Below are 54,327 nucleotides of genomic sequence, written 5' to 3'. Positions count from 1 at the left end.
ACATTCCGAACCCGGAAGCTAAGCCTCACAGCGCCGATGGTACTGCAGGGGGGACCCTGTGGGAGAGTAGGACGCCGCCGAACAATTCTTCTGAATAACCCCCATCCGGATTCCGGATGGGGGTTATTCGCGTTTCCGGGCTTGCCGCGGAACGATGCCCGCCGGCAGTCAGCCGCCCCGGCGGGACAGCCAGCTCCGCCGGCGCGGTGCGGCCACCGTGCCGACGGGCGGCGGGTGGAGGGTGGCCACGGCGCTGCGGATCAGGATGCGCACCCCCTCGGCCGCCGTCTCCGCCGACATCGAGGCGCTCTTCTCCTGGCCGGACGCCTGGCTCGGCAGGTAGGGCAGGCGCGCGAACCCGCCACGCAGCGTTGGGCGTTCGGTGGCGATCAGGTGCGCCAGCCCGTAGAAGACGTGGTTGCAGAGGAGGGTGCCGGCGGTGTGCGAGAGGGTGGCCGGGATCCCGGCCTGCTGGACCGCCTCCACGCAGGCCTTCACGGGCAGGGTGGAGAAGTACGCGGCCGGGCCGTCCGGGACGACCGGCTGGTCGACCGGCTGGTTGCCCTTCCGGTCCGGTCCCCGGACGGCGTCGTCGAGGTTGACCGCCACCCGCTCGACCGTGAGGTCCGGGCGGTTGCCGCCCTGGCCCGTGGCGATGACCAGGTCGGGTTCGAAGCGGGCCACCGCCCGGTGCAGTGCGGTGATCGAGTCGCCGAACACCCAGGGGAGTTCGGCGAACTCCAGGGCCACTCCGGCCGGCGGAGCGGCGGCGACCAGCCGGCCCGCCTCCAGGGACGAGTTCAGGGGATCGCGGCCGAACGGTTCGAAGGCGGTCAGCAGGACTCGGATGATGGCGGACCTCCCGGCCGATGGGAACGTACGGACCCGATTTGTGCCGTTCGAGCGTAGGGCCGTCCCGAATATCCCGGCAAGCCCCGCCGGGCTCCGGTGGGCACCGAGACCCGATGTCGCGTCAGGTCCGGCGCAGCGCACCGTCCGCGCGCAGGGAGGCCAGGGTGGGGTAGCCGTCGACGGCCATCAGCAGATCGGCCTCGGCGAGCAGGGAACGCAGCACGTGGACGATGCCGTCGGTGCCCTCCAGCGCCAGGCCGTAGGCGTACGGGCGGCCCACGCCGACGGCGGTGGCGCCGAGGGCGAGCGCCTTGACGACGTCGGTGCCCGAGCGGACGCCGGAGTCGAAGAGGACGGGCAGCCCGTCGGCGGCGGCGACCACGTCGGGGAGCAGGTCGAGGGCGGCCAGGCCGCCGTTGGCCTGGCGGCCGCCGTGGTTGGAGCAGTAGATGCCGTCGACGCCGCCGTCCCTGGCGCGGCGGACGTCCTCGGGGTGGCAGATGCCCTTGAGGAGGATCGGCAGGTTGGTGAGCGAGCGCAGCCAGGGCAGGTCGTCCCAGGTCAGCGGGTTGCCGAAGATGCCGGCCCACTCCAGGACGGCGGCCTGCGGGTCCTCCTCCGGCGCCTTGGCGAGGCGGGCGCGGAACACCGGGTCGGAGGTGTAGTTGGCGAGGCAGTGGCCGCGCAGCTGGGGGAAGTTGGCGGTGGCCAGGTCGCGCGGGCGCCAGCCGGTGACCCAGGTGTCCAGGGTGACGACGATGCCCCGGTAGCCCGCGGCCTCCGCGCGGTGCACCAGGCTCTCGGCCAGCGCCCGGTCGGTGGGGGTGTAGAGCTGGAAGAAGCCGGGGGTGTCGCCGAACTCGGCGGCCACCTGCTCCAGCGGATCGACCGTCAGGGTGGAGGCGACCATGGGCACGCCGGTCCTGGCGGCGGCCCGGGCGGTGGCGAGGTCCCCGTGGCCGTCCTGCGCGCACAGGCCGATCACCCCGATCGGCGCCATGAACAGCGGGGTCGGCAGCCGCAGGCCGAACAGTTCCACCGAGAGGTCCCGGGTGCTCGCGCCGACCATCATCCGCGGCACCAGGCCCCACCGGTCGAAGGCGGCGACGTTCGCGCGCTGGGTGGACTCGTCCCCGGCCCCGCCCGCGACGTAGGAGAGCACCGAGGGTGCCAGGGCCGCGCTCGCCCGCGCCTCCAACTCGGTGAAGGCCATCGGCATCGTCGGCAGCACACCGCCGAGCCCGCGCAGGTAGATCTCGTGCTGGTAGTCGCCGAACCGCCCTTGGAACGCCGGGGCCGTCTGCCCACCGCTGCCCACCTGCTCGCTGCCCATCCGCCGGCCGTCCTTCCGTCCGCACCCGCCCGGGACCGTCCCGGCGGGGTGCCGTCAGCCCACCTGCCCACCCCGCAGGACGTGCGGGTGGGCTGACGGCACCCCGGCATTCTCACCACGAACCGCGCCGACGACCAGGGTCGGGGCACGGGCGCGTCACGGCGTCGGCGCGGGACGGACCCGGTGGCCGTACCGCCACACCGCGGCCGAGGCGAGCAGCGCGACCGTCCCGCCGAGGAGCATGACCGTGGTCGGGGAGGAGCGGTCCACCACCACGCCGCCGGTCAGCGCGCCGACCGAGAAGCCGGCCTGGAACACCGAGGTGAACACCACGCCGGCGCCCTCCGGGGCGTGCGGGGCCGCGGCGAGGAACCAGGTGAGCGAGCAGACCGGGACGGCGCCGTACGCCACGCCCCAGAGCGTCAGCAGGACGGCGGCGCCCGGACCGCCGGTGCCGAGCAGCGGCAGCAGCAGGGCCGCGGCGGCGAGCAGGACGGTCGCCGCGCCGAACACCGGCCGCAGTGCCCGGGCCGCGCGGCCGCCGGCCAGGACGTTGCCGAGCAGTCCGGCGGCGCCGTAGACGAGCAGCAGGGCGGTGATCAGTCCGGTGCCGGCGTGGGTGGTGCCGGTGAGGAAGGGGGTGACGTACGTGTAGCTGCCGAAGTGGGCCGGCACGATCAGCAGAGTCACCGCGATGCCGGTACGGGTGCCCCGACCGGCCAGCAGTCCGCGCAGCACGCCCAGCCCGGTGACGGTCAGCGGGGGCAGCGGCGGCAGCGACCGCAGGAGGGCGGCCAGGGCGACCAGGGTCAGCGCGGCCATCGCGAGGAAGGCCGCCCGCCAGCCGGCCAGCGACCCGAGGAACACCCCCGCCGGCACGCCGAGCACCGAGCCGAGTGGCACGGCGGAGAAGATCAGCGTGTTCGCCCGGGCCCGCCGGTGCTCGGGGACGAGGCGCGGCGCGAGCCCGGAGCCGATCGACCAGAACGCCCCGATGACCAGGCCGAGGGCGATCCGGGCGGTCAGCAGCGCCCAGTACGCCGGGGCGAGCGCGCTGAGCAGGTCCGCCAGGGTCAGTACCAGCAGCAGTGCGCAGAGCATGGTCCGCCGGTCCGCGCGCCTGGTCGCGACGGTCACCACGGGTGCGGCCACCGCGGCGACGATGCCGGGCAGGGTCATCATCAGCCCGGTCGTGCCGTCGGAGATCCGGAACGTGGCGCCGATCGGGGTCAGCAGGCCGATCGGGAGGATCTCGGTGGTGACGATGGAGAAGACCCCGGTGGTCACGGCGAGGACGGCGAGGGTGCCGCCGTCCCGGGTGTGGGGCTTCGGGGCGGGCGGAGCGGAGCGGGGGGTGGTGCCGGTCGGCATGCCGGAGGTCCTGTCGACGGGTGGTGGGTCTGTGACCCGAAGTCCACCAGTGCGACCGGGGGTTGGGCTGGCGTGAATCCGACGTCAACGCTTCCGCGGCGGTGCCGCGGCCCGGCTCTCGCCGGCGAGGCGGCGCTCCTTGGCGCGGTGGGCGAGCACGCCGAGGATGCGCTGCCAGGTCGGCGAGGCCTCGGCGATCCGGGCGAAGATCACCGCCTGGTTGCCAGGTCGGCTGCTGTCCCGGCCGTGGGCGAGCTCCCAGGCGTCCAGGTCGTCGATCAGCCGGTCCACCCGCGGATCGTCGGGCTCCCAGTCCAGCGACCGGTCGCAGAGCAGGAACAGCCGCGTCGTCTCGGGGTCGTCGAAGCTGGCGTTCTTCTCCCGGATGCCCCGGCGCATGGCCTCCGGGTCCAGGACCTGGAGCAGGATCCAGGTGTCGCGTTCGAGCAGCACCGACCGTTCACTGACCCCGAGCGCGCGCATCCGGTCCAGGATGGCGACCACCTCGGGCGGCAGTGCGAGCCGCTCGCCGCTCGCCAGGTCGGCGATCCGGCGGCGGTGCTCGGTGAGTTGCCCGATCCGGCGCTCCAGTTCGGCGTCGAGGTCGGTGAGGGCGGCGGCGAACTCCTCCGGCCGCGCGTGCAGCAGCGCCTGGATCCGGGCCAGCGGCACCCCGGCGTCGGCGAGCGTCCTGATCCGGATGAGGTCCACCGCGGCCTGCGCGCTGTACCGGCGGTAGCCGGAGCCGTCACGTTCGGGCTCGGGCAGCAGTCCGACCTGGTGGTAGTGGCGGACGGTGCGCACGGTCACGCCGGCGGTCGACGCGAGTTGACTGATCGTGAGCACCGTCCGGCTCCGCTTCTGTCGAGGTCGGGGGGTGAGGTCGAGGTCGCGGTGGACGTCGAGGGGGATCGCGGGACGAAGTCTAGGCGCGGCCCGCCCGGTCCACGACGTCGCGGATCGCCTGGACCACGGCATCGGCCCGCTCGAAGACCAGCTGGCTGTGGCCGGTGTCGGAGAGGACGCGCTGCTCGCCGTCGGTGACCGCGCCGACCATGGCCGCGTCCAGCCGGGTCTTGCCGTCGTGCATCGCCCGCAGGGTCTCCTCGGACATCAGCGCCTGCTGGCCGGGGTCGATGCCCAGCGGGGTGAGCGCGATCACCGGGACGTCGGGGAGGCCGGGGCCGGCCCGCAGCTCGTCGGCCAGGTCGGCCATCGAGGCGCGCTCGGCGATGCCGGCGTGGATCCAGCGCTCGCTCACGTGGTACGCGACCACCGCGTCCCGGACGTCCGCCGGGTAGTCCACCAGCAGTTCCTCGCACATCCGCCGGATGGCCGGGAGCGCCTGCCGCAGCTGCTCCTCGGTGGGCGACATCCGGACGCTGGCGGCCAGGCTCGCCTCGGCGGGCACGAAGTCGTCCCAGTCCCGGTGGAAGGCGTCCAGCCAGACCAGCCCGGCGACGTCGTGCGGGTACAGCTGGGCGAACCCGTGGGCGTAGGCGCCGCCGAGCGAGTGCGCGACCAGCACGTATGGGCCGGGGACGCCCTCGGCGCGCAGCAGTCCCCGCAGTTCGGCGGCGACCTCGGCGGCGGTGCGGGGCAGCGGGGCCTCGTCGCTGTAGCCGGTTCCGCCGCGGTCGTACACCACGGCGGTGGTGAACCGCGAGACGCCTTGCTGGAGCCCGAAGTAGTCCAGGCCGATCGCGCTCGCGCCGGGCAGGAAGACGACGGCGGGCCCGCCGTCGCCCTGGCGGTGCACGTGGAGGCGGCGTCCGTCGATCTCCCGGAAGCCGCCGACCGGGGGGTGGAGCGGGGCGGTGGAAGTGCTCTCGTTCTTCATGCGGCAAGCCTCCAACCCTGACGTAGCGTCAAGGTCAAGCCGTTTCTGGCGGCACCCGGCGGTGGCGGTTCCCGCCGGGCGTCAGCCGGTGCCGTCGTGGGTGCTGGCGAAGCGGTTGCGGTACTCCGTCGGCGTGGTGCCCAGGTGGCGGGCGAAGACACGGCGCAGGGTCTCGTCGCTGCCCAGGCCGCTGTACCGGGCGGCGGCGGTGACGCTGTGGCCGTCGAGGAGCAGTTGCCGGGCGCGGTCGAGGCGGACGCGTTCCACCCAGCGGGCCGGGGTGGTGTGCAACTCGGCCTGGAAGAGCCGGGTGAGGTGCCGGGTGCTGACGGCGGCGCCGGCGGCCATCGCGGGCAGGCCGTGGTCGGCGGCGGGGTCGGCGAGGACGGCGTTGGTGAGGGCGCGCAGCACGTCGCTGCGGGCGGGTGGAGTGGCCAGGGCCGTGGAGAACTGCGACTGGCCGCCCGGGCGCTGCATGAAGACGACCAGTTCGCGGGCGACGGCGCGGGCGGCCTCGGCCCCGTGGTCGTGCTCGACCAGGGCGAGGGCGAGGTCGATGCCCGCGCTGATGCCGGCGCTGGTGTGGTAGCGGCCGTCCTGGATGTGCAGGGCGTCGGGTTCGACCCGTACCCGGGGGTGGCGCTGCGCGAGGGCGGGGGCGTGACGCCAGTGGGTGGTGGCCCGGCGGCCGTCGAGCAGCCCGAGCGCGGCGAGCACGAAGGCGCCGCTGCACACCGAGGCGACCCGCCGCGCCCGCCGGGCGAGGCTGCCCGCGGCGGCGAGCAGCGGCTCGGCGGGGCCTTCGGTGACCAGGTGGTCGGCCCCGGCGACCACCAGCGTGTCGAGGGGCGCCTCGGTGTCCTGCGGTGTGGTGGTGCCCGCCAGGCAGACGCCGTTGGAGGCGGTGACGGTGCCGCCCGCGGGCGACACCAGGACGGTCTCGTACGGGTGGCCGCGCCGGCCGGCCTGGTGGAAGACCTCCAGCGGACCGCTGGCGTCGAGCAGCGTCACCCCGTCGAACACGAGGAAGGCGACCCGGCGCCTCATGTCTGAATCCGAGGGGCATGCGTCTGTACGGACATGGTGACAGCCTACGCCGGTGGGCGAAGGTGGAGAAGTCAGCCGAACGGCGGCGAAAACGGAGGAAATCATGACGAACAAGAGCGTGGAGACGATCGCGGGCGTGCGCATCCCGGACAGCGCCCTGGCCCGGGAGGCGACGGAACTGGTGCGGGAGACGGCCTCGCCGCTGCTGTTCGACCACTCGCGCCGGGTGTTCCTGTTCGGAGCGCTGCGCGGCGCCGAGCAGGGGCTGGACTTCGATCCGGAGCTGCTGTACGTCGGCGCGATGTTCCACGACCTCGGCCTCACCGACCGCTTCGGCCGGACCGACCAGCGGTTCGAGATCGACGGCGCCGACGAGGCCCGCCGCTTCCTGGAGTCCCACGGCATCGCCGGCGAGCCGGCGCAGCGGGTCTGGACGGCGATCGCCCTGCACACCACCCCGGAGATCCCGCTGCACATGGCGCCCGAGATCGCCCTGGTCACCCGGGGTGTGGAGCTGGACGTGCTGGGCATCGGCTACCACGCCGTCACCGACGAGGAGCGCGCCGCCGTGGTCGCCGCCCACCCGCGGCCCGACTTCAAGAACCGCATCCTGGCCGCGTTCACCGACGGGATCAGGAACCGCCCGGACACCACCTTCGGCAACGTCAAGGCGGACGTGCTCGCCCACTTCGTGCCGGGGTTCGAGCGCGGCGACTTCGTGGAGGTGATCCTGGGGTCCGACTGGGCCGAGTGAGCCGAGTGAGCCGAGTGGGCCGAGCGAGCCGGACCGAGGCCTTTGGAGGGCAGCCCGAAGGCCCGGCCGGCCGGCGTCGCCCGGCCGGGTTTGACGGGTTCTCGCGGTTTCCACCACCCTTCCACTAATCGAATAGTGAAAGGGTACTTTGCCGATGCCCGCTCCCGTCTCCCCGGCCGCCCAGCCCTCCCCGCTGTCCCTGGCCTCTCCGCCCGCGCAACCCGCCGTGCTCGCACTGGCCGTCCGGCGCGCGACACCCCTCGCCCGCCTCCCCGCCGTCCTCGCCTGGGCACTGGCGGCCGGGTTCGCCGCGCTGTACGCCTGCGTCGGCGTCAACCGGCACCGGCGCGGCCTCAGCAAGGCCTACGACCTGGGCATCTTCGAGCAGGCCATCCGGGCGTACGCCCACGGCCAGGCGCCGATCGTGCCGCTCAAGGGGCCCGGCTACCACCTGCTCGGGGACCACTTCCACCCGCTGATCGCCGTCCTCGCCCCCGCCTACCGGGCCTTCCCGAGCCCGCTCACCCTCGTCGTCGCCCAGGCGCTGCTGATGGCGCTCGCCGTCGTCCCGCTGACCCGCTGGGCCCACGAGGTGGCCGGGCCGCGGGTGGCGCTGCTCGTCGGCTGCGCCACCGGGGCCTCCTGGGGGATCGTCCGGGCGGCGGCCGACGACTTCCACGAGATCGCCTTCGCCGTCCCGCTGCTCGCCTTCGCCGTCACCGCGCTCGGCCGGCGCCGACCGCTCGCCGCCGCGCTCTGGTCGCTGCCGCTGCTGCTGGTCAAGGAGGATCTGGGGCTGACGGTGGCCGCCGTCGGCGCGCTGATCGCCTGGCAGGCCCGGCGGGAGCGGCACCGCAGTCCGCTGCCCGGGCTCGCCCTCGCCGTCCTCGGCCTCGCCGCGACCGCGCTCACCGTGCTCGTCGTGCTGCCGGCCTTCAACCCGGAGGGCGGCTTCGACTACTGGCGGCAGCTGGACGGCGGCGGGCAGCCCTCGCTCTGGGCGCTGCCGCTGCGGCTCGGTTGGCCGCCGGTCAAGTGGCTGCTGCTGTTCCTGCTCGCCGCCACGGCCGGCTTCGCCGGCCTCCGATCGCCGCTCCTGCTGCTCTGCGTGCCCACCCTCGCCTGGCGGCTGCTCTCGGACAACTCGCACTACTGGGGCGTCAGTTACCACTACAGCGCGGTGCTGATGCCGATCGCGCTCGCCGCCCTGGTCGACGTCCTGCGACGCGTCGACGTACGCCGAGCCAGGCGTGCGCTCGCCGTCAGCGCCCTGGTGACCGCCGTGACGCTGCCGCTCTACCCGCTGCACGAGGTGGTGATGCCCGAGGCGTGGCGCACCTCGCCCCGGCTCACCGAGACCCGGGCGCTGCTCGGTCGGATACCCGACGACGCCACCGTGGCCGCCTCCAACCGGCTGGCGACCCAGCTCACCGCCAGGGCGGAGGTCACCCTGGCGTGCCGGGCGCCGGTGGGCCCCGGGCCGCAGTGGGTGGCCGTCGACCTGCGCGACCCGAGCGTGCGGTCCCCGTGCGCCACCGCCGACACCGCCCGGATGCTGGGCGTCTACCGGGAGCGGGGCTACCGGCCGCTGATCGAGCAGGACGGCCTGCTCCTGCTGCAACGCCCCTGAAGCGCCACGTACGGGGCGTCCCGGCGGCACCCCGCATCCCGGCGGCACCCCCCGGGTCCGGCTTGACCCGTGCGCCGCAGTGGGCCACTATTCCACTATTGAACTAGTGAAAGGCCGAAAAGCCGGTGATCGAGTACCGCATCGAGCGGCGCAGCGGCGTCTCCACCTACCAGCAGATCGTGCAGCAGACCAAGCAGGCCCTGCGGCTCGGACTGCTCCAGTCCGGAGACAAGCTGCCGACCGCCCGCGAGGTGGTCGAGTTGACCGCGATCAACCCCAACACCGTGCTGAAGGCCTACCGCGAACTCGAACGCGAAGGGCTGGTCGAACCCCGCCCGGGGCTCGGCACCTTCGTCCGGCGCTCGCTCGCCCGGCCGGAGGCCGCGGCCGACGGGCCGCTGCGCGCGGACCTGGTCGGATGGGTGGACCAGGCCCGCGCGGCCGGGCTGGAGCGTGAGGACATCGCCGCGCTGATGGCCTCCGTCCTGGAGCAGCGCTTCGACGCCGGGGTCACCGGCCCCGACAGCGGGGCCTGAGGCTCCGACACCGGGGCCGCGCGCCTCGACACCGGGGCCCGAGACGCCCCGGCAACACCGAACGAGAACAGTGGGGGGACCGGGTGGACGACCCGACGACCACGGCGCCGGAGCCGCAGGCCCCGGTGTCGGAGACTGCGCAGAGGGTGGCGCAGGAGGTGGCCCTGGAAGCCACCGGCCTCGGCAGGAAGTACCGGGGCGGCTGGGCGCTACGCGACTGCGACGTCACCGTCCCGGCCGGGCGGATCTGCGGCGTGGTGGGCCCCAATGGTGCGGGCAAGAGCACCCTGCTCTCCCTCGCCGCCGGCCAACTCAAGCCCACCGAGGGCCAGTTGACGGTGCTCGATGCTCCGGCCGGCGCGCCCGAGCTGCGCGCCAGGGTCGCCTACGTGCCGCAGGACAAGCCGCTCTACCCGGGCCTCACCGTCGCCGAGACCATCCGGATGGGCCGCGAGCTCAACCCGGTGTGGGACGAGACGCTGGCCCAACAGATCATCGACCAGGGCGAGTTGAACCCCAAAGTGCGGATCGGTTCGCTCTCCGGCGGCCAGCGCACCCGGGTCTGCCTCGCCCTCGCCCTCGGCAAGCTCCCCGACCTGCTGCTGCTCGACGAGCCGATGGCCGACCTCGACCCGCTCGCCCGGCACCAGCTGATGGGCACCCTGATGTCGGCCGCCGCCCAACGCGGCACCAGCATCGTGCTGTCCTCGCACATCCTCCCCGAACTGGACGGCGTCATCGACCACCTGCTCCTCGTCCAGCGCGGACGCATCCGGCTGGCCGGCGACCTCGAGGAGATCCTCGACGGGCACCGGCTGCTCACCGGGCCGGCCACCCAGGGCGCCTCCCTGGCCGCGGAGTCGGTGGTCGAGCAGCGCGTCAGCGGCCGCCGGGCCATCGCCCTGGTCCGCACCGGCGACCCGCTGGACGGCGAATGGGAGAGCGAGCAGCCGAGCCTGGAGGACCTGCTGCTCGGCTACCTCCGCGGCCCCGCCGACGCAGCCGGCCCGGCCGACGGCCTGGCCGACCGGAAGAACCCGAACGAGGTGGCCGCATGAGCACGACCGTCCTGCCCGACCGCGCCACCGCCCGGCCCGCCCCCGCCACCCCCGGCCTGCGCGGACTCCTCTGGCTGGTTCTCCGGCAGAACCGCTTCCTCCTCTGGGGCTTGGGCGTACTGCTCGTCCTGGCGGTGGCGGACCTCCTCTGGATCCACATCGCCTGCGCCCGCATCGTGGACACCCTGCGCCGGACCGACTGCTACTACCCCGAGTCCTGGAGCGACGCCCACTGCTGGGAGCTCGTCCAGCCGCTCGACCGGCCGAACTTCTGGTACCTCCAGGTCCTCCAACCCGCCGTCGCCGCACTCCCGCTGCTGCTCGGCATGTTCGTCGGCGCCCCGCTGCTGGCCCAGGAGTACGAACGCGGCACCATCCGCCTGATCCGCGCACAGTCCGTCGGCCCGATCCGCTGGTTGGCCGTCCGCCTCGCCGTCCCCGGCCTCGCCGTCCTGGCCCTCAGCGGCGTGATCGCCGTGCTGATGACCTGGGTGTGGTGGACGGACATCGTGCACGGCCCGGTCGCCTTCGACCCGCCGTTCCAGTTCTTCACCTACCCGGCGCTCGGCCTCGCCCCGATCGCCTGGTCCCTGTTCGCGCTGGCTCTCGGCGTCCTCGTCGGCCAACTCGTCCGCCGCACCGTGCCGGCGATGCTCCTCACCGGCGCCTTCGTCGCCGCCACCCACGGCCTCGTCGCCTGGGCCCGCGCCTCCTTCTACCCGGCCGTGGACCAGGTGGCCGCCGTCGGCACCGCCCACCCCACCAACGCCTGGCTCCTCGAACGCGGCGTCATCCTCTCCGACGGCTCCCGCATCAGCACCAGCGTCTGCAGCTTCACCTTCTCCGACCGCAAGGACTGCCGCGGCGCCACCGCCTCCTGGCTCCGCTACCACCCGGCCGACCACCTCGTCCCCATCCAACTCGTCGAAGCCGGCATCCTCCTGGCGCTGACCGCACTCCTCCTCACCGCCGTCTTCCGCCGCATTCGCACGTAGGGCCTGTCTCTTGGATCCTTGCCGGGTGCGCGACGCTCCCCCAGCCTTCGGCCGGGAGGTACCCCCACCTCCGCCTTGCGATGTACGCACCCCAGCGCCGCGCCCTGATCCGACAAAATCCAAGAGACAGGCCCTGAGCCCCCACCGCCGGCCCGGCCGAGCGGAGCGACACCAACCGCGGCCAGGGCCCGATTCACCGAATCGGGCCCTGGCCGCGGCGCGTTCGGAGTGCAAGAGGACTCCCGCAGCGCCGTATGCGGTCGGAAGATCTCACATTTGGCTTCTTGCCCCCCTGGCGGATCAGGGGGATTTTTTCATGCCCCACCTCGTCCGATCGGGAATCAATTACATGTTCGATAGAGGGAATAGAGTTCTATTCAATGAGCTATTTGAGGTGATGGTCTGAATGGCTGCTGAGTAAATGTCGGCCATCACTCAGCAGTTAATCGGCCACTCTTCGCCGAATGGTTTCCGGCGGCGCCGCCTGCCCCCATTCTGGAGCGTTCGTCACCGATCGAAGGGAGAATGGTGAGCGTTCCACGGCGACATGCGGGGGATCCCGATGTCATCGGTCAGACTGCTGCGCTGGTCGGCTTCCTGCGCGAGGTCGTGCAGAACAGCCATCAGCGGCTCCGGGACACGCGTTCCTGGGGTCCGCTCTGGTTGGCCGACCTTCCCGCGAAGGTGCCCCGGCCATCCGGCGACGACGGCCGTCCGTTGCTGATCCTGGACCACGTTCCGCAGGCTGCGGCGCCGGAGCTTCCGCCGGTGCTGGAGGGATGGGTCGACGAGCGGCTCTGTCAGGACGCCGACGCCGAGGACCCGCCGCTCGCGGAGGAAGGCCCGTACCGGACCGGGGAGTCGGAAACGGGTGGTGAAGGCTGGCAGAGCGAGGCGACCGTCGTTCGGGATGAGGCTGCGGACGTCCTGCGGGCGTACGGACCGTGGCTCACGCGGTGGCGGCTCTGGGCCGAGCGGGAGCGGTCCGAGCGGTCGCAGCGCGAGCTCTACGAGAAGGTCTACCACTGGCACCAGCAGTTGGTGCAGCAGGATGACCAGTACGAACTGGTGCTCACGGTGGGCCTGTTGACCTGGAGGGAGCCGAGCGGCGGTGTGATCCACCGGCACGTGCTGTCCCGGCGGGTGGAGACCCGCGTGGACCGGCGGACTGCGCGGATCACCGTACGGCTCACGGACAACGGAGCGGTCCGCCTCGAGGACCGGGACTTCCTGGACACGGACGACGGCTGGGTGCCGGAGCGCGCGGCGGCGTACGACGAGGAGCTCTCCGCTCGGCCCCTCCATCTGTTGAGCGAGGAGGCGCTGGATTGTCTCTCGCAGTGGCTGGACCTGGTGCTGCCGCGGCCGGTGGCGTTCAGCACCAACTGGCGTCCTCCGGCGGGGCCGGAGTCGAGTGCCCGGCTCACCTTCGCCCCCGCTCTCCTGATGCGACCCAGGGACCGCAACGCGGTGCTGAACTTCTACGACCGCATCGCCGAGAGCGTGGTGTCCGAGCGCCGGGCTCCGCTCGGGCTCGCGCAGTTGGTGATGTCGCTGAACCCCGAGGACCGGGCGAACTGGGGTGGTCGGCAGGCGCCCGCGCTCTTCGGCGACGAGCCCCTGTTCCCGGGCAAGACCAACGCCCAGCAGCGCTCGGTGCTGCAGCGGTTGCAGCGCGACACCGGTGTTGTGGTGCAGGGACCACCCGGAACCGGGAAGACCCACACCATTGCCAACCTGGTCTCCGCGCTCCTGGCCCAGGGGCAGCGGGTGCTCGTCACCAGCGCCAAGGACCAGCCGCTGACCGTGCTCCGGGACAAACTTCCGCCAGCCGTGCGGGACTTGTGCGTGCTCCTGCTCAGCACGACGAGCCAGGACGGTGCGAATGAACTCGAACGCACCATCAACGCGTTGAGCGACCAGGTGGCGGTCGGTGACACCGACCAGCTCCGGGACGAGATCCGCCGGCTGACCCAGCGCCGCTACGAGGTGCGCAGCAGGATCAAGCTGCTGACCGAGCAGGTGATCTCCTTGCGCGAGGCGGAGGTCTACCAGCATCCGGAGGTCGCACCGGGCTACTCGGGGACGCTCGCCGCGATCGTACGGAAGGTGCAGGACGAGGCGGTACGGCTGAGCTGGATCGGGAGGCTGCCGGACCGGGCGTCTGTGACACCGCCGTTGTCCCCGGTGCAGGCGGAGGAGCTGCTCGCCTTGCTACGGGAGGGGGCCGGGCAGTGGGCGGAGTCCGGGGTCTTCCCGTCCGCGGACACTCTGCCGACCTCCGGCCAGGTCGCAACGGCCCTCGCGGCGAGCCGGCTGAGCGTCAACGGGCTCTCCCCGGCGGCGATCGAGGTGCGGAACGTCCTGGCCTCGCTGGATACCACCGTCACGGACAGGTTGACCGAGCTCCTGGGGCACGGCCGAAACCGACTGCACCGCCTGGGCGCTCACCGGGAGGCCACACGCTGGGGAAACGAGAGCTGGGTGGACCGCGCGCTGACGGACCGGCTGGCCCGGCGCCACCCCGACCTCTGGCAGCGTGTCACCGATGTCGCGGGCGTGCTGCCCGAGGTGACCGAAGGCCTCGACCGCGCCGGTCTGCGGACGGTCGTCATTCCGGACGGCCTGACTCCCGAGCGTGCGCGCCGCATGGCGGCCACGATCCCGGCCTTGCGGGAGTACCTGTCCGGCGGCCGCCGGCTGCGGAACCGGTTCGCGTCCAGGGTGCAGCGGGAAGCAGAGGAACTCCTCGGCAGTTGCACGGTGGACGGAAAGGTACCGGCCGCTGACGGCGACCTGGGCGCTGTGTTGGCGCACCTTCATGCGCATGCTGCTCTCGCCGCTGTGGCGGCGCGTTGGGAACAGGTGGGTGCGGCGCTTCCGGACGCGCCGCTGGAGGTACGGCTGGCGGCGTTGTCCGAACGGTACCGGCACCTCGCCGAGGTCGACGGATTCGGCCGGATCCGCGAGCAGGTCGACGAACACCTGGTCCGTCACGGGGTCTACCTCGACCTGACCCGACCCCAGGCGTGGCAGGACTTCGCCGAGGCCGTCGCTGCCCTGGCAGGCAGGCAGCGGGCCGAGGAGGCGTCGGCGCGGCTCGACCGGTGGGACCGGCTCCTGCACGGTACGGAGGACGGCGTGGCCCCGCCGATCGAGGCGCTCGCCATGGCACAGGCTCTTCGCGACCGCGATGTGGACCGGTACTCGAAGGAGCTCGAAGCGCTTGCGGCGGCGCAGCAGCGGGACCAACGGCGGCGTCGCTGCATGGAGTTGCTCGAAGGCTTGCGAGGCGCGTCGCCGGCGCTCGCGAACAGGATCGAAGCGGAGGCCGAGGACCCGGCCTGGGACGAACGGCTCGCCCGGCTCCGGGAGGCCTGGGCCTGGGCGAAGGCGTCCGAGTTCATCGACGATGAACGCGCACCCGGCCGGGAGCAGCGCCTCGACGGTGAGCTCACCGAGCACGAGGCGAAGCTGGAGGAGCTCACGGGCGACCTGGCCGCCGCACAGGGGCGGCTGCACTGCCTGGTACGGATGACCCAGGAACAGCGCTCGGCGCTCCAGGCCTACCGCACGCACATGGCTTCGTACGGCAAGGGGAAGGGCAAGAGCTCCTCCCACTTCAAGGCAGCCGCCCACAGCGCGATGCACGTCGCCCAGGGAGCGGTGCCGGCGTGGGTGATGCCCATCGCGCGGGTGGCTGAGATGATCAAGCCCCGGCAGGACGCCTTCGACGTGGTCATCGTCGACGAGGCCAGCCAGGCCGGCATGGACGCGCTGTTCCTGCTGTGGCTCGCACCGAGGATCATCGTGGTCGGCGACGACAAGCAGTGCACGCCCTCGGTCTCCGCGCTCGGACGCACCCAGCAGATCCAGGACCGGCTCACCGCACACCTGCCGGAAGTCCCGGCCCACCTGCGCCAGTTGTACATGCCGCATTCCAACCTGTACCAGCTGCTGTCGGCGCTCTTCCCATCCACCATCCGCTTGCAGGAGCACTTCCGCTGCATGCCCGAGATCATCGGGTGGTCCTCGGCCACGTTCTACACCCCGCCGGGCCTCATCCCACTGCGGCAGTACGGCGGTGAACGGCTGGACCCGCTGCTGACGCGCTACGTCGAGGGTGGGGTCGCGGAGGGACGCGACGGGCGGATCCGCAACCCCAAGGAGGCCGAGGCGATCGTGGACTGTCTCGCCGAGCTGGCCGCGGACCCGGCGTACGAGCACAAGACGATGGGAGTCATCGTGCTCCAGGGCTTCGGGCAGGTCAAACTGCTTGAGCAACTGATCGAACAGCGTCTGTCGGTCCCGGTCCGGGAACGCCACCGCATCCGGGTGGGAACCCCGGCCCAGTTCCAGGGTGACGAGCGGCACGTGATCCTGCTCTCGATGGTGGTCGACCGAGTGCGGAAGATCGCCGGTGGCATGCGCAGCGAGCAGCAGGCCTACAACGTGGCGGCCAGTCGCGCCCAGGATCAGATGCGGCTCTTCTACTCGGTGCCGCCGGACCAGCTCAAGACCGGGGACCTGCGGCTCAACCTGCTCGGCTACATGCAGAACCCGCCGGCGGCGCTGGCGGAGGCGGCGGACCTCGGCGCCGTGCTGCCCGACGTCCGACGCCCACCCTTCGACTCTCTGTTCGAGCAGCAGGTCTACCTGCGGCTGAAGGAGCGCGGCTACCACGTGGTGCCCCAGTACCCGGCGGGCAGCAAACGCATCGACCTCGTGGTGGTCGGCGCGCGGGGCCGCCTTGGCGTGGAGTGCGACGGCGACTACTACCACTCGACGCTCGACCAGATCCGGCACGACCACCAGCGAGACCGTGAACTCCAGCGGGTCGGCTGGCAGTTCTGGCGTGTCCGGGAGAGCGAGTTCCGGTTCGATCCGAACGAGGCCCTGGCAGGGCTGTGGCAGGAACTCGACCGGCAGGGCATCCGTCCGGCGAACTACTCCCGGCCTTCCGCGCCGCCGGGGGAGGCGCAGCCGTGGACACGGCTGGAACTGCCGGAGGGCGACGAGCTGCCCGACGAAGGTGCCGAGGGCCACGAGCCGGAGGAGCCGCACGGCTCCCACGACGGGGCCGGCGCAGGACCCGTCCCCCACCAGGAATCCGACACCACCGAAGGAACGGCATGACCCAGACGCAGAGCCGGCAGGACGACCGCATGCTGGACGAGAACACCCTGGAGGAGCTCGCCCGCGTCGTCGCGGGCGACGACGACCTCCTCTACCGTCGCGGCTTCGAGATCGCGGCCTTCCTCAAGCGGGCCGGCTGGCAGGAGGTGCCCGAGTACGACGGCCAGTACCGCAGGGAATGGGCCACCGAACTGCTGATGTCCCGGCGAGACCAGCCCGGGGAGATCGAGAAGGTGCTGCTCAGGCTGGCCGACCCCCGGGAGTACTTCGAGGAGCCCGGCCTGCTCACCGAGGTCGTGGCAGCCGTCAACACCTTCCTCATCCACGAGGGGTTCCGGCTGGAGAACCCCGGCGGCAGCCCCCGGTTGGTGCCGTGCGACCCGGCGCTGGTCCACCCGACGCACTACGGCTCCACCGAACTGAAGGTCGTCATGACGGACCTCATCGCCGATGAAGCCATGGCGGAACTGCTCCAGTGGCGTCTGGACGAGGCCCGCACGTGCTACGCCAACGGTGCCCACGTCGCGGCGATCATCATGCTCGGGTCGCTGATGGAGGGGGTGCTCCTCCAGACCGTCGTGGAACGGGATCCGTCTCTCCTGGGCCGGGACTCCGAGGACAACATCAGTCTGGACAAGTTGATCAAGGCTTGTCACCGAGTCGGATGGATCGGTCCGGACGCCGAGAAGTTCAGCCACGAGCTGCGCAGGTACCGGAACTTCGTCCACCCCAAGGCCGAGTCCCGGCAGAGCCACCGGCCCGACCGCGACACCTTGAGCATTTGCTGGCAGGTGGTCAACGCGGCCCTGAACGATCTCGCCGACACCCACCCCGACCGTGCCCGGTAGCCGCACCGGGCACGAACCGTCAGCGCACCGCATGATCCGCAACCACTTCGAAGGAGAGACGATGGGGAAGAAGGCGGCAGCCGTACTCAAGGACCTCGTCCGGCCGTGGAACGTGGCGATCCATTCGACCACTGGTCTGGCCGGGAGCGTCGCGGAGGTCTCGGATACGGACGACAAGGACCGGCGGGAGAAGAACCAGGAGCCGCTGCGACGCAAGCCGGGGCTGCGGGAGGTGCCGGCGAGCGACCGCGGGTACTCGATCGAGCTCACGCCGTGGAAGCTGTTGCACACTCTCGGCCGGGCCAACGTTCTGGCACGGCAAGGAGCAGGCCGGGGGTTGGCCGAGCACTGGGCGAGCCTCAAGTACTGCCAGGCCTTGGACGGCAACCACGGGAGCTTCATGACGCTCTCCACGGAGGGCCGTAACCCGATGCGCCACTACAAGGCGGTCCAGTCCGGGGAACTGGGGATCGGGTTCGCCCTCGTCGCAGCCCAGGAGATCCTCGGGCGGCGGTATCCGGGCCACTCGGTGTCGGTCATCGACGCGGAGATCGCCCTCCGCGCAGGGTGGACGTTGACCGGTAAGGAGGGCTCCGCGCACCGGTCGGCCAAGCGCCCGCACTTCTTTCTGGAAGTGTGGAGGCCCGGAGAGCCCTCGAAGGTCGTACTCGTCGCCTGCAAGGGGAGGCACGGCAAGGCGGCGCAGGTGCACGCCCAGTTGTCCACTGCGGCGGTGCACGTCGAGGCGGTCCACATCGGACGCCCGGATGAGACGCCGGCCATGGTGTTCGGTACCGAGATCCCGGGCAAGGAACCCATCACCGTCCACGTGCTGGAAGCAGCCGGAGACGGCGTTCTACACGTGCCCGGTGGAACGGACGGGGTCGACCTGAACCTCCCGGACGATGTCGAACCGGAAGAGCACGCCGTCGTACCCGGAATCGACCTCGCGTGGGGGACCACCGAGGAACCCCGCATGGTGTCCGGCTACCACGTCAGGCCCGACGACTACCGGTGGTTCCGCCGAGTGCTGGCCCACGCGGACGCGGCCGGTCTGCTGGCCTTCACCGGTGGGGGCAAGCCCACTGCCCGCTATCTGTCGAAGGGCCAGGGGAAGGGCCACTTCGACCAGTACACGCATGCGGGTACGGGCATCGTCCAAGACGTCGTGCACTCGGTGCACGGCGTCGACTTCGTGGGTACCGATCACGTGTTCCGGCTGAACGGCACGCGTGTGGAGGCCTTCTCCGGGGTTGCGCGGGACCTCTTCGAGGATCTCGCGAAGGGCCGGGTCGAGCAGTACAGGCGCAGGGCCAACGCGCTGCGCGCGGAGTGGCCCGGCGAGCCCTGGGACGCCAAGTGGCGGGGGCCGGTCTCGTTGAACCAGGACGGGTCGGTCATGGCCATTCGCGTCCTGCGCTGAGGTCCGACCGTAGGTTCGGGCGACCGGCGGTTGCGGTGGAGGGCCACCTCCACCGCAACCGCCGGCGCGTTGCGGCCCCGGACGGCCGTCGGCGGCGGGTGGGAGCATGGTGCTCCTGGGTGCGTGGAATGGACGGAGCGGGCGGTTGGGGGAGCGGCGGCGGGTCGGGGTGGTGCTGGCCGAGGTGGAGGGCCTGCGGGCGGCGGCCGGGGCGGTGGTGGCGGATCACCGGGAGGCCGTGGAGCAGGTGCGGCCGGCGTACGTCGCGATCCGGGACCGGTTGGTGGAGGAGTTGGGGGCCATCCCGGTCGCGCGGCTGCGGGACGTGACCGAGGGGCGGCTGCGGGTCGGGGCGCTGGAGGCGGCCGGGCTGGGGACGGTGCGGCAGGTGCTGGAGGCCTCCGGCTACACCCTCCGGCTGATCCCCGGCGTCGGGGCGCAGACGGCGGCGCAGGCGCAGGCCGCGGCCGGGCAGCTCGCCCGGGCGGTCGAGCAGACGGTGGCGGTGCGGCTGGACGTCGAGCGGCAGGACCCGCTGAGCACCGCCTTGGTGGTCGCGCTCCAGCGGCTGGTGGCCGCCGGGCCGGAGGCGCGGCGGGCCAGGGAGACCGCGGAGCGGGTCCAGGCCGAGGTGGAGCCGCTGGTGGCGGCCGCGCGGCCGGCCCGGGGGGTGCTGCGCGGGCTGTTCGCCGGCCGGGAGCGGCGGGCGCAGGCGCGGGCGGCGGTCGACCTGCTGGAGAAGCTGCTGGTCGGGTACGGGGCGCAGGAGGTCCCGGTGCTGCTCGCCCAGGCCTCGGTCGACCTGCTGCGACCGCCGCTCGACCCGATCGAGGCGTGGACGGACTTCGAGCTCCGCTCGGCCGACTACTACGGCGTGCTCGGCGGGATCGTCGAGGAGGCCGGGGCCGAACTCGCCGCCGCCGAGGGGTTCCTGCCGGAGGAGCTGTCGGACCGGGTGCGGGCCGAGCCGCTGGACGACGCCCACTGCCGGGTCTCGCTGCGCGGCTACCAGGCGTTCGGGGCGCGGTTCGCGCTCGCCCAGCGGCGGGTGATCATCGGGGACGAGATGGGCCTCGGCAAGACGGTGCAGGCGATCGCCGTCCTGGCGCACCTGCGGGCCCGGGGGAGCACCCACTTCCTGGTGGTCTGCCCGGCCGGCGTCCTGGTCAACTGGATCCGGGAGGTCGAGTCCCGCAGCACCCTGCGGGCGTTGCGGGTGCACGGCCCGGAGCGGGAGGCGGCGCTCGCCGAGTGGCTGCGGGACGGCGGGGTCGCGGTGCTGACCTTCGACGGGCTGCGCCGCCTGGAGGCGGCGGAGGTCGCGGAGGCGGTCGCCGTCGGGATGGTCGTGGTGGACGAGGCGCACTTCGTCAAGAACCCCGCCGCGCAGCGCTCCCGGGCGGTGGCCGCCTGGGCGGAGCGGGTGGAGCGGGTGCTGTTCCTCACCGGGACGCCGATGGAGAACCGGGTGGAGGAGTTCCGCACCCTGGTGCGGTACCTGCGGCCGGAGCTGGTGCCGCTGGTCGAGCAGGGTCCGGCGGCCGCCGGACCGGCGGCCTTCCGCAGGGCGGTCGCCCCGGCGTACCTGCGCCGCAACCAGCAGGACGTGCTCACCGAGCTGCCCGAGGTGGTGCACGTGGACGAGTGGGAGGAGTTCTCGCCCGCCGACCTCGCCGCCTACCGGTCGGCCGTCGCGGCGGGCAACTTCCCGGCGATGCGCCGGGCCGGGTACGCGGACCCGGCGGAGTCGGCCAAGCTGAGGCGGCTGCGGGAGATCGTCCGGGAGGCGGCGGACAGCGGGCTGAAGGTGGTGGTCTTCTCGTACTTCCGGGACGTCCTGGCGGCCGTCCGAGCCGCCCTGGGGCAGCGGACGTTCGGGCCGATCGACGGCTCGCTGGGCGCGGTGCGGCGGCAGGAGACGGTGGACGGGTTCAGCGCCGCGCCCGGGCACGCGGTGCTGCTCTGCCAGATCCAGGCCGGCGGCGTGGGGCTGAACATCCAGGCGGCCTCGGTGGTGATCCTCTGCGAGCCGCAGGTCAAGCCGACGCTGGAGGACCAGGCGGTGGCGCGCTCACGCCGGATGGGGCAGGTCCGCCGGGTGCGGGTGCACCGGCTGCTGGCCGTGGACAGCGTCGACCAGCGGATGCTGGACCTGCTGCGGGCGAAGGGCCGGCTGTTCGACGACTACGCGCGGCGCAGCGAGGTGGCGGAGTCGACACCGGAGGCGGTGGACGTGTCGGAGCTGTCGCTGGCGGCGCTGATCGTCGAGGAGGAGCAGCTGCGGCTGGCGGCTACCCACGGATGACCGGCGGTTTCCCACGGACGAACGGCGGTTTCCCCGCGGATGACCGGCGGCGTCCCACGGACGAGCGGACGGCGGTCAGCCGTCCGCGAGCGCGCGCAGGTAGGTGAGGACGGCGCGCACCCGGCGGTGGCCGGTGTCGGGGGTGGGCATGCCGAGCTTGCCGAAGATGGCGCCGATGTGCTTGTTCACCGAGCTCTCGGCGAGGAAGAGGAGCCGGGCGATGGTCGGGTTGTTGTGGCCCTCGGCCATCAGGGCGAGCACCTCGCGCTCGCGCGGGGTGAGCGCGGCCAGCGGGTCGGGTCCTGGGCGGTGGGCCATCAGCTGGGAGATGACCTGCGGGTCCATCGCGGTGCCGCCCTCGGCGACGCGCCCCAGTGCCTGGAGGAACTCCTCGGCCCGGCCGACCCGATCCTTGAGCAGGTAGCCGACTCCGGTGGCGCTCTCGGCGAGCAGCTCGGCGGCGTAGGCGCGTTCGACGTACTGGGAGAGGATCAGGACGGGCAGCTCGGGCAGTCGGCGGCGGGCCTCGACGGCGGCGCGCAGGCCCTCGTCGCGGAAGTCCGGTGGCAGCCGGACGTCGAGCACGGAGACGTCGGGGCGGTGGTCGAGCAGGGCGGGCAGCAGGTCGTCGCCGTGCTCCACGGTCGCGCACACCTCGTGCCCCTCGCTGCGCAGCAGCAGGACCAGGCCCTCGCGGAGCAGGGCGTTGTCCTCGGCGATCAGGATCCGCACGGGATCTCCACTTCCAGGATGGTCGGGCCCCCGGGCGGGCTGGACAGGCGGGTGGTGCCGTCGAACGCGGCGACCCTGCGGCGCAGGCCCGCCAGCCCGCTGCCGGCGCCCTCGACGGCGCCGCCCCGGCCGTCGTCCTCGACCCGGACGGCGATCGTGGCGGCGGTGATCCGCAGCCGGACCAGGGCGCTGCGGGCGCCGCTGTGCCGGGCGACGTTGGCGAGCGCCTCGGAGGCCACGAAGTAGGCCGCGGCCTCGGCGGCGGCCGGTGCGCGCGGCGGCGGGTCGGCGGAGAACGGGGAAGGAGGGGAAGGAGGGGAAGGAGGGGAAGGAGGGGAAGGAGGGGAAGGAGGGGAAGGAGGGGAAGGAGGGGAAGGAGGGGAAGGAGGGGAAGGAGGGCACGGCAGGGAGGACGGGGCGGGTGGCGAGGGCGGGGTGCCGGGGTGCTCCCCGGTGTCCAGCTCGACCCGGGTGGGCACGGCGCAGCGGTCGGCGAGCGACCGTACGGCCTCGGCCAGGCCCCGGTCGGCGAGCAGTGGCGGGTGGATGCCGCGCACCAGGGCGCGCAGCGACTCCAGGGCCTGCTCGGCGACGAGTTGGGTGGAGTCCACCAACGCGGCCGCCTGCTCGGGGCGTTGGTCGAGCGCGCGGCGGATCATGCCGAGCCGGAGCGAGACCGCCACCAGGTTGGCCTGGGCGCCGTCGTGCAAGTCCCGTTCGATCCGGCGCAGTTCGGCGGCGTGGGTGTCCAGCGCCTCGGACCGGCTGGTGGTCAGCTCCTGGACCCGCCGGGCCAGCGAGGTGCGGGGCCGGGCGACCAGCAGCCGGCGGGAGGTCCGGGCGTGCAGGTCGGCGGCCGGCGGCAGCACGGCCACGGCGACCGCGGCGTAGCCGACCCCGCCGACCGCCGCCAGGAGGGCAACCGGCCAGGAGTCGACGGTCAGCAGGATGACGGCGTCCCGCTCGCCCGGCAGGAGCCGCCACCACACCGGCGCCGTCAGCCAGTTGAACGCATGGCTGCACAGGGTGAGGGCGGCGCCCGACAGGACCGTCCCGGCGGTGGCGTGGGCGAGCAGCCACAGCAGGTCCCGGCGCACGGCCGGATCGCGTACGGACGCGCGGTCGCCGTACGGGGTGCGCGGCCGTTCGCCGCCCAGTCGGCGGCCGACCAGCCGCCGGTGGAACTCGGCGCAGTGGCGCAGCAGTCGCAGGGCTGGTGGGAGGAACGGCAGGCCGAGGCCGACCAGGCAGAGGGCGAGGAGGACGAGCAGCAGGCAGAGTCCGGCCAGGGCGGCCAGGCCGGTGCCGAGGCAGAGCAGGAGGTAGCCGGCGGCGGCGGGGAAGCGACGTACGGCGGACCGGGCGGTGGAGTGGACGGTCGACCGGACCGTGGACGCGTCAACCCTGGGCGCCCGCACGACTGTTCAGTGCCTCCGAGTCTCCGGGTCTCCGAGCCGACTTTCCGATCACCCTAACACCGGCCCCGGAACCGGCCGTCGGCTGCGGCCCGGAACCCGCCTGCTGCGGCCCTTCCCCCGGCGGCGAGGGCGCCTCCACAATGGGGCGGTCGATCACGGACGGAGGGGGCCGACGTGGAGTGGCTGCTGGGGATCGGTGGGGCCCTGCTGCTCGGGGTGCTGACCAACCTGGTGTACGACTTCGCCAAGTACGGCGGCTCGCGGCTCGGTTCCCGGGTACCGGCGCCGCGGGTGCGACGGGCGAGCCTGACGGCCGCGGCCCGGGCGCACGACGTGCGGGCGGACGGGCTGGCGCCGCTGATCACCTGGTCGGCGGCCCGGCCGCTGACTCCGGGCACGCTGGTGACGGCGCACCGCGGGCGGGTCGAGCGCCCGCACGTGCTGGACGCGGTCGGCTGGGCCGACGAGGTGGCGCGGCAGCGGGCGGCCGGAGCCGCGGGCCGGACGGCGTACGTCTCGCGGCTGACGGTCGATCACGGCGAGCACGGCGGTGCGCGGGTCTGCGAGGTGGACATCGCGGAGAGCGACTACGCGGAGTGCATGGCCACCACCCGGCTGGGCCGGGAGGAGCCGGAGGTGGCCCGGCTGCTGCGCGAGGCGCTGGACGAGGGCCTGACGAGCTTCGTGGCGGTCGCGCCGCCCACGATGGTCAGCGCCTGCGTCGCGGTGCGGGACCGGCTGGGCCGGCTGCTGCTGCTCCGCCGCTCGCTGGCGGTCAACACCTTCCCGGCGCAGTGGACGGTCGGGATCAACGAAACGATGAAGTACCGCGACGAGCCGGGCGCCGCCGAGGACTTCTACGGGCTGGTCCGGCGGGCGCTGGAGGAGGAACTGGGACTGCTGCCGGAGGACGTCGGGCCGACCGTGATCACCTGGCTGGGCTGGAGCGAGCCGGCCTCCTGCTACACCCTGGTGGCCACCGTCCGGTCCCGGCTCGAGGCGGCCGAGATCGACCGCCGCCGCGAGGCCTGCCACAGCACCTTCGAGCACGACATGGCCGTCTGGGTGCCGTTCACCCGCCGTACGGTCTCCGAACTGGTCGAGGGCGGCACCTGCCCGGACGGCTCCCGGCGCTGGTCGTACCTCGCGCCGCTGGTGGCCTGGGAGGCCTGGCGGGCGGCGCAGCAGGAGCGGGCGTAGGCACGGAGCGGGCGTGGGCACGGAACGGACGTGGACCGAACGCGGGGAACAGGCGTTCCCGAGAACGACCGTTCCGCCTGCGGAACGGTCGTTCCGCCATGACACGCGCCGTACGGACGGGCCCCGGTCAGCCGACGGCGGTCCGCCAGTCCGCCGGACCACTCGCCGGGAGGTGTCCGGGCAGGCCCGGGGTCCAGCGCTTGGTGCCGTCCGGCAGCACGGCCAGCGCCTCGACGCCGGGTCGGCGGGCGGCCCAGGCGAGGGCACGGTCCGGGCCCATGGCGAAGGCGGCGGTGGCCCAGGCGTCGGTGCGGGCGATGCCGGTGCCGGGGGCGCCGACCAGGGTGAGCGAGAGCAGGCCTTCGGCGGGGCGTCCGGTGTGCGGGTCGAGGATGTGGGCGCCGCGCTCGGCGGTGCCGGAGGTGGCCACGGCCAGGTCGTGGCCGGCCAGGACGGCGGCCAGCAAGCCCGGCTGCCGGGGGTCGGCGATGCCGATCCGCCACGGCCCGCCGGCGGTCTGCACGTCCCCGCCGCCGCTGACGCAGTACTGCCGGGCGCCGGAGGAGCGCAGCAGGGCGGCCGCCTGCTCGACCGCCCAGCCCTTGACCCAGCCGCTGGGGTCGAGCCGGCCTCCCGGCCGCCCGGTGAAGTACCCGTCGGTCTCGGTGGCCACCTCGCGGCAGGCGGCCAGGACGGCGCGGACCTCCGGATCGCATTCCTCCGGGGTGAGTTCACCCCGGTCGAGGCGGCTGATGTCGCTGTCCGGCCGGTACGTCGAGAACACCGCGTCGATCCGGTGCAGCCGCTCGGCGATCCGCTCCAGCACGGCCGGGGTGCCGGGGCCCGGGTCGCGCACGGCGATCGAGAAGACGGTGCCCATCACGGGCTCGGCGTGGCTCAGCACGGGCGCCTCAGCCCTTGGCCCGGTCGAGGGCGCTCTGCAGCGAGCGGACGTAGCCGTCGCTGGTGTAGGTGGCGCCGCTGACCACGTCGATCCGGGCGCTCTGGGCGGCTATCGCCTCCTGGTTGAGGATCGGCAGCGCGGAGCCGTTGATCTCCAGGTCGCGCCGTTCGGCGGTCGGGTACTTGACCACGTCGACGGCGGTGATCCGGCTGCCCGCCAGGGTGACCTGGACCTGCACCGGGCCGTACCGGGTGTTGACGGTGTTGCCGCTGACCTTCCGGGTGGCGCCCGATCCCGAGCCCGATCCCGACCCCGAGGCGGGTGCGGAGGCGGACGAGGAAGGTGAGGACGGTACCGGGGCGGTCGAGGGCTCCGAGACGTCGGACCCGGACCCGGCGGCGGACCCCGAGCCGATCACCGGGGCCGGCCCGGGGGCTTCGTGCGGTTTGAGGGACAGCAGCAGCACCACCCCGGCCGCGGTGGCGGCACCGGTGACGACGGCTCGGCGCATGGAATCAACGCTCCTAGGGTGTCGGGCGAGCCGAACGGGCTCAGAAGGAGAAGCTCTCGTGGTGGATGCGCCGCGGCCGCACCCCCGCCGCCCGCAGCGCGCGGACGGCCTCCTCGGTCAGGGCGTCCGGGCCGCACAGGTAGACCTCGTGCTCGGCGACGTCCGGGACCAGCCGGGCCAGCGCGGCCCCGAGGTCGCCGACCTGCTCGCGCGGGCCGACCAGCTCGTGCACCGTCGCGCCGCGCCGCCGGGCGACGTCGGCCAGCTCCGCCCGGAACAGCACGTCCTGCGGCCGCCGGGCCCGCTGGACCAGCGTCAGCTCGCCCGGCAGGGTCTCGAACAGGGCGCGCAGCGGGGTGATCCCCACCCCGGCGCCGAGCAGCAGCACCCGGCGCTGCCGCAGCCGCCGCCCGGTGAACGCCCCGTACGGGCCCTCGGCGCGCACCCTGGTCCCCGGGCGCAGGGCGGCGACCGCTGCGCTGTGCCCGCCGAGGTCCTTGACCGTGAAGCGCAGGAAGTGCGGGTGCGCCGGCGCGGACAGCGAGTACGGGTTGGCGGCCCAGCGCAGCCCGGGCGCCTGGAACTGGAGCCGGAAGAACTGGCCCGGTTCGGCGCGCAGTTCGTCCAGCCGCCGGCCGCTCAGGAACAGCGACACCACGCCGGGGCCCTCCGGCCGTACTTCGGCGACCGTCAGGCCGTGCCGCCGGTCGAGCAGCCACGGCCGCAGCAGCCGGAACCAGCCGACCAGCGCCGCCGTGCCGAAGTAGAGCGCGTACCAGGCGGCCTGGCCGGGGCCGCCGGCGAGGTCGGCGCCGGTGGCCAGTTGGTGGGAGAAGGCCAGCGCCACCGCGAGGTAGGTCGCCAGGTGCAGGTAGTACCAGGCCTCGTACGGGAGGCGGCGGCGCGCGATCCGGGCGGAGACCGCGCCGGTGCCGAGCAGCAGCAGGGTGCCCAGGGTCGCCTTGATCATTTCGGGGTAGTGGAAGACGAGCTCCACGCCCTCGCCGACCAGGCCGCGCCCGTCGGTCAGCGCGTAGCCCCAGACGACCGTCAGCACGTGCACCGAGACCAGGGCCGTCATCCCTCGCCCGCCGAAGGCGTGCCAGCGCGCCAGCCGGTCCGCACCGACCCCGCGCTCCACCGGCGGCAGCCGCGCCATCAGCAGGAGCAGCACGGGCGCGGCGTAGCCGGCCAGCAGCCCGGTGATCCGGCCCGCGCCGGTCAGCCAGCCGTCCGCGCCGACCACCGCCGGGGTGCCCTTCCACCACAGCGCGAGCACGCCGAGCCCGCCCGCGGCGATCAGACCGAGCGCGGCGCGCGGGTCGAGGGCGAACAGCGGACGCGGCGCCGCCCGGTGGCCCCGGTGGTCGGGGGCCGGCCGGGGCCCGGGCCGCGGCTTCGGCGCGGCGGCAGTGGTCATCGGGAACCTCCTCAGCGCCCGGCGGCGGGTGCCGCCGAGGCCGACCACGATCGCACCGCAAGCTCTGAGTAGGCTCTGAACCGGGCCGCCCGCGGCGCCCGCCCGCGTGGGCATCTGAGCAGGTCAGAGCAGGCGCGAAGGCTGCCGGGCCGATGCGGAGGTCTCACCGGTTTCTCATCGGGACCGGCCAGGATGAACCATGCGCAGCACCGACCCGAGGAGCCCTGTGGACCCGAGGAGCCCTGTGGACCCGAGGAGCCCCGTGGACGAGACCGTCGACCGCCCCGACTGGCGGGTCCTGGTCGTCGACGACGAACCGGACCTGGTGGAGGTGGTCAGCGGCGCCGTCCGCTACGAGGGCTGGCAGGCGCGCGGCGCGACCACCGGCCTGGCCGCCGTCGAGGCCGCCGCCGCCTGGCGGCCGCACGCCGTGGTGCTCGACGTGATGCTGCCCGACCTCGACGGCCTGGAGGTGCTGCGCCGCATCCACGCCGAGCAGCCCGAGGTGCGGGTGCTCTTCCTCACCGCCCGGGACGCCGTCGAGGAGCGGATCGCCGGCATCGCGGCCGGCGGCGACGACTACGTGACCAAGCCGTTCAGCCTGGCCGAGGTGGTGGTCCGGCTGCGCGGCCTGCTGCGCCGGGCCGCCCCGCCCGCCGCGGCCGGGCAGCCGCCGCCGCACGCGCTGGTGCTCGGCGACCTCGTCCTGGACGACCGGGCCCGCGAGGTCACCCGGGGCGGGGAGACGGTCGAACTCAGCCCGACCGAGTACGCGCTGCTCGCCCACCTGATGCGCCATCCGCGGCAGGTGCTCAGCAAGGCGCAGATCCTGGACGCCGTCTGGTCGTACGACTTCGGCGGGCAGGCGCACATCGTCGAGCTGTACATCAGCTACCTGCGCAAGAAGGTGGACGCGGGCCGCAGTCCGATGATCCATACGGTGCGCGGCGCGGGGTACCTGATCAAGGCGGCGACGTGACGACCGTACGGGCCGGTGCCGAACCGGCCCGCGCCGCACGGCCGGCGTCCCGCACCCTGCGTTCCGCGCTGGCGCCCCGCACCCTGCGCGCCCGGCTGATCGCCGGCCTGCTGGTGCTGCTCGTCGCCACCTGCGCCGCCGTCGGCCTCGCCACCACCGCCGCGCTGCGCCACTTCCTGGTCGACCGCCTCGACCAGCAGCTCGCCGAGACCGGCGGCCGCTACGCCGCGAGCCTGGAGCACACCGGCCACGGCGCCGGCCCCGACACCCGGGCCCAGACCCCCGGCACCCTCGGCGTGCGGCTGCTGGACGGGCGGGTCACCGCCGCGGGCGTGGTCGACGGGGACGCCGACGACGTGGACGACCCCGGCGACGAGGACGACCGGGTCACCTTCACCCCCGACCGGCAGCACGCGCTGGCCGCCCTGCCCGTCAACGGCCCGGCCCGCACCCTCGACCTCGGCGGAGCCCTGGGCCACTACCGGGTCCGCGCGGTCGCCGGACGGGACGGCGACGTGCTGGTCAGCGGCCTGCCACTGCGCCCGGCCGAGGAGACCGTCGAGCGGCTGGCCACCCTGGAACTCACCGTCTTCGCGATCTCCGTCGTCGCCGCCGGCGCGGCCGGGGCCGCCTGGGTCGGCTTCTCGCTGCGCCCCCTGCGGCGGGTGGTCGGCATGGCCGAGCGGGTCAGCGCGCTGCCGCTCGCCCGCGGCGAGGTGCTGATCGCCGAACGCGTGCCCGACGACGACCCGCGCACCGAGGTCGGGCGGGTCGGCGCCGCCCTCAACCGGATGCTCGGGCACGTCGGCGACGCGCTGGCCCGCCGCCACGCGGTGGAGGAGCGGCTGCGCGGCTTCGCCGCCGACGCCAGCCACGAGCTGCGCACCCCGGTCGCGGCGGTCCGCGGCCACGCCGAGCTGGCCCTGCGCCACCCCGGGCCGGTGCCGGCGGAGGTGCGGCACTCGCTGGAGCGGATCGACGCCGAGGCGCTGCGGATGGGGGCGATCGTCGAGGACCTGCTGCTGCTCGCCCGGCTGGACGCCGGCCGCCCACTGGCCGAGGAGGAGGTGGACCTGACCCGGATCGCGCTCGACGCGGCGGCCGACGCCCGCGCCGCCGGGCCGGACCACCGCTGGCGGCTCGCCCTGCCCGAGGACCCGGTGCTGGTGTGCGGGGACGGGCACCGGCTGAGCCAGGTGGTGGCCAACCTGCTGGCCAACGCCCGGACCCACACCCCGCCCGGCAGCGAGGTCCGGCTGCGCATCGAACGGTCGGGTGGGCAGGTCGAGTTGAGCGTCACGGACGACGGTCCGGGGATCGCGCCGGAGCTGGCCGAGCGGGTCTTCGAGCGCTTCGTCCGGGGCGACCGGGCCCGCTCCCGCGCCACCGGTTCCACCGGGCTCGGGCTGGCGATCGTCCGGGCCGTGGTCCGGGCGCACGGCGGCACGGTGGAGGTGGCGAGCCGGCCGGGGCACACGGCGTTCACCGTACGGCTGCCGTGACGGCTGCCGCCGCGGGTGCCATCGCTGTCGCCGTCGCCGTGTACGACGGCGGTGACGCCACCGATCCGCCCCCGTCTCGTTGACCAGACGGCGCACGGTGTCGGCGGAGGCGGAGACGGGGGAGCGGGCATGGCGGGGAGCGGGTCGGCGGCGGTGGACCGGTCGCCGGAGCTGGCGGAGTCGTACCGGGTCTGCGAGCGGGAGGTGGCCGGCCACCTGGCCTCGCTGCGGGCGATCAGCGACGCGCTGCCGCCCGAGGTGCGGCCGTACTTCCACGCCCTCAACGCCTTCGCCTCTCGCGCCGACCGGATCGCCGACGACGCGCGGTCGCACCCTGACCACGGCGACGCCCGCGCCGACCGGGCAGCCGCCCAGGCCGCCGAGCGCCGGCGCCGGTTCGCCCGCTGGCGGGCCGACACCCTGGCCGAGCTGGCGGCCGACCACAGTGCGCACCCGCTGCGCCGGGCCTTCGTGGACACCGTGCGGCACTGGGAGCTGGACCGGGCGCTGGTCGAGGAGTTCCTGGACGCCACCGGGGCCGACGGTGCCCGCCCGCCCGCCTTCGAGACCCACCAGGACCAGCGCCGCCACCTGCGCGGCGTCGCGGGGACGATCACCGAGCTGTGGGCCCCGCTGCTGGGGGCGCGGGGCCCGCGGGCGACGGGTGCGCTGTCCGCGCTGGGGGAGGCCTGCCAGCTGGCGGACATCCTGGAGGACCTCCCGCTCGACCTCGCGGCCGGCCGCTGCTACCTGCCGCGGGAGGACCTGCGCCGGCTCGGCCTGGCCACCGCCGACCTCGGCCGGAGCGACCGCCGGAGCGACCGCAGCGGTGACCGCCTCAGCGACCGCCGGGACGACCGGAGAGACGACCACCGGGATGACCGCCGGGCCGCTCTGGACGAGCTGGTCGAGAGCCAACAGGCCCGGCTGCACCGCCTGTTGGAGCAGGCCCTGCCCGCCACCTGGCTCGTCGCCCCCGCCTGCCGCCCGTTCCTGCACACCGTGCTGCTCGGCGCCCAGCTCCAGTACGACGAAGTGACCCTGGTGGGCTCACGCGTCCTGACCGACGGCCTCACCCCGCTGAGCCCCGACGGCAGCACGCCCCGCCGCCGCACCCGGTCCGTGCCCGCCGAGGGCGCGCCCGCCCACGTCGCCGTGATCATGGACGGCAACCGCCGGTGGGCCGAGGCCCGGCGGCTGCCCGCCCGGTACGGCCACCAGGCCGGGCAGCGGGCCGCACTGCGCCTGGTCAACGCGGCGCTGCGGCTGGGCGTCCGCCACCTGAGCCTGTACGCGTTCTCCACCGAGAACTGGGACCGCCCGCCGGAGGAGCTGACCGCCCTGTTCGACTCGCTGGCCGACGGCCTCGCCCGCAGCGCGGAGGGCCTGCACGCGCTCGGCGTGCGGATCCGCTGGTGCGGCCGGCGGGACCGGGTGGACGAGTCGCTGGCCTCCTCGATCGCGCTGGTGGAGAGCCTGACGTCCAACAACGGCACGCTGACCCTGACGGTCTGCGTGGACTACGGCGGACGCGAGGAACTGGCCGCCGCGGCACGGGGCCTGGCCGCCGAGGCGGTGGCCGGCGGGATCCGTCCGGAGGAGATCGGCCCGGCCGACCTCGCCCGGCACCTGTACCTCCCGGACCTCCCGGACGTCGACCTGCTGATCCGCACCTCCGGGGAGCAGCGGATCAGCAACTTCCTGCCCTGGCACCTCGCCTACGCCGAGCTGCTGTTCGACCCCACGCCGTGGCCCGACTACGCCCTCGCCCGGCTGCGCGAGGCCGTCCGCGCCTACGCGGCCCGCGAGCGCCGCTTCGGTGGCGGCGTGCCCGCCCAGTCCCGGAAACCCGCGAAACCCCGGAAACCCCGGAAAGCCCAGGAGCCCGCGGAGCCCCGCGGCGACCGGCCCGCTACGGCTGCTGCTCCTTCACGGCCGGGGGAGGGGTGTACACCCCCTGCGCCGTGACGTACGCCAGCACCGTGTCCACGGTGACCGGGTGCGCGCCGAAGTTCGCGGTGTACGCGTCCACCGCCTCCTGGGTGGGGCGCAGCGGGACCCCGCTGAGCCGGACCTGCATCGGATACCCGGCAGGCACCGGCTGGGCCGTCAGCTTGCCCTCCGCCAGGCCGCAGCGGAAGGCCGAGCGGTGCCCCATCTCCGCGCCGCCGACCTCGCACCGGCCGGAGCCCAGACCGTCCTGGATCGCGCCGGCCAGGTTGACCACCTGATAGTCGCCCTTGGAGGTGCGGACGGAGACCCCGCCGTCCAGCGCCCCGTCGCCGCGCGCCCTGGGCGGGTTCGCGAGGGAAGGGTCGCCCTGGGCCGAGCGGATCGGCAGGTGGACGGCCGGGCCCCGTTCGTCCAGCACCATGCGCGCCGGGGCGACAACGTCCACCATCGCGTGGAAGCGGTCCAGTTGGGCCTGTGCCTCGGCTGTCCAGCGGACCTCCACCCAGCCGTCGGTGAGTGTGCCCAGTTTCCCGGCGCGGTCGGTGCCGCCGTCAACGGCACCGGCCGCCGTCCCGGTGAGCCAGCCCAGTAGCGGGCCGGCCAGTGCCGCGCCCAGCATCGAGCGCCGCGTCGTGCTCATCGTCCCGATCCGTCCTTCCCGGGCCGCCCGGTACGGACCCTGGAACGGATCATCCGTCCACCGACCGTCCCGGAGCGCGGCGCGGAGGGTGAAACCACCCGTGTGGGGGGAGCGGGGAGCGGTCCCGGGTGGTTCGCCCGGGAGCGGGAGCCCCCCGGGACCGCTGCCCGCCGGGTGTCCGCTCCGGCAACCGGGCACCCCGTCCGCGAGCCGTCGGACTGCCCGGTCGGGGCCGTCCGGCGGCCGGTCGGCAGACCGATCCCCACCGTCCGGCAGTCCGATCCTGTCCGCCCGGCGCGCAGCCCGGCAGCCCGATCCTGTCCGCCCGGCACGCCGTCCGGCAAGGGATTCGGTCCTCGCCGAACGGTCTTGCGGCGGTGGCCGTTCCGGGTGACGATCACGACCGTGCTGCGAATCTTCTTCGGCGCGGACGACCTGGACCGGCTCCGGGTGGCGGAGCGCCCCGACATGTCGATGGAACTCTCCCTGAGCGTGCACGCCCTGGTCAGCGGGCAGCGCGATCCGCGCTTCCAGGCCTGGCGCGACGAGCTGCGGGCCGTCTGGAACCCGCGCACCGCGCTGCTCTTCGACCTCTACACCCCCACGGCGATCCCGGAGTTCCTCGCCGTGCGGCGGGACCCGGGCGCTACCGAGAGCGCCACCGCGTCGGTGCCCGAGGCGCCGCTGCGCGACCACCTGCGCTCGGTCGGCGGGGAGCGGCAGTTGAGCGCCTTCGCCCGTGGCGTCGCGGCCGGCGACCACCGGGCCCGCAGGCTGCTGGGCAACGTCACCGCCGACTACCAGACCCGGGCGATCGACCCGTACCGGCGGCAGATCGAGACCATCGTCACCACCGAGCACGGGCGCCGGCGCCGGATCGCCGAGCCGGACCGGGTGCTCGGCTCGCTGCACCCGGCGGTGTCCTGGCGCCGCCCGGTGCTGAGCTTCCCGCTGGCCGGCGGCTGCCGGCACGACGTGCGCCTGGACGGCCGCGGACTGCTGCTCCAGCCCTGCGTGTTCGGCCCCCGCCGGCCCGTCATCGCCCGCTTCGAGGACCCGGCGCAGCAGCCGGTGCTCCTCTACCCCGCCCGGATCGGTGGTCCGCTGCGCGCCGAGCCCCAGCCGACACCCAGCCGCACCCTGACCGCGCTGCTCGGCCAGACCAGGGCCGCCGCCCTGGAGGCCATCGCGACCCACGGGCCCTGCTCCACCAAGGAGCTGGCGGGCCACCTGGACATCTCCACCGCTTCGGCGAGCGAGCACGCCACCGTCCTGGCCGACTCCGGGCTGACCACCAAGGACCGCACCGGCCGCTCCGTCACCCACCGGCCCACCGCCCTCGGCCGCGCCCTGCTGGCCGGCCGGATCCCCGCCCCCGACCCGGAGGACGGCCCGGTCCCCGGGGACGACCCGGCCTGACTCCGCCTCCGCCACGCCCGGGGCCCGCGCTCGCGCAGCGCGGGCCCCGGGGCGTTCACCGGGGCGCTCGGGGCCCGGGCCGCGTTCCGACCCCCCGCCCATCCCTCCCACCCCGACTTGAACGCGTTCAAAGTCGTGCGCCATGATGAGGGAGCGCGAGAACACCCCCGCCGCGGCCTGCGGCGAAGGGCGGTCCCGTGCTGCCAAGTCACGCTCCGAATCCCCGTACCAGACCACGGAGTCGACCGTGCGACACCTGCTGCAACGCCACCCCTTCGCGATGCGCACCCACTTCGCGCACTCGCTCGTCCTCACCTACGCCCTGCCGCCCCACCTGCTCGCCCCGCTGGTGCCGCCCGGCCTCGCCCTCGACACCTACACCGACCCCGACGGCACCGAGCACGGCTTCGTCGCCGCCGCCGTCGTGGACACCCGGGCGCTGCGCCCCGCCGCGCTGCCCGCCCGCCTCGGCCGGGACTTCATCCTGACCGGCTACCGGGTCTTCACCCGCTTCCCGACCCCCGGCGGCCGCACCATGCGCGGTCTGCGCATCCTGCGCTCCGACACCGACAGCCGGATGATGACGCTCGGCGGCAACGCCTTCTCCCGCTACCACTACCGGCACGCCCGGATCGGCACCCGGGTGGTCGACGGCACCCTGGAGTTCAAGGTGCTCAGCGGCGACGGCCGCGCCGACCTGCACGTGCGCGCCGACCTCGGCAGCGCCCCCGCCGCCCTCCCGCCGGGCAGCCCCTTCGCGGACGCCCGCGCCGCGCGCCGCTTCGCCGGACCGCTGCCCTACACCTTCGAGTACGAGCCGCAGACCCGCTCGATGATCGTGGTCAAGGCCACCCGCGCCCACTGGGACCCGGCCCCGGTGGCGGTCGAGGTGCCCCGGCTCACCTTCTTCGACCACGGCCCGCTGGCCGGCAGCCGGCCGGTGCTCGCCAACGCCTTCCACGTCGCCGGCCTCGACTACGGCTGGCACGCCGGAGAGCGCCGCACCCTCACCGGAGCCGCCCGATGACCGCCCCCGCCCCGGCCGGCTCCCGCCCGGACGACCGACGCCCGAACAGTCGACGCCCCAGCAGCCAACGGCCGTACGGCCCCGGCCGGTTCGCCGCCTGCCAGGCCGCCCTCTGCCCGTCCACCGCCGGGCTCGTCGGCCCGCGCCCGTCCGGCGTGCGTGAAGTCGTGCGCTACAACTGGCCGATGTACGCGGCCGGAGCGCTCACCGTCGTCGCAGCCGGCGCGCTGGCCCGCCGGCTGCCCGGCCCCGCCGCCGCCCTCGCCCGGACGGCCGCCGCCACCGCCGCCGGGTACCTCGCCGTCAGCACCCTCGCCACCTGGTGCGTCTACGACCGCTCCGAACTCCACCGCTACGACTGGCTGCCCGCCCTGCTGCCCGACGGCCCCGGTGACCACCTGGTGGTCAGCACCGGCCTGGACGAGGCCAGCCGGCCGATCGCCGAGCGCCACCCCACCGCCCGCAGGCGGGTCGCGGACCTGTACGACCCGGCGCTGACGTCGAGCGGCTCGATCCGCCGCGCCCGCCGTCACGCCCCGCCCACCCCCGGCGGCATCCCGGCCCGCCCGGGCGCCCTGCCCGCCGGAACCGGCGAACTGGACACCGTGTTCGCCGTCTTCGCCGCCCACGAACTGCGCCGGCCCGCCGACCGCACCGCCCTGTTCACCGAGGCCGCCCGCGCCCTGCGCCCCGGCGGCACCCTGCTGCTGGTCGAGCACCTGCGGGACGCGGCCAACACCGCCGTCTACGGCCCCGGCGCCTGGCACTTCCTGCCCCGCGCCACCTGGCTCCGCCACGCCGCCGAGGCGGGCCTGCGCCCGGCCGCCGAACGCCGGATCGCCGGCCTGGTCACCGCCTTCACTTTCCGGAAGCCCACACCGTGCCCGAACTGATCACCCTGGAAGCCCAGTTGCGCCTGGTCGGCGCCGCCCTCGTGACCGTCGGCCTGGTCCACGCGGTGCTGCCCCGCGCCATCGACTGGCCCGCCGACCTGTCCGGCACCACCCTGCTGACCCGCCAGGTCTCCTACGCCCACGTCTTCTTCATCGGCCTCGCCTGCGCCCTGCTCGGCCTGCTCCCGCTCTGCCTGGCCCCCGACCTGCTCGCCGGCGGCCGGCTCGGCGCCGCCCTGCTGGCCGGCCAGACCCTCTTCTGGGGCACCCGCTGGCTCTTCGAGTTCGCCTACTTCTCCCCCCGGTTGTGGCGCGGCGACCGCCTGCGCACCGCCGCCCACCTCGCCCTGTCCGTCCTCTGGACCTGGGTCACGGCCGTCTTCGCCGCCGCCCTCTGGCACGCCCTCTAGGAAACCCGCCCGTCACGCCCCGAGGTAGCGCAGTACCGCCAGCACCCGCCGGTGGCCGTCCACGTCCACCGGCAGGTCCAGCTTGGCGAAGATGTTGCCGATGTGCTTGTTCACCGCCGCGTCGCTGATGAACAGCTCCGCCGCGAGCATGGTGTTGGAACGGCCCTGGGCCATCAGCGCCAGCACCTCCCGTTCGCGGGCGCTGAGCCGCTCCAGCGGGTCGTGCCGCAGCCGGACCAGCTGCTGGACCACCTCCGGGTCCACCACCGTCCCGCCGCCGGCCACCCGTTCCAGTCCGGCCATGAAGTCGGCGACCGCGCCCACCCGCTCCTTCAGCAGGTAGCCGACCGCCCGCCCGCCGTCGGAGTCCAACAGTCGCATCGCGTAGGACTGTTCGACGTACTGGCTGAGCACCACCACCGGCAGTCCCGGGTGCTTCCGGCGCAGCCCGACGGCCGCGCGCAGCCCGTCGTCACGGTTGCCCGGGGGCATCCGGACGTCCGTGACCACGAGGTCCGGTCGCTCCGCGCGCACGGCGGCGACCAGGGCGTCCGCGTCGCCGACGGCGGCGAGGGTGCGGTGCCCGAAACGGTGCAGCAGGCCGATCAGCCCCTCGCGGAGCAGGACGGCGTCCTCGGCGACGATCACCCGAAGCGGCACGGTATCTCCACGTGGAGCAGGGTCGGACCGCCGGCCGGGCTGGACACCCGCATCCGGCCGTCGACGGCGGTGAGACGGTCGGCGAGCCCGGTCAGCCCGCTGCCGCGCGCCGGGTCCGCGCCACCGCGGCCGTCGTCGGCGATCTCCAGCACGAGCAGGTCCGCGTGCTGGTGCCCGGAGACCCGGGCATGGGCGGCGCCGCTGTGGCGGGCGATGTTGGTCATCGCCTCGCTGATCAGGTAGTAGACGCCGGTCTCCAGCTGCCGGGGCAGCCGGCCGGGCAGGTCCAGGTCGACCGTGACCGGGATCGGGAACCGGCCGGCCTGCTCCCGGACGGCGGCGGCCAGCCCGTGGTCGGCCAGCACCGGCGGGTTGAGGCCGCGCACGATCCGGCGCAACTCCTCGTGAGCGGAGCCGAGTTGCTCCTGCGCCAGGGCCAGCTGCGGGCCCAGCGGCGAGCCCGGCGGGACATCCAGCTGCATCAGCCCGAGCGTCATCCCCAGGGAGACCAGCCGCTGCTGCGCGCCGTCGTGCAGGTCCCGCTCGATCCGCTCCCGCTCGGCGTCGAAGGCGTTCACCAGCCGCGCCCGGGAGGCCTTCACCTCCCGCAGCTGCGCTCCCAACTCCGCGTCGCGCGGGGCGAGCAGGGTACGGGCGAGGGCCGCGCGGGCACCTGCCCAGGAGGTCACCGTGTACGGGGAGGCGAGCAGCACGAAGGCCCCGAACACCGACCACGGCCAGGTGGAGCCGTCGAGCGAGGAGAAGCAGAGCGCCGGCACCCCGAAGGAGAAGAACAGCACCAGCAGGTCCAGCCACCACAGCGCGGCCGCCGAGACCAGGGTGAAGCCCAGCTCCCGCCAGGTCACCGGCTCGGTCAGCCGGGTGGCCGCCCAGGCGCGCAGCCCCGGACCGTCCGGCGCCCGGTGCGGGTCCTCGGCCCGGTCCAGGTCCACCAGCCGCAGCCGACGCCGCTCGACGGCCGCGACCGCCACGGCCGACAGCACCACCCCGACCAGCGGCGCCACCCCCACCAGCACCACCAGCAGCACGACCCCCGCCACCAGCCCGGCGGCCAGTACCGCCAGCGCCGCGGCCCCCACCAGCACCCCGCTCGCCAGGTACGCCAGTGAGCGCCACGGCCACGCGGAGGTGAGGAAGCTCAACGGCCGCTGGGCCATCGCCTGCCATGCCGTTCTCGGACGCATGCGGAGAACGATAGTGCGGGGGAGTGCCGGGGCGGGGTAGTGCAGGCACTACCGTGCCGGTAGCGCCTGAACCAGTGCCCCCGGCCTGCGGGTTCGCTGGAATGCTCGGCATGACGAACCATCGGGAACCCACGGCGGACGGCCCCGCCGAGCCGCACGCCGCCGCGGAGCCGCACGGCACCGCGGAGCAACACGGCGTGGTGGAACTGCACGACGTCCGCAAGGTGCACGGCACCGGCGAAGGGGCCGTGACCGCACTCGACGGGGTGACGCTCGGCTTTCCGCGCGGCACCCTGACCGCGATCATGGGGCCGTCCGGCTCCGGGAAGTCCACGCTGCTCCACTGCGCCGCCGGCCTGGACCGGCCCACCGGCGGCCGGGTGCTGCTGGCCGGCCTCGACCTCGGCGCCCAGAGCGAGCGCCGCCGCACCGAACTGCGGCGCGAACGGATCGGCTTCGTGTTCCAGGCGTACAACCTGGTCGAGTCGCTGACCGCCGCCCAGAACGTCGAACTGCCCTCCCGCTTCGCGGGCCGCAGGAAGAGCGGGAAGAGCAGGACCGTCGGCCGCGAGGAGGTGGCCGCCGCGCTGCGCGCCGTCGGCCTGGCCGAGCGCGCCGGGCACCGGCCGAGCCGACTCTCCGGCGGCCAGCAGCAGCGCGTCGTTCTTGCCCGCGCCCTGGTCACCCGCCCCGACGTGCTCTTCGCCGACGAGCCCACCGGTGCGCTGGACACTCGCACCTCGGGCGAAGTCCTCAGCCTGCTGCGGCGGTTGGTGGACGAGCGGGCGCAGACCACGGTCATGGTCACCCACGACCCGACGGCCGCGGCCATCGCCGACACCGTGGTCTTCCTCCAGGACGGCCGGATCGCCGACCGGTTGGACCTCGACGGGGACACCGCCCGCGCCGCCACCGCCGTCGCGGCCCGCATGGCCCGGCTGGAGGCGTGATGCTGGTCCTCGCCAACGTCCGCGAGCGCTGGTCGGGTTACCTCGCCTGCTGGCTCGCCGTGCTGGTCGGCGTCGGGCTGATCGCCGCCACCCTGACCGTGTACGAGTCCGCCCGGCCCGTCGTCCAGCCCCGCCTGGCCGCCGCCACCGCGCTGGTGCTCCCGCCGCAGGCCACAGACCGCGACGGCAGCCCCAAGGACCGCATCCCGTGGAGCGCCGCCGAGGCGGCGGCCCTGACCGACCGGTTGCGCGCGGTGCCCGGCGTGGCGGCCGTCGTGGTGGACCGCGCCTTCTACGCCCAGGCCATCCGGGACGGCAGGCCGGTCCCCGACGAGGGCGCGGCCGAGGCGGGCCACGGCTGGTCCTCGACCCGGCTGGCCCCGTACGGGCTGCGCACCGGTCGCGCCCCGGACACCGCCGACGAGGTGGTGGTCGACGAGTCCCTCGGCGTCCCGGCCGGAGCCCGGTTGACCGTCAACCTCACCGCCGGACGCACCGAGTTCACCGTCGTCGGCACCGGGGACGGCCCCGGCTACTACCTCAGCGACGCCGCCGCCGCGCAGCGCGACCCGGGCGTGCGGACGATCGTCCTGCTCCCCGCCCCCGACACCCCGCCCGCCCACCTGGCCGAGGCCGCCCGCACGGCCGTCGGCGACCGGGCGACCGTGGTCACCGGTGACGGCCGCGCCGCGCTCCAGCCCCGACACGTCGAGCACCGGCGCTTCCTCGGCACCCAGCTGATCGCCGCACTGGCCACCCTCGGTCTGTTCACCACCGGCTTCGTGGTCGCCTCGGTGCTCGTCCTCGCCACCGGCCTGCGGCGGCGCGAACTCGGCCTGCTGCGCGCCCTCGGCGCCACCCCGGGCCGGCTGCGCCGGATGGTCCTCGGCGAGGCCGCGCTGGTCGGCCTGCTGGGCTCGGCGGCCGGGTGCCTCGCCGGCCTCGCGGCAGCCCCGCTGCTGCGGGACGCCCTGCTGCGCCTCGATGTCGCCCCGCCGGGGCTCACCCTCAGGGTGACGGCCTGGCCGCTGCTCACCGCCGCCGCGACCGGCATCGGCGTCAGCGTGCTCGGCGCCTGGGTCGCGAGCCGCCCGGCCGCCCGCGTCGCACCGCTGGAGGCGCTGCACGAGAACCGCACGGGGGAGCGGGGGCCGGGCCGGGGCCGGCTGGTCGGGGGGCTGGCGGTGCTCGGCCTCGGCACCGGCTGCGCGGCGCTCACCGCCACCGCGGCCGCGGACCGGCGGGTCAACCTGGCGATCACCGCCACCATGGTGCTGATCACCGCGGCGGCCCTGCTCGCCCCCGTCCTGGTCGGCCCGGTGGCCCGGGTGGTGACCGCGCCGCTGCGGCGGCTCGGCACGGCAGGCCCGCTGCTGCTGCGGGCCGGACTGACGGCGGGCGCGGGCCGCGCCGCCGCCACGGCGGCACCGGTGATCGCGGCGGTCGGCTTCGCGGTGCTGCTCAGCGGCGCGGTGGAGACGATGCGGGCGGCCTATCCGGCCGGCCAGGCCCTGCGGCTCTCCGGCCAGGCGATCGTCACCAACGACGGCACCCCCGGCCTCACCGACGAGGCGGCCGCCGCCCACCCGGTCGGCAAGGCCGCTCTGCCGACCCGTGCCTTCGTCCGGCGTGCCGACGGGAGGACCGTCGTGATCGACGTCCTCGGCTCCCGCGACCCGGCCTGGAGCCGGCCCGGCGAGGCGGTGCTGGGAGCGTCCACGGCGAGGTGGCTGGGCGTGACGGAGGGCCGGCAGTACCCGGTCCGCTTCGCCGACGGCGCCACCGTCCCGCTGCGCATCGCCCGGATCCTGCCGGACGACCCGGCCCGCGGCGACTTCGTCCTCGCCCGGAGCCTGGTCCGCGGCCACGACCCGGCCGCGCTGGGCGACGACCTGTTCGTCCCGGCGGAGACGGGCCCGGTGGCGGTCGTCCCGGGTACGGCCGTCCACGACGCCGTCCGCTACGCGCTGGACGACTACGACACCGACGCCCGGCTGACCGACAGCCTCGCCGCGATGCTGATCGCCGTGGCTGTCGGCTACAGCGCCATCGCCACCGCGAACAGCACCGCGCTGTCCGCGCACGGCCGCCGCCGCGACCTCGCCGTCCTGCGCTCGACCGGGGGCACCGTCCGCCAACTGGTCCTGCTCGCCGCGGCGGAAGCGGCCCTGGTGACCGTTGTCGCCACGCTGCTGGGCCTGCTGGCCACCCTCCCGCCGCTGGCCGGCCTCGCCTCCGGCCTCTCCCAGAGCACCGGCGCCCCTGTCACCCTCCACCTGGACCCGGGGGCCCTGGCCGCGGTGACCTGCGCCTGCCTGCTGCTGGCGAGCACGACCGGTGCGGTGGTGACGTGGCGGTCGCTGCGCCGGACCTGAGGGCACGGTACGGGGGCGGTCGGCCCTGTCAGGGGCTCGCGGGGTGGGCCGGGGTGCGGCGGGGCTGGGGCGGGAGGGGGAGGGTGAGGGCCTCGCGAGAGGCGGGCGGGAGGGCGAGGGCGGAGGCGGTCTCGGCGGGGAGGGGGCGGAGGCCGAGGAGGGCGGTGGTGAGGCGGGTGGTGGCGCGGTGCCAGTCGGGGATGCGCTGGAGCATGGCGTGGCCGCTGCCGGTGACGGTGTAGCCGCAGACCCGGGCGCCGGCGGCGCGGCTGCGGGCGGCGAAGGCGTGGGTGTCGGCGGGCGCGGTGACGGTGTCGCGGTCGCCGTGCAGCATCAGCACGTCCCGGCCGGCGAGCTGGTCGCACGGGTCCTCGGCCGGGCACCAGGGGGCGAGGGCGATCAGGCCGGTGACGGACGGGTGCCCGCCGGCCTGGAGCGCGGCGCGCCCGCCCATCGAGTGGCCGACCAGCACCGTCGGCACCGGCCCGAGCACCGCGGCCAGTTCGTCGAGCGCGGCGGTGGCGTCCCGCGCGGCGTCGGCCCGTTCGCCGTTCCAGCCGCGGTGGCGGTAGCGGACGGTCCCGACGGCGACGCCGGCGTCGGCGGTCGCCCGGGTGAGCCCGCGCAGGAAGCCGTGCATCCGCACCAGCGGGAGGTTGAGGCGCCCGGGCGGGGCGAAGTTGTGCTCCTCGCCGCCGTGCAGCACCAGGACGGCCGCCCGGGCCGTCTCCGGCCGGACCCGCCAGTGCAGCGCCCGGTGGCCCGCCGCGCGCTCCGTCGTCGTACCGCTCACTGCCGCACCGTCCCGTCCGTCCCGCCCCGTGGCCCGTCCCCCGGTCCGCCACTGTACGCGGGCGGACGGCTGGACGGTTCACCCGAGGGAAGCATCCCGGACACCGGGCGCGAGCGGCCGGAGCGGGCGCCTGCTATCCACGAAGGTGGGGGGCCGGCAGCGCCCGCTCGTGGCGCCGTGTCACCGAGTGGAGGACTCCGTGGCTCAGCAGCTCGCTCTGTCCGTCGACTTCGGGTCGGGCTTCACCGAGGCCTGGTCCAAGATCGCCAAGTTCATCCCGCAGTTCATCGCTTTCCTGGCGATCCTCGCCATCGGCTGGATCGTGGCCAAGGCGATCGCCAAGCTCCTCGACCGGGTGATGCGCAGGCTCGGCTCGGAACGGGTCGCCGAGCGGTCGGGGATGGCCGCCCACCTGTCCCGCTCCAAGTACGACATGACCGGCATCGTCTGCAAGGTCGTCTACTACATCGTCCTGCTGATGGCCCTGCAGCTGGCGTTCGGGGTCTTCGGCCCGAACCCGATCAGCGTGATGATCCACAGCATCGTCGCCTGGCTGCCCAGGGCCATCGTCGCCGTCGTGATCCTGGTGGTCGCGATGGCCATCGCCAACGGCGTGCGCGACATCGTGGGCAGCTCGCTGTCCGGTGCCTCGTACGGCAAGGCGGTCGCCACCACGGTCTGGGCGTTCATCGTCGGCCTCGGTGTGATCGCCGCGCTGGGCCAGGTCGGGATCGCCACGGCGATCACCACCCCGGTGCTGATCGCCGTGCTCGCCACCATCGCCGGCATCCTGGTGGTCGGCCTCGGCGGCGGCCTGATCCTGCCGATGCGCCAGCGCTGGGAGCGGTGGCTGGACGGCGCCGAGCGGGAGACCGCCCGGCTGCGCGGCAGCGCCTACCAGGCCGGCCGCTCCGACGCGCTGTCCAACCAGCCGATCCGGCCGACCACCCAGACCGGCCCGGGCACCCCGCCCGCGCCGGGCATCGAGGGCGACCAGAACCCCGGGTAGTACGGGCTCTCGGGCGGGGCCTGCCGGGGTTCAGACCTCCAGCAAGCCCTGCTCCCGCACCAGCCAGCAGATCGCGGTGAGCCGGAGCACGGCGTAGTCGTGGCCGACCGGCTCCCGCCAGCCGATCTCGGCGAGCGCGTCCACGAAGCCCAGCGCGTAGTCCGACAACTCCTCACGGTCCAGGGGCAGGGGCGCGAGCTCCGGCCCCTGCGCGTACAGCAGCTCCCGCAGCATCGCCACGTGCTGGTCGACCGCCGCGACGAAGCCGGGCTCGAAGGCGAACTCGGCCAGCCGGGGCGTGAAGGCCGTCACGATGCCGGGCAGCGGACAGCCGGCCGGCTCGTCGGGGGAGCGCCGGAAGGAATCGTCGGAGGTGGCGAACATCCGTCCACGGTAGGCGAGCCCCGGAGCGGGAACGGACGGTCGTGACGGTTCCGTGCTGAGACCTTGGCCACCCCGGGCGCAGCCCGCCCCTGCTCCCCGCCCGCGCCCGTCGGGACGGGGCGGATACGTTCCGTGTCCCGCCGGATCCGCTCTGCCGATCACCGGGGGCTCCGTACCAGAATGGCCGGCATGGATCTCCGCGTCTTCACCGAACCCCAGCAGGGTGCGAGCTACGACACCCTCCTCAAGGTCGCCCGCACCGCCGAGGAGCTCGGTGCCTTCAGCGCCTTCTTCCGCTCCGACCACTACCTGAAGATGGGCGACGTCGACGGCCTGCCCGGGCCCACCGACGCCTGGATCACCCTGGCCGGGCTCGCCCGCGACACCAGCACCATCCGCCTGGGCACCCTGATGACCGCCGCCACCTTCCGGTTGCCGGGCGTCACCGCGATCCAGGTCGCCCAGGTGGACGCGATGAGCGGCGGCCGGGTCGAGTTCGGCCTCGGCGCCGGCTGGTACGAGGCCGAGCACACCGCGTACGGCATCCCCTTCCCGAAGGAGAAGTTCGGGCGCCTGGAGGAGCAGCTGGCGATCATCACCGGGCTGTGGCGCACCAAGCTCGGCGACACCTTCGACTTCGCCGGCGAGTACTACACGCTGACCGACTCGCCGGCGCTGCCCAAGCCCGCCCAGGAGCACGTTCCGGTGCTGGTCGGCGGCCACGGGCCCAAGCGGACCCCGGCCCTGGCCGCCCGCTTCGCCGACGAGTTCAACCTGCCGTTCGCCTCGGTGGAGGACACCGCCGCCCAGTTCGGCCGGGTCCGGGCCGCGGTCGAGGAGGCCGGGCGCCCGGCGGGCGACCTCGTCTACTCCGCCGCCCTGGTGGCCTGCGTCGGCCGCGACGACGCCGAGGTCGCCCGCCGGGCCGCGGCGATCGGCCGCGAGGCCGACGAGCTCAGGGAGAACGGCCTGGCCGGCACTCCGGACGAGGTGGTCGAGAAGCTCGGCCGGTACGCGGCCATCGGCTGCGAGCGGGTCTACCTCCAGATCCTCGACCTGGACGACCTCGACCACCTGGAGCTGATCGCCGCCCGGATCGCCCCGCAGCTGGGCTGACCCCCCACCGTCCGGCCCGGACACCGCCCGGCTCGGACCCCCGGCTCGGACCGCCCCGGGCCGGCCGTACCCGCGCCGACCTCCGCCCTTTACTCGTTCTTGGGAATGCGCCATGCTCCTAGGGCCTGTCTCTTGGGTTTTGTCGGATCAGGGCGCGGCGTTGGGGTGCGTGCATCGCAAGGCGGAGGAGGGAGCCACTGCGGAGCATTGGCGACCGACGACAACGCGGCGAGGTGCGTGCCCCGGCGTCGCGGACCCGGCAAGGACCCAAGAGACAGGCCCTTGGAGGGGAACGGCGGGGGGAGACCGGGTGAGCGGGACGAGAACGGTGAGGACGGCGGCGGCGCCGAGGGTGCCGCCGCCGCGCAGCACCGACGAGCGGGTGGTCCTGCCCCCGTCGCACGGCCCGCACGAGCCGCCCGTCCGGCACGAGCTGCGCGGGCCGGGACCGGCGGCCCTGCGCTACCCCGCCGGGGACCTGCTGGTCGTCACCGGTCTGCCCGGCAGCGGCAAGAGCACCCTGATGCGCCGCTGCGTGCGTGCCCCGCTGATCGACTCCCAGCTGGTCCGCGAGGAGTACGCGGCCCGGCTGCCCGCCTGCCTGCCGTACGCGCTCTACCGCCCGCTGGCCCGGCTCGCCCACTACCGGCGGCTGCGCCGGGCCGTGCTGGACGGCGGGCCGCTCGCGGTGCACGACTGCGGCACCCAGCCGTGGGTGCGGGCCTGGCTGGTCCGCGCCGCCGCCCGGCAGGGCCGCCGGGTGCACCTGCTGCTGCTCGACGCCGACCCGGCCGAGGCGCTGGACGGGCAGCGACGACGCGCCCGCGGCGTCTCGCGCTACGCCTTCGCCCGGAACCGGGCCGCCATCGCCCGGCTGCGCCACCTGATCCTGGGGGCGGGACGGCTGCCGGCCAGCTGTGCGTCGGCCGTGGTACTCGACCGGGCCGCCGCGCGCGCCCTGCGGGAGATCGACTTCACCGCGTCGTAGTCTCGGCGAGTCCGCGCCGGGCACCGGCGGGCCGGCCGGAGCAGGCCCCGGGCGCGGCCGGGACTCCGTCAACTCCCCCCGTCAGGAGCGCTGATGCGCCGTACCTCCCGGGTGCGCCCGCGTGCCCCCCGCCTGTTCCCCTGCGCCGCCGCCCTGGTCGTGGCGGCCGGTCTGAGCCAGTTCGCCGCACCGGTCGCGCACCGCGCCGCGGCCGGGGAGTCCGCTGCTCCGGCCGTCGAGTGCGCGGACGACGGCGCCGGTGAGACCGATGCCGGTGCGACCGACGACGGCGTGACCGGCGACGGTGCGACCGGTGCTGGTGCGACCGGTGTCGCCGACCGTCGGCCGGCCGGCAGCCGGGCGGTCCGGGACCCGAACGAGGTGAGCGCCGGAAAGGCCCGGGCGATGCAGGCCGACCTCGACCGGCGGCTCGCCGAACTGGGCACCGGCCGGCTCCGGGTCGGCACCCCGACCACCGTTCCGGTCCACTTCCACGTGATCCACGACGGCGACGCCGGGCGGTTGAGCCAGGCCGCCGTCACCGGCCAGATCGACCACCTCAACGAGAGCTACGGCGGCCAGGGTGAGGGCAACACCGCGAGCCCGTTCCACTTCCAGCTGGTCACCATCGACTGGACCGACAACGCCTCCTGGTACACCGGCATGACCCCGGGCTCGCCGGCCGAGAAGGCGATGAAGACCGCCCTGCGCAAGGGCGACCAGGGCACCCTCAACCTCTACAGCGCCCGGCTCGGCGACTCCCTGCTCGGCTGGTCGACCTTCCCGAACGCGTACCGGACGAACCCGACCGACGACGGCGTGGTGGTCCTCGACGCCTCCCTGCCCGGCGGCGCCGCCACCCACTACGACGAGGGCGACACCGCGACCCACGAGATCGGCCACTGGCTCGGCCTCTTCCACACCTTCCAGAACGGCTGCCGGGCCCCCGGCGACTACGTGGACGACACCCCGCCCGAGCGCACCGCCGCCTCCGGCTGCCCCGAGGGCCGCGACACCTGCTCCGGCCCGGGGCTGGACCCGATCCACAACTTCATGGACTACAGCTACGACTCCTGCATGACCCTGTTCACCCCGGGTCAGGTCCGGCGGATGGCCAACTCCTGGGCTGGCTACCGTCGTTGAGGTCTCAGCAGAAGACGACGGGGTAGCGCGGTGTCCGGCCGCCGGAGGCGCGGAACCCGTACGCCCGGTGCTCCGGGGCGGCGGAGGCCCTCAACCGGACGGCCGGGCGATCTCCCGGCACCCTCCCAGGCGCCGGCGGGCGCCCACACTCGAATTGAATGCGGCGGGCCGCTCGCGGCGTGGCAGATACCGACCGTTTGTCCGATTTGATCTATGTTCGGAGGGTCGGGACCGAGCAGGAGCAACCGAAGGAGCAAGGGCATGAGTGCCAATCCCCGGATCGTCGTCGGCGTGGACGGCTCGCCCGCCTCGGAGCAGGCGCTGAGCTGGGCGATCGACTACGCGCAGGCCGTCGGCGGGACGATCCACGCCATCGCCGCCTGGGAGTACCCGGCCTTCTACGGCTGGGCCGGACAGGGCGTACCGACCGTCGAGACCTTCAACCCCGAGGAGATCGCCGGCAAGACCCTCAGCGACACCATCACCAAGGTGGCCGGTGACGACGCGGGCGTGCGGATCACCGAGAGCGTGACGCCCGGCAGCGCCGCCCGGGTGCTGCTGGAAGCCGCCAAGGGCGCCGCGCTGCTCGTCGTCGGCAGCCGTGGCCTGGGCGGCTTCTCCGGCGTGCTGCTCGGCTCGGTCAGCCGCCACCTCACCGAGCACGCGCCCTGCCCGGTGGTCGTCGTGCGCGAGGCCCACGGCGACGCGGAGCAGTCGGAGTAGGCGGGCGGGGGGCGGTGACCCGCCGGGCCGCCACACGGACCAGAATGGAGACATGCCAGAAGGTGACTCCGTCTACCGCGTGGCGGCCCACTTGCACGAGGTCCTCGCCGGGCAGCCGCTGACCAGCGCCGACCTGCGGGTGCCCGCGCACGCCACCGCCGACCTCACCGGCCGCCGGGTGCTGGAGGTCGCCCCGCGCGGCAAGCACCTGCTCGCCCGCCTCGAGGGCGGCCTCACCCTGCACACCCACCTGAGGATGGACGGCCGCTGGGTGCTCTACCGCCCCGGCGAGCGGTGGAGCGGCGGCCCCGACCGGGAGATCCGCGCCGTCCTCGGCACCGACCGGGGCACCGCCGTCGGCTACCGGCTGCCCGTCGTCGAACTGCTGCGCACCACCGACGAGCGGCGGATCGTCGGCCACCTCGGCCCCGACCTGCTCGGCCCCGACTGGGACCCGGTCGAGGCCGTCCGCCGACTCCTCGCCCGCCCCGGCCGCCCGGTCGTCGAGGCCCTGCTCGACCAGCGCAACCTCGCCGGGATCGGCAACGTCTACGCGAACGAGCTGTGCTTCGTCGCGGGCGTGACACCGTGGACCGAGGTCGGTGAACTCCCGCACCCCGACCGGCTGGTGGAGCGCGCCCGGCAGATGCTGGAGGCCAACAAGCTGCGCCCCGGCCACATCACCACCGGCGACACCAGGCCCGGCTACCAGCACTGGGTCTACGGCCGGGCCGGCCGGCCCTGCCCGCGCTGCGTCACCCCGGTGGCCGCCGGGCGCCAGGGCTCGCCGCCGCGTGACCGGGCGGTGTTCTGGTGCCCGTACTGCCAGCGAGGCCCGGCCCCGGAGATCACGACAGCTCGACCAGCGCGGGGTGGCGCGGGTCGTCCACCCGGACGGTGAGGTCGGCCGCCGTGGCGGGCCCGGTCTCCGCCTCGTAGCGGGCGAAGGCGGGCAGTGTCCACTGCTGGTCGGCCGGGGTGCGGCGGGCCAGTGCGGCCGGGCCGAGGGACAGGTGGACGGTCAGCTCCAGCGGCAGCCAGCGGCCGAGCAGCAGGGCACCGTCCAGCAACAGCACGCCGCCGGGCGGGAGTTCGGTGTACGGGGCGCGGGTCGAGCGGTCGGTGACCGGATCGCGCAGCGAGGGCAGCACGCGGCCGCTGCCGCCCGGCTCCAGCGGGTCGAGCACCTCGCGCGCCAGGGCGCCGTCGTCCAGCCAGAGGTCGTGGAAGGCGTCCGCGTCGTGGTGGCCGTACTCCAGCCGGATCGAGGCCGGGCGCAGGAAACCGGCGGCCGAGACCCGCAGCGTCGGATGGCCGCGCAGCCGCAGCGGCTCCACCAGGGCGTCCGCGAGCGCCTCGGGGCGGGCGGCCGCCGCACCGTCCACGGCCACCCGCAGGCGCCGGCCGCGGGCGTCGGGCAGGGCGGCGATGCGGTCGGCGAGCAGCTCGGCCAGGTTGTCGGGGGAGATCGGGCGTACCTGCATCGGGCCATCCTGCCGTGTCGTGAGCTCCTGGCGCGTGGTTCTCGTCGGGGTGCTCGGCGCTCAGCGCAGCGGGAGGGCGTGCAGGATGTCGTCGTGGCCGACGTAGAGGCGGTCCTTGTCGGCGGCGACGGTCCAGACGTCCTTGCCAGGGCCCGAGTCGTGGAAGGTCCACTCCAGCTCGCCGGCCGTGGTGTCGACCGCGCTGACCCCGCCGGCCGCGGTGCCCGGGACGAACAGGGTGCGCTCGGCGACCAGCGGACGGTTGCGGCGGTCCAGCGGGTACGGCAGCCGGCAGGACCAGTTCTGCCCGCCGGACCACGTGTCGTGGGCGGTGACGGTGCCCTGGTCGCGCGGGATGAGCAGCTGCCCGCTGTACTCCACGGGCGGCAGGGCCCGCCAGGACTCACCCCGGGCGGGGGAGTGGGTCCAGCCCGTCTCGCCGGTGGGGAGCAGCATGCGCACGCCGCCGCCGCCGTCGGGGACGTAGATCCGCTCGGCGCCGGTGACGCACCAGCGGAGGTCCTCCTCGCCGGGGGCGGTCCACAGCTCGCGGCCGGTGAGGGCGTCGCGGGCCGCCAGCTCGGCGCGGCCGCCCAGGAAGCGGACGCAGACCAGGAGGGGGTGCTTGGGGTCGGTCGTGGGGGTGACGGGCTGTTCCGTCTGTTCGGTGCGGACGGACCAGAGCACGGAGCGGTCGGCGACCCGCAGCGCGAAGAGGTGGTTCTGCGGCGGGGTGCCGTCGGCCCGCGGGCGGCCCCACGAGTAGCCGTAGAGGATGCCGCGGTCGTGGCCGGCGAGCCGGGTCTGGCCCTGGAGCTCGTCGGGCAGCGGCAGGCTCCAGTCGGCGGCGGGGTCGGTGAAGTGCCGGGCCTCGGCGTGGCCCTGGTAGGTGGTGAAGAGGTGTTCCGGCCCGAACACCACCTTGCCGAGCATGTCGCTGTCGCTGGGCCAGTTGCGGGCGGTCGGCGGATCGAAGACCAGCAGCCGGCCGGCGGTGCCCCGGTCCTGGTCGAGGACCTGCAGGCCGCTCCTGGAGAGGTAGACGGGCCGGCGCGGCGGGTCGGTGAGCCGTTCGGGGGTCATCGCCTCCGGGCCGCGGTAGGTCCAGAGGGGCGTCGGCCCGGACAGCGCGGTCGGCTGCGGCCTGCTCGGCCCCGGCGACGGGAGCACCCCGACGCCACCCGAACGGCCGAGCGCCCAGGCGGCCCCGCCCGCCGCGAGCACCCCGGCCCCGACCAGCAGCCCGCGCCGGCTGGGCCGCAGACGCTCCCCGCCGCCCGCGACCACGTCCGCGGAGGCCTCGCCGCCCGCCGTTTCCCCGTCCCACTGCCACGACGTTCCGTGTGCGGACTTCTCGGACGACGGCGACTGCATGCGGTTCCCACTTCCCCACCCGGCGGCCTCGCGCCGCCACCCGCCCGGAGAATATCGAACGGGAATCGGTCGACGGGCCGCCGACCGGACCCGGCCCCGTCCCCCGGTGTCAGTGCCTCTTCCGCGGGTGGTCCGCCAGGTCGGCGAGGACGTCGGCGTGGCAGGGGAGCGGGGCGCACCAGCAGCCGAGGCGGTGGCCGCGCAGGGGCGGGACGAGGGCGAGCAGCTCGGGGCGGGCGAGCAGGTGGTCGCGGTACCTGACGACCATCTCCTCGCGGGTGAGGTCGGGCCCGGGGCGGTACGGGCAGTGCAGCGGGGACTCGGCCAGGTGCCGGCCGCCGCGGTGCATGGCGCGGCCGACGTAGACGACGTCCTCGTACCCGGGGTCGTCGCGGTGGCCCTTGAGGTTGACCACGGTGGTGCGGCGGGATTCGCTCGGCATGCCGTCCATGCTGGGGCAGGCCGGGCCCCGGGGCAGCTCGGGGCCGGTGCGCACTCGCCTTGACACCGTTCCGGGCCGGGCGTAGCAAAAGAGCATGTGCCATCCGCACGCGACCGGTGGGGCCCCTGGTGCGCGGACCGGTCCCGACCGGCCGCCGGGGCCCGGGGCCGGCGCGGAGCCGGGCCGGTCCGTCCGGGACCCGGCCCGGCAGGCGGAGCAGCGGCGGGACGAGCTGTTCGCCGGGGCGGTGCGCCGGGTGCTCGGCACCACCGAGGCGTACGGGGCGCTGGTGTACCTGCGCTCGCGGGACCGCCGGTCGCTGGTGCTGCGCACGATCGCGGGCGTGCCGCCGACGGTGATGAGCCCGTTCCGGCGGGTGGCCGCCGCGGGGCCGATGCCGGTCGCGGTCTGCTTCCGGACCGGGCACGTGATCACCCTGACCGACACCGAGGACACCATGCGGCGCTTCCCGCAGCTCGCGGTCGGCCTGCCGTACGACTTCGCCTCCGCCTGTGTGCCGGTGGGGTGCGGCGAGGAGCGGTTCGGGGTGCTGAGCGGGCTGTGGCCCGCCTCGGACGAGGGGCCGCCGGAGCCCGCCGCGCGGCAGCTCGCCGAGGTGGCGGACCAACTCGGCCGGGAGCTGGCCGAGTTGGCGGAACCTGGACAGTCCGTGGAGCCGGGCGGCGAGGTGGCCGTGGTGGAGGCGCCGTCGTCGACGGTGCCGACCACCCGGGTCGGGCTGTTCGACTGGAACGTGGCCACCGGGGCGCTCGCCGCCGACGACCGCTTCCGGGAGATCTTCGGCTTCGGGCCGGGCGAGTTCGACGGCACGGTGGCCGCGCTGAACCACCGGATCGCGCCCGGCGACCTGCCGGAGTTCCGGGCCGCCGCCCGCGTCGCGCTGGAGCACGGCGAGGTGCTGGCCGCCCGCGTCCGGGTGCTCGGGCGGGACGGCCTGCCGTACCCGGTGGAACTGTGGGCCCGGGTGCCCGTGGCGATCTCCGACGGCCGGACCCACCTGGTCGGCGCGGTGCTGGACGTGCGGTCCCTGACCGCCGCCGCGGCCGCCGTCGAGCGGCTGCACGAGGGCGTGTTCTCGCTCGACCCGGACGGCCGGATCGGCTACGCCAACCGCGCCGTCGAGCCGCTGCTCGGGGCCCGCCGCGAGGACCTGCTCGGCCACAGCCCCTGGGACGTGCTGCCCTGGCTCGCCGACCCCTTCTATGAGAACCGCTACCGCGCCGCCCTGTTCTCCCAGCAGCCCACCGCCTTCCTGGCCGACCGCCCGCCGGACGGCTGGCTCGCCTTCTCGCTCTACCCGGACGCGCACGGCGTCACCGGCCGGGTGGTCGCGGCCGAGGCGCCGCCGGGCGCCGACGAGCCGATCGTCACCCCGCCGCCCGCCACCCGCACCGGGGTGGGCGACAGCGTGAGCGGCACCCACCACCTGCTGCAGCTGGCCAGCGCGCTCACCGAGGCGGTCACCGTCCGGGACGTGTGCCGGGCGGTGGCCGAGGAGATCCTGCCGGCCTGCGGCGGCCAGGAGCTCGCCATCTACGCGGTGCGCGAGCAGTGCCTGAACCTGCTCCTGCAGACCGGCTACCCGGCCGGCTTCCTGGACGCCTTCGAGGGTCTGTCGATCGACGCCCGGGTGCCCGGCTCGGAGACGCTCAGCACCGGCACCCCGATCTTCTTCGAGTCGGTGCGAGAACTCGCCGCCACCTACCCCGGCCTCGCCCTGGACGAGATGGGCGCCTGGGCCTTCCTGCCGCTCATCGCCTCCGGCCGTCCGATCGGCAGCTGCATCATCGGCTTCGAGCGCCCGCGCCCCTTCACCGTCGAGGAGCGCGGCCTGCTCACCGCGCTCGGCGGCTTCATCGCCCAGGCCCTGGAACGCGCCCGGCTGTACGACGCCGAGTTCGCCCTGGCCCGCGGCCTGCAGCAGGCGCTGCTGCCGCACCGGCTGCCCGAGGTGCCCGGCATCCGGATCACCGCCCGCTACCTGCCCGGCACCCAGGGCATGGAGATCGGCGGCGACTGGTACGACGCGATCGTCACCGGCCCGGACGTCACCCTGGTGATCGGCGACGTCGAGGGCCACAGCGTCGGCGCGGCCGCCACCATGGGGCAGCTGCGCAGCGCCGTGCGCGCCTTCGCCACCGGCGGCGACCCGCCCGACGAGGTGCTCGCCCGCACCAACCGGCTGCTGCTCGACCTCGACCCCGGGCTGCTCGCCAGCTGCTGCCTCGTCCGGCTCACCCCGGCCGCCGGCCTCGCCAGGATCGCCCGGGCCGGGCACCTCCCGCCGGTGCTGCGCCACCCCGGCGGGCGGGCCGAGGCGCTGTACGTCCCGGGCGGGCCGCTGCTCGGGGTGGTCGAGCGGGCCGACTACCCGGTCAGCGACCTGCGGCTGGGCAGCGGCGCCGTGCTCGCCCTCTACACCGACGGGCTGGTGGAGGACCCGGCGGTGGCGATCGACCAGGGCGTGGACCGGCTGCGGGCCGCGCTGGCCCGGGCCGCGGCCGGGGAGGGACTGGAGCAGGCGGCCGAGCGGCTGCTGCGCGAGGTCGGCTCGACCCGCCGGGTGGACGACGTGGCGCTGCTGCTCACGGCCTTCCGCTGATGCGGCCCACGGCCGGGCGGCCGCCGACCGTGACCAGGCGACTTTCGTCGTTGCGGGGCGGAGACGAAGGAGGACGGCGGGCGCCGCGGCCGGACCGATAGCCTCGACGGGTGGAAGCGATCGCGCGGGCCTGGAACACGGCGGTACGGACGGCTCTGCCGGGGCCCTGGCGGCCCCGGCGGGTGGTGGGCGAGGCGGTGCTCGCCCTGCTGATGGGCGGTTTCGCCGCACTGCTGGAGCTGCTCTCCAACAGCGGCCTGGCGGTGCCCTTCGGTCTCGCCGTCGCGGTGCTGTTCGTCCTGCGCAAGGGCCTGCCGGCCACCGTACTGCTCACCACCGCGGCGCTGGCCGGCTGGGCGGTCGGGCCGATGCCGATGCTGGTGTGCGCGGGCTGGACGGCCGGCGCGCGGATCCGCCGGGTCTGGTCGCTGGTCGCCGCCTTCGTCGTCGGCTGGGTGCTGTTCACGGTGACGGGCGTGGTGAAGGACGTCGCCTCGCTCTCGCCGAAGTTCGTCCTGTCGCTGTCGCTCGGCTTCTTCCTGGTGTCCGCCGTGCTGCCGGCGCTCTACGGCCGCTACCGGGCGCAGCGCCGCGCCCTGCTGGACGCGCTGCGCGAGCGCAACGAGCAGCTGCTGCGCGAGCGGGTCATGGTGGTGCACCAGGCGCGGCTGCGTGAGCGGCACCGGATCGCCCAGGACATGCACGACAGCCTGGGCCACCAGCTGGCGCTGATCTCGGTGCACTCGGGCGCGCTGGAGGTGGACCGCACGCTCACCGACCGGCAGCGCGAGGCCGTCGGGGTGCTGCGCCAGGCGGCGGTCGCGGCGATGCGCGAGCTGCGCGAGGTGGTCGGGGTGTTGCACGACGAGTCGACGGCGCTGCCGCCCACCGCCGGGACGACCGCCGCCGGGGCGCCGGCCCG

At 74.6% G+C, this 54,327-nt stretch carries 46 protein-coding genes and 1 rRNA gene (1 of these 47 running past the window's edge); 28 read left to right on the top strand and 19 right to left on the bottom strand.

Translation table 11 applies throughout. The annotated features are described in order from the left end of the window. A 5S ribosomal RNA gene (rrf, locus tag ACGF13_RS23730) occupies positions 1-83 on the top strand; the annotation flags it as partial. 85 nt (positions 84-168) lie between these two features. Here rrf and pcp read toward each other — a convergent pair. From pcp to ACGF13_RS23700, 6 genes are all read right to left on the bottom strand, one after another. Next, entirely contained in the window at positions 169-852 is a 684-nt protein-coding gene (gene pcp / locus ACGF13_RS23725; RefSeq protein WP_392878225.1) for a pyroglutamyl-peptidase I, read from the bottom strand. A gap of 121 nt (positions 853-973) precedes the next feature. Then, positions 974-2,185 carry an alpha-hydroxy-acid oxidizing protein gene (locus ACGF13_RS23720; protein ID WP_392878190.1) on the bottom strand — a complete coding sequence of 404 codons (1,212 nt, stop codon included), beginning with the start codon at positions 2,183-2,185 and terminating at the stop codon, positions 974-976. A 156-nt stretch (positions 2,186-2,341) separates the two neighbouring features. After that, positions 2,342-3,556, bottom strand: a complete 1,215-nt coding sequence (locus ACGF13_RS23715; protein ID WP_392878188.1) for an MFS transporter — start codon at positions 3,554-3,556, stop codon at positions 2,342-2,344. Between the two features lie 84 nt (positions 3,557-3,640). Then, the gene (locus ACGF13_RS23710) at positions 3,641-4,402 is read right to left on the bottom strand and encodes a MerR family transcriptional regulator (RefSeq protein ID WP_392878186.1); all 762 of its coding nucleotides are present in this window, start codon (positions 4,400-4,402) and stop codon (positions 3,641-3,643) included. Between the two features lie 79 nt (positions 4,403-4,481). Continuing rightward, on the bottom strand, positions 4,482-5,396 hold the full coding sequence (locus ACGF13_RS23705; protein ID WP_392878184.1) for an alpha/beta fold hydrolase: 915 nt from the start codon (positions 5,394-5,396) through the stop codon (positions 4,482-4,484). A gap of 81 nt (positions 5,397-5,477) precedes the next feature. After that, a complete protein-coding gene (locus ACGF13_RS23700; RefSeq protein WP_392878182.1) occupies positions 5,478-6,443 on the bottom strand; it encodes a GlxA family transcriptional regulator in 966 nt (321 codons plus the stop codon). 103 nt (positions 6,444-6,546) lie between these two features. Between ACGF13_RS23700 and ACGF13_RS23695 the strand changes: the two genes are divergently transcribed. The 9 genes from ACGF13_RS23695 to ACGF13_RS23655 all read left to right on the top strand — a co-directional run bounded on the left by ACGF13_RS23695 (position 6,547) and on the right by ACGF13_RS23655 (position 21,128). Further along, positions 6,547-7,197 (top strand): HD domain-containing protein, encoded by a 651-nt coding sequence (locus ACGF13_RS23695; protein WP_392878180.1) that lies wholly within the window; start codon positions 6,547-6,549, stop codon positions 7,195-7,197. Between the two features lie 154 nt (positions 7,198-7,351). Continuing rightward, entirely contained in the window at positions 7,352-8,827 is a 1,476-nt protein-coding gene (locus ACGF13_RS23690) for a DUF2079 domain-containing protein (protein WP_392878179.1), read from the top strand. 125 nt (positions 8,828-8,952) lie between these two features. Continuing rightward, positions 8,953-9,363, top strand: a complete 411-nt coding sequence (locus ACGF13_RS23685) for a GntR family transcriptional regulator (protein ID WP_392878178.1) — start codon at positions 8,953-8,955, stop codon at positions 9,361-9,363. A 146-nt stretch (positions 9,364-9,509) separates the two neighbouring features. Then, positions 9,510-10,421, top strand: coding sequence for an ABC transporter ATP-binding protein (locus ACGF13_RS23680; RefSeq protein ID WP_392878223.1), 912 nt, complete (start codon positions 9,510-9,512; stop codon positions 10,419-10,421). Continuing rightward, on the top strand, positions 10,418-11,416 hold the full coding sequence (locus ACGF13_RS23675) for a hypothetical protein (protein ID WP_392878176.1): 999 nt from the start codon (positions 10,418-10,420) through the stop codon (positions 11,414-11,416). The genes ACGF13_RS23680 and ACGF13_RS23675 overlap by 4 nt, the downstream gene beginning before the upstream one ends. A gap of 684 nt (positions 11,417-12,100) precedes the next feature. Next, positions 12,101-16,552, top strand: a complete 4,452-nt coding sequence (locus tag ACGF13_RS23670) for an AAA domain-containing protein (RefSeq protein ID WP_392878174.1) — start codon at positions 12,101-12,103, stop codon at positions 16,550-16,552. Continuing rightward, positions 16,549-17,400, top strand: coding sequence for a hypothetical protein (locus tag ACGF13_RS23665; protein ID WP_392878173.1), 852 nt, complete (start codon positions 16,549-16,551; stop codon positions 17,398-17,400). The genes ACGF13_RS23670 and ACGF13_RS23665 overlap by 4 nt, the downstream gene beginning before the upstream one ends. Before the next feature lie 31 nt (positions 17,401-17,431). After that, on the top strand, positions 17,432-18,823 hold the full coding sequence (locus ACGF13_RS23660) for a hypothetical protein (protein WP_392878171.1): 1,392 nt from the start codon (positions 17,432-17,434) through the stop codon (positions 18,821-18,823). 106 nt (positions 18,824-18,929) lie between these two features. Beyond that, complete coding sequence (locus tag ACGF13_RS23655) at positions 18,930-21,128, top strand: DEAD/DEAH box helicase (protein ID WP_392878169.1); 2,199 nt, start codon at positions 18,930-18,932, stop codon at positions 21,126-21,128. Positions 21,129-21,203: 75 nt separating this feature from the next. On the opposite strand, the gene ACGF13_RS23650 is transcribed toward ACGF13_RS23655, so the two are convergent. Then, on the bottom strand, positions 21,204-21,860 hold the full coding sequence (locus tag ACGF13_RS23650; RefSeq protein WP_392878167.1) for a response regulator: 657 nt from the start codon (positions 21,858-21,860) through the stop codon (positions 21,204-21,206). Then, positions 21,848-23,278: a sensor histidine kinase gene (locus ACGF13_RS23645; RefSeq protein ID WP_392878166.1), complete on the bottom strand. Its 1,431-nt coding sequence runs from the start codon at positions 23,276-23,278 to the stop codon at positions 21,848-21,850. The genes ACGF13_RS23650 and ACGF13_RS23645 overlap by 13 nt, the downstream gene beginning before the upstream one ends. Before the next feature lie 174 nt (positions 23,279-23,452). Here ACGF13_RS23645 and ACGF13_RS23640 point away from each other — a divergent pair, with 174 nt between their 5' ends. Beyond that, entirely contained in the window at positions 23,453-24,478 is a 1,026-nt protein-coding gene (locus ACGF13_RS23640; RefSeq protein ID WP_392878164.1) for a hypothetical protein, read from the top strand. A gap of 127 nt (positions 24,479-24,605) precedes the next feature. Here ACGF13_RS23640 and ACGF13_RS23635 read toward each other — a convergent pair whose 3' ends face one another. Genes ACGF13_RS23635 through ACGF13_RS23625 form a run of 3 tightly spaced genes read right to left on the bottom strand, consistent with a single transcriptional unit; the run spans position 24,606 to position 27,313 of the window. After that, a complete protein-coding gene (locus ACGF13_RS23635; protein ID WP_392878221.1) occupies positions 24,606-25,358 on the bottom strand; it encodes an FAD:protein FMN transferase in 753 nt (250 codons plus the stop codon). 31 nt (positions 25,359-25,389) lie between these two features. Further along, the gene (locus ACGF13_RS23630; protein WP_392878162.1) at positions 25,390-25,893 is read right to left on the bottom strand and encodes an FMN-binding protein; all 504 of its coding nucleotides are present in this window, start codon (positions 25,891-25,893) and stop codon (positions 25,390-25,392) included. Between the two features lie 40 nt (positions 25,894-25,933). Next, positions 25,934-27,313 carry a ferric reductase-like transmembrane domain-containing protein gene (locus tag ACGF13_RS23625; protein WP_392878160.1) on the bottom strand — a complete coding sequence of 460 codons (1,380 nt, stop codon included), beginning with the start codon at positions 27,311-27,313 and terminating at the stop codon, positions 25,934-25,936. A gap of 199 nt (positions 27,314-27,512) precedes the next feature. Here ACGF13_RS23625 and ACGF13_RS23620 point away from each other — a divergent pair, with 199 nt between their 5' ends. The 3 genes from ACGF13_RS23620 to uppS all read left to right on the top strand — a co-directional run bounded on the left by ACGF13_RS23620 (position 27,513) and on the right by uppS (position 31,762). Continuing rightward, entirely contained in the window at positions 27,513-28,292 is a 780-nt protein-coding gene (locus ACGF13_RS23620) for a response regulator transcription factor (protein WP_392878159.1), read from the top strand. Positions 28,293-28,348: 56 nt separating this feature from the next. Continuing rightward, the gene (locus ACGF13_RS23615; protein ID WP_392878219.1) at positions 28,349-29,794 is read left to right on the top strand and encodes a sensor histidine kinase; all 1,446 of its coding nucleotides are present in this window, start codon (positions 28,349-28,351) and stop codon (positions 29,792-29,794) included. A gap of 129 nt (positions 29,795-29,923) precedes the next feature. Continuing rightward, positions 29,924-31,762, top strand: a complete 1,839-nt coding sequence (uppS, locus tag ACGF13_RS23610; protein WP_392878158.1) for a polyprenyl diphosphate synthase — start codon at positions 29,924-29,926, stop codon at positions 31,760-31,762. On the opposite strand, the gene ACGF13_RS23605 is transcribed toward uppS, so the two are convergent. Next, positions 31,707-32,387 carry a hypothetical protein gene (locus ACGF13_RS23605; RefSeq protein WP_392878156.1) on the bottom strand — a complete coding sequence of 227 codons (681 nt, stop codon included), beginning with the start codon at positions 32,385-32,387 and terminating at the stop codon, positions 31,707-31,709. The genes uppS and ACGF13_RS23605 overlap by 56 nt on opposite strands. 405 nt (positions 32,388-32,792) lie before the next feature. Here ACGF13_RS23605 and ACGF13_RS23600 point away from each other — a divergent pair, with 405 nt between their 5' ends. The 4 genes from ACGF13_RS23600 (at position 32,793) to ACGF13_RS23585 (ending at position 36,136) form a co-directional block, all read left to right on the top strand. Further along, entirely contained in the window at positions 32,793-33,806 is a 1,014-nt protein-coding gene (locus tag ACGF13_RS23600) for an ArsR/SmtB family transcription factor (RefSeq protein ID WP_392878154.1), read from the top strand. Positions 33,807-34,053: 247 nt separating this feature from the next. Continuing rightward, the gene (locus ACGF13_RS23595) at positions 34,054-34,833 is read left to right on the top strand and encodes a DUF2071 domain-containing protein (protein ID WP_392878152.1); all 780 of its coding nucleotides are present in this window, start codon (positions 34,054-34,056) and stop codon (positions 34,831-34,833) included. After that, on the top strand, positions 34,830-35,726 hold the full coding sequence (locus ACGF13_RS23590) for a class I SAM-dependent methyltransferase (RefSeq protein WP_392878151.1): 897 nt from the start codon (positions 34,830-34,832) through the stop codon (positions 35,724-35,726). The genes ACGF13_RS23595 and ACGF13_RS23590 overlap by 4 nt, the downstream gene beginning before the upstream one ends. After that, entirely contained in the window at positions 35,714-36,136 is a 423-nt protein-coding gene (locus tag ACGF13_RS23585) for a hypothetical protein (RefSeq protein WP_392878149.1), read from the top strand. The genes ACGF13_RS23590 and ACGF13_RS23585 overlap by 13 nt, the downstream gene beginning before the upstream one ends. 12 nt (positions 36,137-36,148) lie before the next feature. Here the strand turns inward: ACGF13_RS23585 and ACGF13_RS23580 are convergent, their stop codons facing one another. Further along, positions 36,149-36,796: a response regulator gene (locus ACGF13_RS23580; protein WP_392878147.1), complete on the bottom strand. Its 648-nt coding sequence runs from the start codon at positions 36,794-36,796 to the stop codon at positions 36,149-36,151. Next, a complete protein-coding gene (locus ACGF13_RS23575) occupies positions 36,781-38,001 on the bottom strand; it encodes a sensor histidine kinase (RefSeq protein WP_392878145.1) in 1,221 nt (406 codons plus the stop codon). The genes ACGF13_RS23580 and ACGF13_RS23575 overlap by 16 nt, the downstream gene beginning before the upstream one ends. A gap of 110 nt (positions 38,002-38,111) precedes the next feature. On the opposite strand from ACGF13_RS23575, the gene ACGF13_RS23570 reads away from it, so the two are divergent. Both ACGF13_RS23570 and ACGF13_RS23565 read left to right on the top strand, forming a co-directional pair. Further along, complete coding sequence (locus ACGF13_RS23570; protein WP_392878144.1) at positions 38,112-38,951, top strand: ABC transporter ATP-binding protein; 840 nt, start codon at positions 38,112-38,114, stop codon at positions 38,949-38,951. Further along, entirely contained in the window at positions 38,951-41,326 is a 2,376-nt protein-coding gene (locus ACGF13_RS23565; protein ID WP_392878142.1) for an FtsX-like permease family protein, read from the top strand. Before ACGF13_RS23570 ends, ACGF13_RS23565 begins: the two co-directional genes overlap by 1 nt. A 28-nt stretch (positions 41,327-41,354) precedes the next feature. On the opposite strand, the gene ACGF13_RS23560 is transcribed toward ACGF13_RS23565, so the two are convergent. Continuing rightward, complete coding sequence (locus ACGF13_RS23560) at positions 41,355-42,119, bottom strand: alpha/beta hydrolase (RefSeq protein WP_392878140.1); 765 nt, start codon at positions 42,117-42,119, stop codon at positions 41,355-41,357. A 199-nt stretch (positions 42,120-42,318) separates the two neighbouring features. Here ACGF13_RS23560 and ACGF13_RS23555 point away from each other — a divergent pair, with 199 nt between their 5' ends. After that, positions 42,319-43,128 carry a hypothetical protein gene (locus ACGF13_RS23555; protein ID WP_392878138.1) on the top strand — a complete coding sequence of 270 codons (810 nt, stop codon included), beginning with the start codon at positions 42,319-42,321 and terminating at the stop codon, positions 43,126-43,128. A gap of 30 nt (positions 43,129-43,158) precedes the next feature. Here ACGF13_RS23555 and ACGF13_RS23550 read toward each other — a convergent pair whose 3' ends face one another. Further along, positions 43,159-43,512: a DUF6401 family natural product biosynthesis protein gene (locus ACGF13_RS23550; RefSeq protein ID WP_392878136.1), complete on the bottom strand. Its 354-nt coding sequence runs from the start codon at positions 43,510-43,512 to the stop codon at positions 43,159-43,161. A gap of 189 nt (positions 43,513-43,701) precedes the next feature. Here ACGF13_RS23550 and ACGF13_RS23545 point away from each other — a divergent pair, with 189 nt between their 5' ends. The 5 genes from ACGF13_RS23545 (at position 43,702) to ACGF13_RS23525 (ending at position 48,383) form a co-directional block, all read left to right on the top strand. Beyond that, positions 43,702-44,628, top strand: a complete 927-nt coding sequence (locus tag ACGF13_RS23545; protein ID WP_392878134.1) for an LLM class F420-dependent oxidoreductase — start codon at positions 43,702-43,704, stop codon at positions 44,626-44,628. A gap of 310 nt (positions 44,629-44,938) precedes the next feature. Next, positions 44,939-45,616, top strand: coding sequence for an AAA family ATPase (locus ACGF13_RS23540; protein ID WP_392878132.1), 678 nt, complete (start codon positions 44,939-44,941; stop codon positions 45,614-45,616). Positions 45,617-45,709: 93 nt separating this feature from the next. Continuing rightward, positions 45,710-46,759, top strand: coding sequence for a zinc metalloprotease (locus tag ACGF13_RS23535; protein WP_392878130.1), 1,050 nt, complete (start codon positions 45,710-45,712; stop codon positions 46,757-46,759). Positions 46,760-47,020: 261 nt separating this feature from the next. Then, positions 47,021-47,482 (top strand): universal stress protein, encoded by a 462-nt coding sequence (locus tag ACGF13_RS23530; protein WP_392878129.1) that lies wholly within the window; start codon positions 47,021-47,023, stop codon positions 47,480-47,482. A gap of 52 nt (positions 47,483-47,534) precedes the next feature. Continuing rightward, entirely contained in the window at positions 47,535-48,383 is an 849-nt protein-coding gene (locus ACGF13_RS23525) for a DNA-formamidopyrimidine glycosylase family protein (RefSeq protein WP_392878127.1), read from the top strand. Here the strand turns inward: ACGF13_RS23525 and ACGF13_RS23520 are convergent. The 3 genes from ACGF13_RS23520 to ACGF13_RS23510 form a co-directional block, all read right to left on the bottom strand. Next, a complete protein-coding gene (locus ACGF13_RS23520) occupies positions 48,331-48,966 on the bottom strand; it encodes a uridine kinase (RefSeq protein ID WP_392878125.1) in 636 nt (211 codons plus the stop codon). The two genes, ACGF13_RS23525 and ACGF13_RS23520, sit on opposite strands and share 53 nt — an antisense overlap. 60 nt (positions 48,967-49,026) lie before the next feature. Next, complete coding sequence (locus ACGF13_RS23515) at positions 49,027-50,340, bottom strand: PQQ-binding-like beta-propeller repeat protein (protein WP_392878123.1); 1,314 nt, start codon at positions 50,338-50,340, stop codon at positions 49,027-49,029. Positions 50,341-50,449: 109 nt separating this feature from the next. Then, positions 50,450-50,782 (bottom strand): DUF4326 domain-containing protein, encoded by a 333-nt coding sequence (locus ACGF13_RS23510; RefSeq protein ID WP_392878121.1) that lies wholly within the window; start codon positions 50,780-50,782, stop codon positions 50,450-50,452. A 94-nt stretch (positions 50,783-50,876) separates the two neighbouring features. On the opposite strand from ACGF13_RS23510, the gene ACGF13_RS23505 reads away from it, so the two are divergent. Together ACGF13_RS23505 and ACGF13_RS23500 are read left to right on the top strand one after the other, a co-directional pair. Next, on the top strand, positions 50,877-53,405 hold the full coding sequence (locus ACGF13_RS23505; protein WP_392878119.1) for a SpoIIE family protein phosphatase: 2,529 nt from the start codon (positions 50,877-50,879) through the stop codon (positions 53,403-53,405). 110 nt (positions 53,406-53,515) lie between these two features. Further along, on the top strand, positions 53,516-54,327 hold the 5' end (the start) of the coding sequence (locus tag ACGF13_RS23500; RefSeq protein WP_392878117.1) for a sensor histidine kinase. 850 nt of this gene lie beyond the right edge of the window; only the first 812 of its 1,662 coding nucleotides appear in the window; the start codon lies at positions 53,516-53,518; the stop codon falls past the right edge of the window.

It is taken from the genome of Kitasatospora sp. NPDC048286 (assembly GCF_043201735.1).
Taxonomy (GTDB): domain Bacteria; phylum Actinomycetota; class Actinomycetes; order Streptomycetales; family Streptomycetaceae; genus Kitasatospora.
This window is presented reverse-complemented; position numbering and strand designations above follow the sequence as displayed.

What these genes read in the sequence shown, in the direction of transcription:
- uppS (WP_392878158.1), top strand. Translation starts at nt 29,924, where the DNA reads ATGGCGGGGAGCGGGTCGGCGGCGGTGGACCGGTCGCCGGAGCTGGCG.
- ACGF13_RS23690 (WP_392878179.1), top strand. Translation starts at nt 7,352, where the DNA reads ATGCCCGCTCCCGTCTCCCCGGCCGCCCAGCCCTCCCCGCTGTCCCTG.
- ACGF13_RS23535 (WP_392878130.1), top strand. Translation starts at nt 45,710, where the DNA reads ATGCGCCGTACCTCCCGGGTGCGCCCGCGTGCCCCCCGCCTGTTCCCC.
- ACGF13_RS23530 (WP_392878129.1), top strand. Translation starts at nt 47,021, where the DNA reads ATGAGTGCCAATCCCCGGATCGTCGTCGGCGTGGACGGCTCGCCCGCC.
- ACGF13_RS23505 (WP_392878119.1), top strand. Translation starts at nt 50,877, where the DNA reads ATGTGCCATCCGCACGCGACCGGTGGGGCCCCTGGTGCGCGGACCGGT.
- ACGF13_RS23570 (WP_392878144.1), top strand. Translation starts at nt 38,112, where the DNA reads ATGACGAACCATCGGGAACCCACGGCGGACGGCCCCGCCGAGCCGCAC.
- ACGF13_RS23635 (WP_392878221.1), bottom strand. Translation starts at nt 25,358, where the DNA reads ATGGGCACCGTCTTCTCGATCGCCGTGCGCGACCCGGGCCCCGGCACC.
- ACGF13_RS23515 (WP_392878123.1), bottom strand. Translation starts at nt 50,340, where the DNA reads ATGCAGTCGCCGTCGTCCGAGAAGTCCGCACACGGAACGTCGTGGCAG.
- ACGF13_RS23695 (WP_392878180.1), top strand. Translation starts at nt 6,547, where the DNA reads ATGACGAACAAGAGCGTGGAGACGATCGCGGGCGTGCGCATCCCGGAC.
- ACGF13_RS23720 (WP_392878190.1), bottom strand. Translation starts at nt 2,185, where the DNA reads ATGGGCAGCGAGCAGGTGGGCAGCGGTGGGCAGACGGCCCCGGCGTTC.
- ACGF13_RS23675 (WP_392878176.1), top strand. Translation starts at nt 10,418, where the DNA reads ATGAGCACGACCGTCCTGCCCGACCGCGCCACCGCCCGGCCCGCCCCC.
- ACGF13_RS23705 (WP_392878184.1), bottom strand. Translation starts at nt 5,396, where the DNA reads ATGAAGAACGAGAGCACTTCCACCGCCCCGCTCCACCCCCCGGTCGGC.
- ACGF13_RS23545 (WP_392878134.1), top strand. Translation starts at nt 43,702, where the DNA reads ATGGATCTCCGCGTCTTCACCGAACCCCAGCAGGGTGCGAGCTACGAC.
- ACGF13_RS23630 (WP_392878162.1), bottom strand. Translation starts at nt 25,893, where the DNA reads ATGCGCCGAGCCGTCGTCACCGGTGCCGCCACCGCGGCCGGGGTGGTG.
- ACGF13_RS23525 (WP_392878127.1), top strand. Translation starts at nt 47,535, where the DNA reads ATGCCAGAAGGTGACTCCGTCTACCGCGTGGCGGCCCACTTGCACGAG.
- ACGF13_RS23550 (WP_392878136.1), bottom strand. Translation starts at nt 43,512, where the DNA reads ATGTTCGCCACCTCCGACGATTCCTTCCGGCGCTCCCCCGACGAGCCG.
- ACGF13_RS23660 (WP_392878171.1), top strand. Translation starts at nt 17,432, where the DNA reads ATGATCCGCAACCACTTCGAAGGAGAGACGATGGGGAAGAAGGCGGCA.
- ACGF13_RS23590 (WP_392878151.1), top strand. Translation starts at nt 34,830, where the DNA reads ATGACCGCCCCCGCCCCGGCCGGCTCCCGCCCGGACGACCGACGCCCG.
- ACGF13_RS23575 (WP_392878145.1), bottom strand. Translation starts at nt 38,001, where the DNA reads ATGCGTCCGAGAACGGCATGGCAGGCGATGGCCCAGCGGCCGTTGAGC.
- ACGF13_RS23510 (WP_392878121.1), bottom strand. Translation starts at nt 50,782, where the DNA reads ATGCCGAGCGAATCCCGCCGCACCACCGTGGTCAACCTCAAGGGCCAC.
- ACGF13_RS23565 (WP_392878142.1), top strand. Translation starts at nt 38,951, where the DNA reads ATGCTGGTCCTCGCCAACGTCCGCGAGCGCTGGTCGGGTTACCTCGCC.
- ACGF13_RS23520 (WP_392878125.1), bottom strand. Translation starts at nt 48,966, where the DNA reads ATGCAGGTACGCCCGATCTCCCCCGACAACCTGGCCGAGCTGCTCGCC.
- ACGF13_RS23620 (WP_392878159.1), top strand. Translation starts at nt 27,513, where the DNA reads ATGCGCAGCACCGACCCGAGGAGCCCTGTGGACCCGAGGAGCCCTGTG.
- ACGF13_RS23665 (WP_392878173.1), top strand. Translation starts at nt 16,549, where the DNA reads ATGACCCAGACGCAGAGCCGGCAGGACGACCGCATGCTGGACGAGAAC.
- ACGF13_RS23625 (WP_392878160.1), bottom strand. Translation starts at nt 27,313, where the DNA reads ATGACCACTGCCGCCGCGCCGAAGCCGCGGCCCGGGCCCCGGCCGGCC.
- ACGF13_RS23715 (WP_392878188.1), bottom strand. Translation starts at nt 3,556, where the DNA reads ATGCCGACCGGCACCACCCCCCGCTCCGCTCCGCCCGCCCCGAAGCCC.
- ACGF13_RS23700 (WP_392878182.1), bottom strand. Translation starts at nt 6,443, where the DNA reads ATGAGGCGCCGGGTCGCCTTCCTCGTGTTCGACGGGGTGACGCTGCTC.
- ACGF13_RS23655 (WP_392878169.1), top strand. Translation starts at nt 18,930, where the DNA reads ATGGTGCTCCTGGGTGCGTGGAATGGACGGAGCGGGCGGTTGGGGGAG.
- ACGF13_RS23605 (WP_392878156.1), bottom strand. Translation starts at nt 32,387, where the DNA reads ATGAGCACGACGCGGCGCTCGATGCTGGGCGCGGCACTGGCCGGCCCG.